This is a genomic window from Microbacterium sp. Soil_C_42, assembly GCF_057656735.1.
On the sequence record NZ_JBDGJU010000007.1, the window covers coordinates 114,072 to 156,369 of the forward strand.

The following is a 42,298-nucleotide window of genomic DNA, read 5'->3' on the forward strand; positions in this document are numbered from 1 at the left end:
CTGATTCGACAGCGCCTCGGCGAGCGGAACGGCTTCTTCGTCGAACTCGCGCGGGTGGTCGAAGAAGCAGACCATGGCACCGACCGCGTCTCCGTGGGACCGCATCGGCGAGGCGATCGCCGCGTGCACGCCGCCCGCGCGATAGATGTCGCTCATCCCGACCCCGGGCACGAAGGAATCCGCATGCTCGGGGGAGCGCACGATCAGCACCTTGCCGCCGAGGAAGGTCGTCGTTCCGGCCGGACGGAGGCCCGCCGGCCAATGGGCGGCGAGCGGGTTCACCCCGGCGACCTGGACCAGCCCGTCGGGTCCGCCGATGTGCACGCTCACCGCGCTCGCGGCGAACGCGCGCTGCGCCACGTCCACCAGGAGTTCTGCCGCATCGGTCTCGGTTCTCACATTGCCGAAGCCGACCGCCGCGTTGAGGAGGATCTGCAGTCGCTGCCTGCCGCGTTCCGTCTTCGCCTCGGCCCCCTGGAACCCCAGATTGAAGGATGACCGCGGCGACACGTCGTAGACGGCGATGCGCTCCGCACCGCTCTCGTCCTCACCGAGCGATCCGACCACCACCGGGCGGACGACCCCTGAGACACCATGCAGAGTGGCATCCGTCGGGCGCATACCGCCCTCGTCCGCGAGCGGCATGCGCAGAGTGAGCAGGGCTTCGAGCGGCTTTCCGATGACGTCCTCACCGTCGGAGCCCAGCCACTTCAGCACTTGCGCGTTGGCATCGAGAATCGTCGACTGACGGTCGACGGTGATCAGCCCGCAGACCGCGAGACCTAGCACGGCAGACTCATGGCGTGCGGGTTGGTCGGTTCGAGGCATCGGGTCGGGGCATCTCCGTGGGTCACGGTGGCCTCCTGGCTTCTCAGTCGAGGCGGCGGGTCTTGGGAACGACGAGTGACGTCGCCTCAGCGGGTGTGTCCAGTCTAGTCGATGCTTCGAAGACTTAGGTAAATATCTTAAATATTTGTGGATCTGAGCTATTCTGGTCCCCACGCGGCTGAGAGAGAATGACGGCATGGCGAACGACACACCGGCGCTGACCCTCGGTGTGGCGTTGCGTCGGTACATCGATGCGCGCAACGCGGCACTGGTGACGGCGCGCGCCAGCCTCGGCATCAGCGATATGGACGCCCGCGCGTTGCTGTTCGTGGTCGGCAATCCGGGTACGCGGCCGACGGCGCTGCGTGAGTATCTCGGCATCACGTCGGCCGGGGTGACGACATTGATCGATCGACTGGTCAGCCGGTCTCTCGTGCGGCGTGATGTCGACCCGGACGACAGGCGCGTGAACCGCATCACCGCCACCATCGACATCGCCGAGGACCCCTGGTCAGAGCTCAACCGATTCGACGACGACTTCGACGCCGCGGTCGGTGCTGCGGATCCGACGCTGGTCCAGAATTCGACCGTCCTCCTCGAGGCCCTGACCGCGGCCACAGTGGGGGCGCGGCGCTGACTCGCCGTCAGGCGTCGTCGGTGCCCTGATACGCGAGCGACTTCGCCTCGAGGAACGCACACAGTTCGGAGACCGCGGCCAGCTCTGCCGACAGTTGGAGCACCCCGGAGGCATCGAGGACGAGGTTCTCCTCACGAGGCTCCATCGTCGCGACCCATGCGGTGGCGTCCGGCGTCTCAGGCTGGATGAAGACGCCGGTCGGAGCGTGACCGAGCCGGAAGACCACGAGGCCGGTGTTCGCGCCGCCGTCGCCGTCCTGCACCGTGACGCGGGCAGCGTCGGCCATGGGCTTTCCCTCCGCGCGATACTCGGCGAGCCAAGACTCCAATGTCTCCCGATTCCGAAACGCCATCGCGATCCTCCTGCTGCCTCCTGCGACGAGAAAAGTATAGGTATCCAGGGATCCCTTCATCGAGACACCGGCCGGGGCGTGGCAGGGCGGACTCTAGCCGATCGTCGTGCTTCGCGCGTCCGCTTGCGGCGGCGCTGCCGCGCAGGGCTGACTTGAGGGATGCGCACCACCCCCGGAGACCTCGAGGATGATCTGGCCGCCGCTGTCGGCGGCGCTGAGATCTTCGCCGTCTACCAGCCGCAGGTGTCGCTGGAGAGCGGGTCGATCGTGGCAGCCGAGGCGCTCTGCCGCTGGCGGCACCCGCGCCTGGGCGACATCGATCCGGTGACGATGATCGGTGTCGCCGAGCGCACCGGGGTGATCCATGCGCTCGGACGGCGGATGCTCGACGAATGTCTCGGCACGCTCGCCGGATGGCGGGAGACGGGCCGTGACTGGGCCGTCTCCGTCAACGTGTCGCCGGTGCAGTTCGAGGACGAATCCTTCGCGGAACACGTCGCCGGCGAGTTCCAGCGACGTGCGCTCGCTCCCGGCTCACTCGTGTTCGAGCTTCCCCATGACCTGCCGCCGGTCGACGATGGTGCGGTGCTGTCGCAGCTGCACGTGCTTCGCGACATCGGTGTGGAGTTCTCGCTGGCAGGTTTCGGTGACGAGCCCCCGTCGCCCGACCTTCTGCGGGGCCTTCCGGTCGCCGAGGTGAAGCTGCCGGGCCACCTGGTGCGGGCTGCCGAGCGGCCCGCGCCGGCATCGCTGCGCGATCGGGTGGAGGTCGCGCACGAACATGGGCTGCGTGTGGTGGCGGAGGGGATCGAGACTCTCACCCATCTCGACATCGCCGTGGAGCTGGGCTGCGATCGTGCGCAGGGGTTCCTCATCCGGCAGCCGCACGAAGAGATCACGTTCCCGTAGATCTAGGATCAAGGGATGACGACGGCGCGACGGCGAGGCATCCTCGCTGTCGTCACCTCGATCATCCTGCTGGCGCTCGGCGCCGGGGTCGCGTTCGCCGTCGGAGACGCGCTCGGCATCCGCACCGAGCCCTCGGCCCAGATGGAGCCGCAAGCCCCTGTCGTGCCCGCGGTCGCCGCCCCGGTCCTCCCGCCTTCGTTCACATTCGACGCCCCCGCCACGGAGCGCGTGTCGGTCGCCCTCGAGGAGTTGACGGATGCGGTGACCGCAGCATCCGGAACCTCCGGCGAAGCCGTGCTCACGGTGCGGATCGACCCGACCCTCGCCGCGACCGACGACGCGTACGCCGTCGAGGGGGATGCCGCCGCGCTGCTCATCCGCGCCGGAGGCGAAGACGGCGTCACGCGCGGCATCTACGACCTCAGCACCCAGGTCCGCGCCGCGGCACCGGTCGCCGACCTCGTCGGCGCGCACGAGGCGTCGCGACTGCCGCTGCGCATGACCGACCTCGGCGCGGTCGGCGTGATCCCCGACCCGACGGAGTGGGAGTCCGGCGACGACTACTCGCACGCGTCGAAGGCGTTCGCCGCGGTGATGCAGCCCGAGCCGCCGTACGTCGACCAGACCGCGCTCGCCGCCGCGTTCGACGACTTCGACGGTTTCCTGCGGCATTCGCTCGCGAACGGGTTCAACGCCGTCGCGTTCCCCGGGTTCGTCGAGTACGTCACCTTCGACGGGGCGCCCGACGGCCCGGTCTACGCCGACGGCGACGACCATCGCGACAAGGCGCTCGCCCTGCGCGACGCGTACGCGCCGTTCTGGGAGCGGGCCGACGAGCTGGGCATGAAGGTGTTCCTGCGCACCGACATGCTCGCGCTCACCGGTCCGCTCGAGCAGTACCTCGCCGACGAGTTCGGCTCGCTCGACACCGAGAACCCCGAGCTCTGGAACGTCTACACCGCCGGCCTCGACGAGCTGTACGACGCGGTGCCCGCGCTCGACGGCGTGCTCATCCGCATCGGCGAGGCCGGTCCGGTCTACGACGTCGGCGGCTGGGACTATTACTCCGCGCTCGAGGTGACATCGGTCGACGCCGTGCGCACGATGCTCGAGGCGTTCACCGCTCAGGCCGAGGCATCCGATCGCGAAGTGATCTTCCGCACGTGGTCCGTCGGCGTCGGCGCCGTCGGGGACATGCACACGAACTCGGAGTCGTACGAGGCGGTGCTCGCACAGCTCGACTCGCCGGCGCTCATCGTGTCGACGAAGTACACGCTCGGCGACTTCTACACGTGGCTGCCCCTCAACGAGACCCTCGAGCAGGGCTCGCAGCGGCGCATCGTCGAGTTCCAGAGCCGGCGCGAGTTCGAGAACTTCGGCGCGTTCCCCAACGACCTCGGCCCGCAGTACCAGTGGGCGCTGCAGCAGCTGCTCGCCGCGAACGACCAGGTCGAGGGCATCTGGGTCTGGACCCAGGACGGCGGTCCGTGGCGCGCCGGACCCATGAGCCTGTACCTGAAGTCGGGATTCTGGCAGCTGTACGAGCTGAACACGCAGCTCGCCGCATCCCTCGCTCAGAATCCCGAGGCCGACGTCGCCGGCATCACCGCGGCGTGGGCCCGGGAGCACTTCTCCGAAGACCCCGCCACGGTCGAGGCGGTCGTCGAGGCGATGACGCACTCCCGCGACGCCATCGCGCAGGGCATGTACGTGCCGCAGTTCGCCGAGCAGCGCGTGTTCGCGATCGGGCTCGAACCGCCGCCCATGATGTGGATCTTCGAGTGGGACATCCTCACCGGCGACTCCGCCGTGCTCGACGTGCTGTATTCGATCGTGCGGGACAGCGGTGCCGACGGAGTCGAAGCGGCGATCGGCGACGGCGCCCAGGCGGCCGAGGCGGTCGAGCAGATGCGCGATCTCGTTTCGGAGACGGATGCCGCGACCTGGCGCTCGCCCGAGATGCGGGCCGCGTTCCTCGACACGCTGGACTACGAGCTCGACACCCTCCGGCTGCTCGAGTCGTATCGCGCGATGATCCTGCATCAAGGTCAGTGGCACGACACGCTCTCGCCCGAGGCTCATGCGCAGTGGGAGTCCGACCGCGTCGTGTACGAGGAGCGCGCGGCCGAGCACCTCGCGAAGTACGAGGGCAACGTGGACTACCCCGCGTTCAACCTCACCGCCGCGCAGCTCGGCGTCGAGCGCGCGGTGCGCGACGAGCCCATGGCGTGGGTCGCCCGCGTGCTGCTCGTGCTCGCCCTGGCCTGGGTCGTGATCGGCATGCTCGCCGCACGCACGAGGCTGGTCGGCAAGCCCGGTGCTGCGGCGGCGCGCGCGACGTGGATCGCGTCGACGCGGCCATGGCGGGCGCGCGAATCCACCCTCGGCCTGCTCGAGCTCGACCGGTGGCTGCTGCTGGTCGTGCCGGCGGGGCTGCTCGTCGCGACGCGCGCGGTGCAGACGTCGTTCCTCTCGTGGACGCACCTCGCCGTCATCATCGGCGCCTGGGTCGTGTTCGCGCTCGTGCTGCGCCTCTTCGTCTGGGAACGCTCGCCGTGGCCGGTCATCGCCGCCGTCGGCGGGGTCGTGATGCTGCGCTGCATCGTGACGCTGTTCGCCCTCTCGTTCACGGGCCCGGGAGGGTACTGGTTCGCGTTCTGGACCGACCCGCTGCTGCGCACGGTCTACATCAGCGTCGCGTTCGCGCTGTTCGTCTGGGTGTTCGTCGCCGCCGGCTGGGCGCTGTCGGCGCAGGTGCGCGCGCGGCGTGCGACCGGATACGTGCTCGCCGCGGTCGGCGCCGGACTGCTCGTGCCTGCGGTGGCCGTCGGGGCGATCGGCCTCGAGACCGCGCTCACGCTCTGGAACGACGAGATGGGTCTGCTGCCCTGGGGTCTCGCCCGCATCCTCGGCATCACGACGTACCTCGAGATCCCGTCCGTGACCCCCTGGGTGGCCGCCGCGTTCGGCGGTGCGCTGCTCCTCGTCGGCCTGCTGCTCGCGGTGCCGTGGCGACAGCGTGGGGGCCCGGCATCCGGTCCCTCCTGAAAGGCGGGAGGGCACGGCTGCGCGTGGTCGGACCACACGTTTCGGAGGAGTACTTTAGAAACATCCCCGAAACAATTCGAAGAGGTATTCACCATGCGCTCACGAAGCACAGCACTCCTGTCCATCGCCGCCGTGTCCGGCCTTCTGCTCGCCGGCTGCGCGTCCACCGCCACCCCCGAGCCGACGTCCTCGTCGGCTGCTGACTCCGTCGTGACCTCGTCGGTCACCGAGCCCGCCGCTGCCGGTGACCGCGTCGGCGCCGACGGCACCGAGCTCGAGGTGTGGAGCAGCATCGTCCCCGACGAGAGCGCCGCCGCCACCCTCGACGAGCCCGCCGAGGGCAACCAGTGGGTCACCGTCAACGTCGCCCAGTGGGTGTCGGAGAAGGGTCAGTCCGACGTGGATGTGGCGCCCGTCCTGCGCTCCACCACGGATGAGTCGTTCTCGGCCGATGCGGTCTCGCAGCGCTCCGTCGAGGTTCCGATGACGCCCGAGAAGTCCTACACGTTCGTGTGGAGCTTCCAGGTTCCCGAGGACCTCGTCGACACCGAGACCCTCGTGGTCTGCGTCGGCTCGGGCGACGAGGGCTGCAGCAGCCTCGTCGCCGAGTGATCGCCAGGCGTCGGCCGCCCCACGGCCGGCGCCTGATCCACCGCGTTCGCGCCGTGTGCCTTCGGGTGCACGGCGCGTTCGCGTGCGCGGACGCTCAGGGCGCTGAAGCGGCGGGGGCCGTCACGGCCGCCGTTTCAGTCCTCGCCGCCGAGCATGATCTCGTGGCAGAGGGCGCGGCTCGTGTCCACGTGGCGCAGCGCGACATCGGCAGCCGCGTCGGCGTCGCGCTTCGCGAGGGCCTCGACCAGCTCCCGATGCTCGGCGAGCAGGATCTCGGGCGACCGGTTCTGGCGGAGCACCCAGTGGAGCCGCCCCTCGAGCGGCTCGAGGGTCGACGCCAGGATGCGGTTGTGCGCCATGCGCGGCAGGGCGTCGTGGAAGGCCTGGTTCAGCTCGGCGACCGCACCGAGGTCGCCCCGCACGAGCGCGGCGTCGGCTTCGTCGGCGATGGCGGCGAGCGCCTGGATCTCCGCATCCGTCGCCCGCGCGCTCGCGAGTCGCGCGCACTGCACGTCGAGGGCGACGCGCACGTCGAAGAGGTCGTCGACGTCCTCCTTCGCCAGCACCGTGACGATGACGCCGCGACGCGGCACCTCCTGCACGAAGCCCTCGCCCTTGAGGAGGGTGAGCGCTTCACGGACCGGGACGCGCGAGACACCCATCTCTTCAGCGAGCACTCGCTCCACCAGGCGGTCGCCGGGCACGAGATCGCCGCGCACGATGCGGTCGCGAAGGAGATCCCGCACGCGTTCGCGCAGCGGTTGATGCGTCGCGCCGATCGTGGCGTCTGCCGCCGTGCCGGCGGATGAGGGCTGGGCAGTCACGGGCAGACTCAGACCGGCTGCAGCGTGCGGCTGTCGACGATGACCTTGCCGAGGGGCATGAGCGAGATCGGGACGAGCTTGAAGCTCGCGATGCCCAGCGGAATGCCGATGATCGTGATGCACAGCGCGATGCCGGTGATGATGTGACCGATCGCCAGCCACCAGCCGGCGAGGATCACCCAGACGACGTTGCCGAGGAACGAGCCGACCCCCGACGTCGGCTTGTCGACGATGGTCCGGCCGAACGGCCAGAGGGCGTAGAGGCCGATGCGGAACGAGGCGACGCCCCACGGGATGGTGAGGATCAGGATGCACAGCACCACCCCCGCCAGCATGTAGCCGAGGAACATCCAGAAGCCCGACAGCACGAGCCAGATGATGTTGAGGAGGGTGCGCATGAGGTCCATCTTGCCCACTCGCCGCTGAAAGCTCCCCCCAGCCGGCCCCCGAGTCTTGCGTGCTGCCGTGGTCGCCGATCTTCCCCGCCGCGTGGTGCGTCCCTAGGCTCGGGGGATGCTCAGGTCGCGGGAGAACCCCACCGTCGGGGACGTGCTGGGCGAGATCCTGCGCCGCGCGGCGGCCGAGGTCGAGCAGAGCGCCGCCGCAGCCCTGGCCGACGAGCCCGACGGGGTGCATCAGCACCGTGTGCGGGTGCGGCGCCTGCGCAGTGTGCTCGGGGGGTTCCGCGAGGCGCTCGACACGCGAGCTGTCGAGCGGGTGCGGGTCGCGTACGCCGAGTGGGGCCGCGAACTCGGCGTCGTGCGCGACATCGAAGTGCGCGCTGATGTCGCGGAGGAGATGCTGGAGCGCGCCGGGATCGACGACCCGGCCGTCGTGCATCGGCTCGTCGAGAGCCAGCGCGAGGCGTACCCCGCTGCGCACGGGCGACTCGTGGAGCTCGCCCGATCGCCGCGGGCGGAGGAGCGCGCACGGCTGCTGCGGGAGTTCGTCGACCCGGTGGTCGTCGTCGAGCCGGATCGGGCCGCAGCGGCCGTGCTCGCCACCGTGCTCGCGCAGCAGGCGCGGCGCGTGGAGAAGGCCGAGGGCCGACTCGACGGCTCGGACGAGGCGCACCACGAGCTGCGCAAGGCCGCACGCCGAACGCGGTACGTCGCCGAGGCGATCGCGGACGTGGCGCCGGACGTGTTCCCCCCGCAGGTCGAAGCCATCGCCGATGCCGGCGACCACCTGCATGACGCGCTCGGCGCGCACCGCGATGCGATGCTGCTCGCGCGGCGGGTGTCCCACGAAGGGGCGCTCGCCGGCCGGGCGGGCGAGCTGTCCGACGCGTACGAGACGATCGCCGACCTGCTGCGCGACGAGGCCGAGGAACGGCTGAAGGAGGTGCCGCCGGCGCTGAAGCGCCTGAAGGCGGCGGCATCGCGGCTGCCGTGAGGCGCAGCATCCGCGCTCTGCACCCACGTGAGCCGGGCGGCGTGGGTGTCGGCGTGCGCGCCTAGACTTGACGGGCAATGACGGACGCCAGCACCCCCATCATCGTCGGCAGAGACATCGGCCCTCAGGCCGCCGGCGCACGCCTCGACGAGGACCTGCTCGAAGGGCTCAACCCGCAGCAGCGGGAGGCCGTGACCTACCGCGGGCAGGCGCTGCTCATCGTGGCCGGCGCGGGATCGGGCAAGACCAGCGTGCTGACGCGGCGCATCGCGTCGCTGCTGCGAGGCCGCGAGGCGTGGCCGAGTCAGATCCTGGCGATCACGTTCACCAACAAGGCCGCCGGCGAGATGCGAGAGCGCGTCGAGCAGCTCGTGGGCGACTCGTCGCGCGGCATGTGGATCTCGACCTTCCACTCGGCGTGCGTGCGGATCCTCCGGCGCGAGGCCGAGCAGTTCGGCTTCACCAAGTCCTTCACGATCTACGACTCGGGCGACTCGCGCGCGCTCATCAAGCGCCTCGTCAAGGAGCACGAGGCCGACGCGTTCGGTCTCACTCCCGCGGCCACGCAGTCGAAGATCTCGCGGCTCAAGAACGAGCTGGCGGATGCGGAGTCCTACGCCCGCACGGCCAACATGAGCGACCCTGCCGAGCGCGTGTTCGTCGAGTTGTTCGGCGCGTACCAGCGGGAGCTGCAGAAGGCGAACGCCTTCGACTTCGACGACCTCATCGGGCAGACGGTGTTCCTGTTCCGCGCGTTCCCGCAGGTCGCCGACGTGTACCGGCGGCGGTTCCGCCACGTGCTGGTCGACGAGTACCAGGACACCAACCACGCGCAGTACGCGCTGATCCACGAGCTGACGCGTCCGCCGGGATCGGATGCTGCACCCCTCGCCGGCTCCGGCGGCATGATGATCTTCGAGCCCGAGCCGGCCGCCGAAGAGGGCGCGTCGCTCACCGTCGTCGGTGACTCCGACCAGTCGATCTACGCGTTCCGCGGCGCCGACATCCGCAACATCAGCGAGTTCGAGAAGGACTACCCGGGCGCCAAGGTGGTGCTGCTCGAGCAGAACTACCGGTCGACGCAGAACATCCTGTCGGCCGCGAACGCCGTCATCAGCCACAACTTCGACCGCAAAGACAAGAAGCTGTGGACCGACGTCGGCGAGGGTGAGCAGATCGTCGGCTTCACGGGCTACTCGCAGCACGACGAGGCGCAGTTCGTCGCCGACGAGATCGAGGCCCTGCGCCGCGCCGGCGTGGACTACTCGCAGGTCGCGGTGTTCTACCGCACCAACTCGCAGTCCCGTGCCCTGGAAGAGATCTTCATCCGCTCGGCGCTGCCCTACAAGATCATGGGCGGCACGAAGTTCTACGAGCGTGCCGAGATCAAGGACGCCCTGGCGTACCTCGTCGCGGTCGCCAACCCGGCCGACGAGATGGCGATGCGCCGCATCATCAACCGCCCGCGCCGCGGCATCGGCGACGTGACGATCGAGACGATCTCGCGGTACGCGGCCGACCAGCAGATCACGTTCCGCGACGCGCTCGCGAACTCGTCGGCGCTGGGTGTCGGCCCCAAGATCCAGGCGGCCATCGCACATCTCGACGCGGTGCTGGCCGAGGCATCCGAGATCATGCTTCCGGCGTCGGGCGAGCTCGCCCCGCCCACCGCGGTCGCCGAGGGACTGACGCTGCTGCTGAACAAGAGCGGCTACTACGACGCGCTGCGCGCCAGCAAGGACGCGCAGGACGAAGCGCGTATCGAGAACCTCGACGAGATGGTCGCCGTCGCCCGCGAGTTCGCGCGCAACAACCCCGAGGGCACCTTGCTCGACTTCCTGACCGAAGTCGCTCTCGTGTCCGATGCCGACGACCTCGAGGACGCCTCGGGCTCGGTGTCGCTCATGACGATGCACACGGCGAAGGGCCTCGAGTACGACGCCGTGTTCGTCACGGGTGTCGAAGAGGACCTCATCCCGCACCGGATCTCGGCGGGGGAGCCCGGCGGCCCCCAGGAGGAGCGACGGCTGTTCTACGTGGGCATCACGCGAGCCCGCAAGCGTCTGTACCTTTCGCTCGCGATGACCCGTGCGCAGTTCGGCGAGGTGACGGTGGCGATGCCGAGCCGGTTCCTGCAGGAGATCCCGGCCGAGCTGCTGCACTGGCGCCAGTCTCCGGGCGACGTCAACTCGCGCGGCGGAACGCAGTCGCGCGCGCTGAACGCGCGCCGCGATTCGGGGTCGGGCTCCGGCTTCGGCGGTTCGGGCAGCCGGCGCTACGGCGATGACCTGGTGCCGCTGGCGCGGCGCGAGCCGTCGGGCAACCTCGAACGTTTCGCGAACAAGATCCCCGCCAAGGTGCGCGACAACGGCGACCTCGAGCTGGCGCCCGGCGACCGCATCCGTCACGACGACTTCGGTGAGGGCCGCGTCGACGCCGTCACCGGCGAGGGCGCGAAGCGCGTCGCCCACGTGCGGTTCGACTCGGCGGGCCCGAAGAAGCTGCTGATCAAGATCGCCCCGATCGCCAAGCTCTGACGCGGGCTCAGTCGCGGGGCGCCGTGTCCTCGACCAGCAGGTGGTGGTGGGCCAGGCGGCGGAGGGCGAGCATCACCGGCTCGTACAGCGCGGTGCCGAGCACCGCGTAGGGCACCGCCTCGGCGCGCGACATGCCGGCCATCGGTGCGAGCTCTTCGGCCGCGACCCGGCGCATCGCGTCGCCGTAGCGGCGGAGCACGGCGGGGGAGGCATCCAATCCCGCCGCTTCCAGGGCCCGCAGCGCCTCGTCGAGCTGGGGGACCGCGGTGAAATCGGGGTCGTAGGTGAGGCCGAGTTCGCCGATCGCCTCTCGTGCGCGGGGGTAGTCGTCGCGGTCGGACTCGACGTACGGCGGGAGGGCGCCCACCGCACGCCCCAGGGTCGCGATGGGGTCGTCGTCGGGGGCGTCGATCAACGCGAGGATGTCGCGCACACGAGACAGGGGGAGTCCGCGCACATCGGCCAGTGCGCCGATGAGCGTGAGGCGGGCGAGGTGCTCCTCGCCGTACTCCGCGCGCGTCGGTGAGAGAGCCTCGCCTCGGGGAAGCATGCCCTCGCGGATGTAGAACTTCACGGTCGCCACGGGAACCCCGCTGCGCTCCGACAGCTCCGAGATCTTCATGACGCCGCCCCCTCGGTCTTGACATTGGATACTATAGCTATCCAATATTGGAGAGCGAAACTATCCAACGGAGGCCACGATGGACCCGATCCTCACGATCGTCGCCGGCGCGACGATCCTCACCGTCATCGGCATCATGTCGGGCGGCACCTTCCTGCTGCGGATCGCGACGCGCGGTCTGCCCTTCAACGGGCTGCAGAAGACCTTCTTCCGCGCCGGGCACGCGCACGCCGGCGTGCTCGTGATCCTGGGGCTCGTGAGCCTCCTCCTGGTGTCGGCGGCCGGAGTGCCGCTGCCGTGGCAGTGGGCCTCGGTCGGCGTGCTCGCGAGCGCGCTCCTCATTCCCGGCGGCTTCTTCCTGTCGGTGCGGGGACGCGACCCTCAGCGCCCCGGGCGCGCGATCGCGCTCCTGTGGGCCGGGGTGGTCGTGCTCGCAGCATCCCTTCTCGCCGTCGGTGTCGGCGTGATCGTCGCCGGGGTCTCCGCGCTGGGGTGAGGTCCGCGGCGTCGGCGCCGCGCGGTGGTCACGTCGTGGTCGCAACGCAGGACTACGGGGGCCGGGTGTGCCGGGATCCCTGCCGTCCCGCGAGAGTGGGCGCGCGCCGTCGCCGACGATCCTGAGAACGGCACGCGATCGAGCGGCGCGGGCGGGTTAGGCTCGCACAATGGCCTTGTTCTCGCGCCGTCCGAAGAAGCCCGCCGAGCAGCCGTCGACCTCCCCCGAGCCCGCACAGGCTGAGGGCGTCGCGGCCGAACTCGCATCCGACGGGGCGGCCGCTCCTTCCGCCGCGGCGGAGGCTCCGGCACCGGAGGCGCCCGCTTCGGAGACGGATGCCGCTGCCCCGGCGGCGGAGTCCGGCACCGCGCCCGACGCGCCGGCGGAGAGTGGAGAAGCCGTGGGGACGGTGTCCATCTCCCTCTCGTCGTTCGGCGGGCTCGGGGTGTCTCCCGCGGCGTCTGCGCAGGTTCAGCCGGCCGAGCCGCGCGAGCCTCAGGCCGGCGAGACCGTCCCTCCGGGACCGCAGCCGCGCATGGGTGTGCGGGAGTGGATGCGCACGGCGCCCGAGCAGACCGAGACGGTGCCGGGGCTGCGCGACAATGTGCTGCTGCGCGCCGCGCTCGGGCGGATCGGCGACGCTCCGGCGTCGCAGGCGCTGCTCGATGTCGCGCGGCAGCTGATGCAGGGGCACCTGTTCCTGCGGGTCAAGGGTGACGCCCGGGCGCTCCTCGCCGAGGGGAAGGGTCTGCCGCTCGCGATCGCGAACTCGGGCGAGCGCACGTTCGCCCTCGTCTACTCGAGCGGCGCCGCACTTCAGGCGAGCGTCAAGGCCGACGGCGATGTCGAGACCTCGGCGATGGGCCAGCCCGTGCTCACGGTGCTGCGGCACGTGTTCGCCAGTGCCTACGACGGGATCATCATCGACCCCGCGTCCGCGCCGTCCCGCGCGGTGCTGCCGAAGGAGCTCCTGGAACGCGCCGTCGAGCAGGCCGATCCGCAGCTGACCGTGAAGACCCTGCTCGCGGCGGAGCGCACCCCCGAGATGAACGGCAAGGTGGCCGAGGCGCTCACCCGCGTGCCCCTCTGGGTCGCGGTGGGGGTCGCGGACAGCGGCGCACCCGGCCTCGCGGAGGGACGCGACGCGGAGGGGCGTCGCTTCCTCGAGGTGTACTCGCATCCGCTCGAGATCGCGGTCATGGGTCGCGGTGACAACGCCGGTCCGATCACCGGCGCACAGCTCGCCAAGGCGTTGCGCAGCGACGAGGGGATCACGGGTGTGGTGGTCGACCCCGCGGGGCCGTGGATCCGGCTCAGCCGCGAGGACCTCGCACCGGTGCTCGCGCTCGCCGACTGAGGGTTCCCGCCGCGCGGGACAGCCCCGTTCCCACGGTGAGCGGGGTGCCTGTCCCACGTCCCCTCCACCCGCCGCCTGCGCGTCGAGCGGAGCCTCTGGTCGTGTGGCCCCTGTCGTGACTCCCCGGTAGCGTCTGATCCATGGCGTCCCCGCGGATCACCCTCACCGTGCCCGGTCCCGACGGCGATCGCGAGGTGGGGATCTCCAATCCCGACCGGGTGATCTGGCCGGAGGTCGGCATCACGAAGCGCGAGCTCGCGGAGTACCTCATCGCGGTGCAGGAGCCCTTCCTCGCCGCCAACGGCGACCGCCCCGTCTCGCTCGAGCGGTTCCCCGAGGGCGTCGACGGCGAGCGCTTCTACTCGAAGAACCCGCCGAAGGGGGCGCCGGCCTTCGTCGAAGCCCAGACCGTCACGTACAACAGCGGGCGGCGGCATCCGCAGATCATCCTCACCGAGATCGCCGCGGCCGTCTGGGCCGTGCAGATGAACACGATCGTCTTCCACCCGTGGGCGTCGCTGACGGCGAACACCGACAACCCCGTCGAGCTGCGCATCGACCTCGATCCGCAGCCGGGAACGGATTTCACGGATGCTGCCGCCATCGCCCCCGCGATGCGCGACGTCCTCGCCGAGGCGGGTCTGACGGCGTTCCTCAAGACCAGCGGCAATCGCGGCATCCACGTGTTCTGTCCCATCGAACCGGAGTGGGAGTTCCTCGACGTGCGGCACGCGGTCATCGCCGCCGGCCGCGAGCTCGAGCGGCGTCTTCCCGACAAGGTGACGATGAACTGGTGGAAGGAGGAGCGCGGCGAGCGCATCTTCATCGACTTCAACCAGGCGAACCGCGACCGTACGATGGCCGGCGCCTACAGCCCGCGGGCGCTGCCGAACGCGACCGTGTCGACGCCGCTCACGTGGGACGAGCTGGAGGCCGGGGTCGACCCGTCCGCATTCACGGTACGGACGGTTCCGCAGCGCCTGGCCGACGTCGGCGACCCGTGGGCGGACCTGCTCGCGAAGCCGGGGCGCATCGACACGCTGCTGGAGTGGTGGCAGCGCGACCTCGACGACGGGCTCGGCGAACTGCCGTTCCCGCCCGACTTCCCGAAGATGCCCGGCGAGCCGCCGCGCGTGCAGCCGAGCCGCAAGAACGAGGCGAACTGGCCCAAAGACGACGCCTGAGCGTGCGGTCGGGGCGGCGCCCCGCAGTGCGGAACTCACCCCGAGTCGGCGGACGCCCGCGTGCCGGGACGACCCGCGGGAGCGCCGGTGGTCGAGGCGGGCCAGGGATGCCTCCGTCAGCAGTGACCCTGACCGCACCGTACACCCGCCCCGGGCGGGCGAAAAGAGCACAGCCCGCAGCATCCGCCCGCTGCCGAAGGCGTCAGACGAGGACGTCAGCCAAGTCGTACGCGGCGACCACCTCGAGCTGCTCGTACGTGCACGAGCGCGGATCGCGGTCGGGGCGCCAGCGCTCGAACTGCACGGTGTGGCGGAAGCGCCAGCCTTCGAGCTGGTCGTATCGAACCTCGAGCACGCGCTCGGGGCGCAGCCGCACGAACGATGAGTCGGCCCGACCCGCCTGGAAGCGCGACTTCTCACCCTCGCCGCGCAGCGCCTCGCCGTCGGCGTCGCGCTCGACGAGGGGGGCGAGCTCGTCGATGAGCTCGAGCCGGCGGGCGTTGCTCCAGGCGGCCACGCCCCCCACGGGGTAGAGCGTGCCGTCCTCGCCGTACAGGCCGACGAGCAGCGAGCCGACGCCCTCGCCGGACTTGTGGATGCGATAGCCCAGCGCCACCACATCGGCCGTGCGCGCATGCTTGATCTTGAACATCGTGCGCTTGCCCGGGGCGTAGGGCTGGTCGAGCGGCTTCGCGACCACGCCGTCGAGCCCGGCACCCTCGAACTCGGCGAGCCAGCGGCGGGCGAGATCGGGGTCGTCGGTCGTGCGCGTGACGTGCACGGGGTCGGGCACGTCACGCAGCAGATCGACGAGCGTCTGCCGCCGCGTCTCGAACGGTTCGTCCTGGAGGTCGCGGTCGCCGACGGCCAGCAGGTCGAACGCGATGAACATCGCCGGAGTCGTCTCGGCGAGCATGTTCACACGTGAGGCAGCGGGGTGGATGCGCTGCGACAGCGACTCCCAGTCGAGCCGGCGTCGCCCGTCGCGGTCGACCGGCACGACGATCTCGCCATCGAGCAGGCACGGCTCGGGCAGGAGCCGCGCGAACGCCTCGACGAGCTCGGGGAAGTACCGCGTCAGCGGCTTCGCGCCGCGCGAGCCGATCTCGACGTTCTCGCCGTCCCACGAGATGAGAGCGCGGAACCCGTCCCATTTCGGCTCGTAGCTCAGCCCGCCCGTCACCTTCGCCGGTTCGGGAACGTCGGGGACGGACTTCGCGAGCATCGGCGCAGGGATCTCGTACGGCATGCGTCTCATCCTGCCGTTCCCCGCCGATACCCGACACCCCGGCTGCGGCCCGGCGTCCGCGCCGACGTCGGGCCGACGTCGGGCCGACGCGGACGCAGGGTCAGGCCGACGTCGAGGCAGACGCGGATGCGGCGTAGAGCGCGGCCGCCTCGGCGCGGTTGGCCGCCCCGATCTTGGCGAGGATCGCCGACACGTGCACCGACGCGGTCTTCGGGCTGATGAACAGCCGCCGGCCGATCTGCGGATTGGTGAGTCCCTCGGCCACCAGCTCGAGCACCTGGAGCTCGCGCGGGGTGAGCGTCGCGATGACGCCGCCCTCGCTCACGTGTTCGGCCTCCGCAGCGGGCGCGAGCCGGGCACGCGCCGTGAGCTCGGCGGCCCAGCGGCCCACCCGGGCCACCCCGTCACCGGACGCCGCGGACTGAACCTCCGCCAGGAGCGCGGCGGCCGCGTCGCGTTCGCCGGCGTCGAGGAGGGCGAGGGCGAGACGGCACCGGGCAAGATGCCGGTGCCACACCGCCAGGAGGTCGTCGGCCGGCCCGTCGACGAGTGACCGCCATGCGGCGATGCGGAGCTCGGGGCCGGCGCCGGCGGCATCGACGAGCAGAGCGCGCACGAACTCGGCGTGCGCGTCGGCCGCCGCGTGATCCGGCCACGTCTCGATCGCCGCGGCCAGCCGGTCACGGACCTCCGGGTCGACGGGGCGGTCGGGCGCGAGAGTGAGAAGCGCCGCGGTCACCACTGCATAGCGGCGCACCGAGGGCGTGCCCGTGTCGGAGGCGATGTCGAAGAGGTCGGCGAGCACGCCGGTGATCACATCGCTCGTCGCCCCCGCGCTCGTCCCGCGCAACGTGAGCAGCGCCTCCGCGCGCTCGACGGCCCACCACCCCCGCTTGTCGGGGAACCGTCGGCGCGAGTCTTCGATCGTGGCGCGTTCGGCCAGGAGGAGCTCCGCTCGCTCGGCGTCGCGGTCGTCCCAGGTCAGGTGCGAGGCCAGCATCCGGACGATGGACGCACCGTGCAGCGGATTCTTCATCAGTCGCCGCGCACGCTGCGCGTATCGTCGCGCGGCCTCGGGACGCCCGGTCGCGAAGAGCGCGACGGCGAGCGCGTACGCGAGCCCTGAACCCGACCCCCGCTCGATGCCGGCCCGGACGACGTCCTCATAATGCTGCGCGCCGACGACGGCGGCCTCGTCGAACCGCCCGACGCGCAAGAGCATGCCGGTGAGGGCGGATCCCGCGTACGCGCGCATCGCCGGGTCGAGGCGCAGCGTCACCGCGCGCTCGAGGGGTGCCAGGGCTCCCACTTCGTCGTCCTCGTCGCCGGCGATGCGCCATGCCTCCACTGTGAGCGCGACGGCGAGCGCGGCGTCGTCGCCGGCCTCCTCTGCCAGGGCGATCGCGCGTGCGGCATGCTCGGCGGCATCGGTTCCGTGCTCTTCGAGCGCGATGTTGGTGAGCACGCGTGACAGGAGGATGCGCGCCCGGGGTGCATCGATGCCCTCCAGAAGCGAGGCGGCCTTCTCGAGATCCTTGCCGCTGCCGCGGTGCTCGGCGTTGTACGTCTGCACGAAGCGCTGCCGCAGCAGCGCAGCGCGCGTGATCGGGTCGTCGGGGCACACCGCGAGGCCCTCGTTCGCCGATCGCAGCGAGCGCTCCGCCTCGCCGAGATCGTGCCAGGACTGGGCGGCCGCGAGGTGCAGCTCGGGGAGGGTCGTGCCGGCGCGCGTCTCGGCATCCGGAACCTGCTCCCACAGCTCGGTGAGACGCTCGGCGAGCTTCGCCGACGTGGCCGGCGAGAACCGTGACTTCGACTGCTCGAGAGCCGCGACGGTCGCGTCGAAGGCGGCGGTGAGATCGCGGGCGGCGAGCCAGTGCTCCGCGGCCGCGGAGGCGGCATCGGGGGAGTCGCCGCCGTGGTCGCGCAGATGCTCGGCATAACGACGGTGCACGCGCACGCGCTCGCTGGGAAGCATCTCGCCCTCCACCGCCTCGCGCGTGAGGGCATGACGGAACCGGTAGCCCGCGCCGTCGGCGAGGATGACGCGCGTATCTATCGCGGCGCGCACGGCGTGGTCGAGGGCCTCCTCGTCGAGCGCCGTGACGGCCGCGAGCACGTCGTCGTCGACGTGCATGCCGCCGGCTGACATCGTCCGCACGGCCTGTTGGGCCTCTTCCCCGAGCCGGGCGTATCGCGCGAGCACGAGCTCGCGCAGCGTGTCGGGAAGTGCGCGGTCGCCGAGGTCGACGAGCTCCTCGACGAGGAACGGGATGCCGCCGCTGCGCTCCGCGAGGGCGTCGACGGCGCGGGGGTCACGGCCGCCGACCAGCTGCGCGACCTGCTCGGCGACCTCGTCGGGGCTGAGGGGCGTGACCTCGACGCGGACGACCGAGCGGGTGCGGTCGAGCTCGGCGAGCAGCGGGCGGAGGGGATGGAATCGATCGATGTCGTCGGAGCGGTAGGTCGCGACGATGGTGAGGTGCCGCCCTCGGAGTGTGCTGGCCAGGGTCTTGAGCAGCGCCAGGGTGGCGGCATCCGCCCACTGCAGGTCTTCGAGCACGACGACGACGTGACGTCGCTGCGAGAGGCGCTCGAGGAGCACCTCGATCGCCTCGGCGAACTCTCCGGCCGGCTCGTCGGAGCCGGGCGCCTCGTCGGCGATCCCGGGGACGAGCGCCGCGAGGCTCGCGATCGCGGCCGCGGAGCCGGCGGCCTCGCGCAGCGCGTCGGTGCCGAGCGCGGTGTGCAGGTCGCGCAGCACGCGACGCACCGGGCCGAACGCGGCGCCGATGGGTCCGAGGTCGACGCACTGCCCGAACGCGATGACGGGTGCGTCGTCGGGGCGCGCGCCGAGAGGGTCGCCCGTCACGAGCGCGAGGAACTCCTGCACCAGTCGCGTCTTGCCGACCCCCGCTTCGCCGCGCACGACGACGGTGCGCGGGACTGCACCCACGCCGTCGTCGTACGCCTCGAGCAGGGCGGCGAGCTCGGTGTGCCGGCCGACCATGCGCGGGCTCGAGGCAAGAGCGGGCATGGTCATATCGTGGCACCTTCCCCGTGCCGGCGGACCCTCATCGCGTGGCGACGAACGTCGTGCGTCGGGCGGAGCTCATCGGACGGATGCCGGTTCGTCGCATCAGCATCCTCAGATCCGTGGAGTCCCGGTCAGTGGCCCGCGATGGCGGTGGCACCCGCACCGTGGTGCAGAACCCCGCGGAACCAGGCCGCCAGCGGCAGCCCGGCAGGCCGAGCCGGCGACTGCCCGCGCTCGCGGTGGGCGCGCATCATCTCGTTCTGGCGAGCGAGGTCGGCGGCGCGGTGCTGGTCGAGGATGTATCCGGTGTACGTCGTGTCGTTCATGGGTCTCTCCTGTCTGCGGCGGAACCGTCGGAATCGGTTCCGGTCGTGCTGACAGGTACGACTCTCCTCGCTGAGGCGGGTGCTCCTCATCGGGCGATCGCCGTGTTTTGGCGGCTGCGGGTACCTTAGACGCCGCACCGGCTGCCTTAGTGCGACGCCGGTGCGCGAGGCGGGCCCGTCCGGTCCTCGCCGCACGCGCCCGGCATCAGTCGGCGACGGGGTGCTTCGGCCGCGCCCACCGTGCCGGCAGATCGGGCCCGTCCCAGACCTGCACGACGCCCCACGCGGCTGCGGCGATCGGCACCGCGAGCACTGCGCCGACGATGCCGCCGAGCACCGTGCCCACGGTCAACGCGACCAGGATCACGAAGGCGTGCAGCTTCATCGACCGGCCCATCAGCACCGGCTGCAGGAAGTTGCCCTCGAGCTGGTTGACCAGCACGACCACGCCGACGACGAGGAGGGCGTTCACCCAGCCGTTGGCGACGAGCGCGACGAGCGCGGCGATGATGCCGGCGAGCGTGGCACCCACGATCGGGATGAACGCGAGCAGGAAGACCAGCACCGAGAGGGGGATCGCGAGCGGCACCTGGAGGATGAGCAGACCGATCAGGATGCCGATCGCGTCGACCGCCGCGACCGTCGCGGTGCCGCGCACGTAGGAGCCCAGCACGGTGGTGGTCTTGTCGCCGATGCGCCGCGCACGCAGGTAGTCGGCGCCGTGGAACGGCCGGAGCAGGAACTCCCACATCTGGGGCCCGTCCTTGAGGAAGAAGAACAGGATCGTCACCATCAGCACGAGCCCGGTGACGAAGTTGGCGACGGCGCTCACTCCGGCGAGGGCGCCGGAGCCGAACTGCGCGCTCGTGACGAAGTCGGTGAGAGTGGCGACCCACTCGTCGATCTGGTCCGGCTGCAGGAAGTCGAACGGCAGCGTCTGCACCCAGGCGAGGAGGCTCTGGAGTCCGTCTTCAGCCTGGGCGTACAGGTCAGCCCACTGGTTCTGCACCGCCCACGCGATGAGCCAGCCGAGGAGGCCCAGCAGCACCACGATCGCGAGCATCGTGATGAGGGTCGCGAGGATCGAGGGGACGCCGCGGCGCCGCATCCAGCTCATCACGGGGTGGAAGGCGCAGGCGAGGATGAGCGCGATCACGAGGGGGATGGTCACGATCGTCAGCGACTGGATCGTGAAGACGATCCCCGCGACCACCGCCACCACGACGATGATCTGGATCGACCGGATGCCGAGCTTGCCGAAGCCGTCGGCCCACAGGCTCCATGGCGCACGGGTGGCCTTCGGCTCGACGTCGTGCGACTCGAGGACCACGCGCTGCGGGTCGTTGCGGAACAGTCCCATGTGCCGAGGGTAGGGGGCGCCGGCACGAACCTGCGCGGGTTGCGCCGGAGCGCCGCCAAGAGCTAGGCGAATGCGCTCATGCCCGTGATGTCCCGGCCGATGAGCAGGGCCTGGATGCTCTCGGTGCCCTCGTAGGTGTGGATCGCCTCGATGTCGGCCAGGTGCTGCATGACACCGTTCTCGAGCAGGATGCCGTTGCCGCCGAGCATGTCGCGGGCGGTCGATGCGATCCGGCGCGCGGCGCGGGTGTTGTGGTACTTCGCGAGCGAGGCCTGCGTCGGCCGCAGCTCGCCGCGCTCCTCGAGATCGGCCATCCACCGGCAGTACAGCTGCATCGCCGTGAGCTCCTCGAGCATGTTCGCGAGGCGCTCCTGCACCATCTGGAACTTCGCGAGGGGCTTGCCGAACTGGATGCGCTGCTGCGAGTACGCGAGGGCCGCCTCGTAGCAGGCGGTCGCGTGGCCCAGTGCCGACCACGCGACGCCCGAGCGGGTCGAGTACAGCACGGTCGAGGCATCCTTGAAGCTCTTCGTGCCGGGGAGCACCGCATCGGACGCCACGCGCACGCCGTCGAGCACGATATGCGCCTGATGGATGCCGCGCAGCGACGCCTTGCCGGCGATCACCGTGCCGGTGTAGCCCGGGGTGTCCTGCTCGACCAGGAAGCAGCGCACCGCACCGTGGAACTCGTCGCCGGGGGCGTCGATGCGCGCCCACACGAAGGTGATGCCGCCCGAGGCGCCGTTGCCGATCCACTTCTTCGCGCCGTCGATCACCCACTCCTGCGTTGCGGCGTCCCGGCGGGCCACGGTCTCGAGGGACACCGAGTCCGATCCGTGGTCGGGTTCGGTGAGGGCGAAGGATGCGGCGACCTCGCCGCGTGCGACCGGCACGAGCCAGCGGGCCTGCTGCTCGTCGCTGCCGAACAGCGCCAGTGTGCGCAGGGCCAGGCCGCCCTGGACCGCGAGCACCGTGCCGAGCGAGCCGTCGCCGCGCGAGATCTCCATGTTCACCAGGCCCGCAGCCAGCGGCGAGAAGCGGGTGAGCGCCGGATGCGCGATGCCGTCGTTGAAGAGATCCAGCTCGCCGCCGCGCATCGCGATGTCGAGCGGGTACTCGCCGGTGTCCCATGCCTGCTGCATGCGCGTGCCCACCTCGTTGACGTACGCCTGCGCGCGCTCCCACACCTCGCGATCGGCGGCGGGAATGTCGGCGAACACCGCGTAATAGTCGGTGCCGCGACGGCGGGTGACGTCGTAGCCCTCGACGCGCTGGCCGGGGCGGGGCTCGAAGTCGGTCATGATCGGACTCCTGGCGGTGGGTGCGGGTGGTGCGGTACGGATTCTCGTGGAACTGAATCCCACGATCAATAGTACTCAGTCTCATGTGCGGTGATCGGAATGTCCGCGTGCGCACCGCCCGTCCGCGCTGCTAGCTTCTCGAGCATGGAACTGGTCCGGTTCTCGGCACCCGCACACCTCGACGATGCGGTGCCGGGGTCGGACTTCCCCGACCGGTGGCACGCCCTCGTCAGCGGGCTGATCGCCGCGTCGACGGAGGTGAGCGGGCGCGGCGCGTACGTGAACCCGGTGCTGCGTCCCGGTGAACGCGATCGCGCGCGGGCGATCACCTGGACGGGGCTCTCGAGGCCGTTGCTCATGAAGCATCGCGACGATCGCCGTGCCGCCTACGTGGCGGCGGAATCGCGCGACGTGCAGATCGAGTACCTCGAGTGGCATGTCGAGAAGGTCGACGGCAGGATCGCGCGCGTGACCTTCACCACCGAGACGCCGGAGTACTGGATGCTGCTCGCCGAGGTGCACCCTGACGCCGTGCTCGCGCTCTACCGGCGACTCGTCTCGCCGGCCGTCGCGGAGGAAGACCTCTTTCCCGACGGTGGCGGATACGACCCCCGCAACCGGTGGAACACGACCGACGGCATCGTCCACTACGTCATGCCCATCAACTCGATGGGCGACCTGCTCGGCGTCTCGCAGGAGAGCGAGCCGTCACAGCATGCCGTCGACGGCTACGACGCGCTGCCGTACTCGAGGGCGACCGGTGCCGACGCCCGCATCAACTTCGACGTCTGGGCGATGTCGCGGCAGGGGCTGTCGGTCGCCACGGCTGATCCGCCCGGGCTCTACATGATCGGGTGGGACGACTCGGGCTGGACGAAGCCCGACGGCACGCCGGTCGGCGACTACTGGACGATCGGGCGCGGCGCGCGGGGCGCGGCCCTCCGGGTGACGTACGAGGTGCCGCCAGGGGAGGGGTTCCTGGTGGGCGACATCCGCATCGGCGGGCGACCGATCGAGTTCGGCGGCCAGATCGCCGAGCACATCACCATGTCGGCGCACGTCGTGAGCAGGGCGGCGGCATGAGCGGCGAGGGAGCACACGCGCTCGCGGGGCTCATGGCGGGCGGCGTCCCGCGGCTTTCGGGCATCGAACTGCCCGCGCCGGAGCCCGGGCCCGTCGCACGCGCGCTCGCGGCGGACGCGTTCGCGGACGGCGAGCCGCAGTTCGATCCGGCGACGACCGCCGACATCCAGGGCAACGTCATCCCCGGGTTCAACAAGGACCACCAGCGGTTCCTGTTCCTGCGGATCGACGACGTCGACGGCGCACGGGCCTGGCTCAGGTGGCTCGCGCCGCGCCTCAGCAGCATGCAAGAGGTGCTCGACTTCCGTCGCGAGTTCCGGCGGGAGCGGCTGCGGACGGGCGCCACCGAGCCCACGACACCGGCCACCTGGGTCGCCTTCGCACTCTCGGGCCCGGCCGTCGCGAAGCTCCTGGGCGACGAGGCGCTGGACGCGATGAGCGACGAGGCGTTCCGGCAGGGGCTGGCCGCGCGCTCGACGTACCTCGGTGACCCGGCCGACGCCACGAGGTCCGGCCATCGGGCCCACTGGCGGGTCGGAGGCGAGGGATCTGAGGCCGACCTCCTCGTCACGGTCGCGGCCGACTCCGCCGCGGATGCCGACTCCGCAGCATCCGTGATCCTTGCAGAGGGCGCGCGGAACGGGGTATCGGCGCTCTTCGCTCAGGCGGGCGAGAACCTGCCGGGCAACCTCGGCGGCCACGAGCACTTCGGATTCAAGGACGGCGTCTCGCAGCCCGGTGTGCGGGGCGCGACGGCCGACGGCGAACTGCTCGCCCCTCGTTACCTCGACGCACGCGACCCGCACGCGCGCCTCTTCGGGAAGGCGGGTCAGCCGCTCGTCTGGCCCGGTCAGTTCGTGCTCGGGATGCCGCGGCAGCACCCCGCCGATCCGCTCGTGCCCGCGGCCGACGATGGGGTCTTCCCCGACTGGGCGCGCCTCGGCTCGTACCTCGTCTGCCGCCGCCTCGCGCAGGACGTGCCCGCCTTCTGGGACTTCGCAGCCGCCGCGAGCGCGGAGTACGGCACCGATCCGGTTCATTTCGCCTCGTTGATGGTCGGCCGCTGGCCGAGCGGTGCGCCGGTCTCTCGCAGCCCGGAGAGAGACGACACCGACCTCGCCGGCGACGAGTTCGCGCACAACCACTTCCAGTTCGACGACGACACCAAGGCGTGGACGCCGGTTCGCAGTCTCCTCGAGGGCGGCTACCGCGGTGACGAGCACCCGAAGGCGAGGGCCGATGTGTTCGGCGACGTGTGCCCGATGGCGGGGCACATCCGCAAGGTGAACCCGCGCGACAGCGGCACCGACTTCGGTGCCCCCGCCGACACGATGCTGCGGCTGATGCTGCGGCGCGGCATCCCGTACGGACCCGTGCTCGCGGGCGTCGCCGATCCGTCACCGGAGCTGGTCGCCGCCGAGCGCGGGCTCATGTTCGTCGCATACATGGCGTCGATCGAGGACCAGTTCGAGTTCGTCACCCGGCGGTGGGCGAACTCCGCCCTCCAGCCCAACGCCGGCGGGCACGACCCGGTCATCGGCCAGGCGGACGTCCACGGCGATCGCGGCCGCTCGTTCGACGTGCGCACACCGTCGGGCGAGGCGAAGAGGTTCGTCCTCGACCGCGAGTGGGTGATGCCGACCGGCGGCGGCTACTTCTTCGCTCCGGCCATCTCGGCAGTGGGAGGGCATCTCGCCCGGGGCGCGGAGGGGTGAGGGCCGGTCCGCTCACCCGGATGATGAGCAGGCGTTCCTCGAGGCGGCGACGCCGCAGCGACGACCCGCTGCCCTAGCCCGCCTGCTCGTCGAATTCGCGTCGCAGGTACTTCGGAGCCTGCACGCGCCATGCCTCGGTGACGAGCTCGCTGAGGTGGTCCTCGTCGATGCCGGCCATGCGGAACGCGATCTTCGGCTCGCCCCACGGTGTCGTCGTGCGCAGGAACACGTCGGGTTCCATCTCGACGAGGGCGACGGCGTCGATCGGGTCGGCGACTTTGACCCCGACGACGAGCTCGGACGCGATGATGGCCCGCATGTCGTCGGGGATGCTGGGCCAGGGATGGCACTCCCAGGCGTAGAGCTTGTTGCGCACGAACCAGGCGGCGCCGCCCGTCATCGCGCGCTCCTCGCTCCCGGGGAGCCCGGCCGCGGTGCCGCGCAGATCATCGAGGGTGGCCACGCTCCGAGCCTACGGCGCACCTCCGACGCTCCCGTGGGCCCTGCACCGTTCCGTCAGAACGTGATCAGCTGGCGCAGCTCACCGCCCGCGGCGAGCCGGTCCATGGCCGCGTCGAGGTCGTCGAGGCCGATGTGGGACGAGACGAGCCGCTCGAGCGGGAGGCGTCCCGCCCGCCACAGCTCGACGTAGCGGGGGATGTCCCGGCTCGGCACAGCCGAGCCGAGGTAGCTGCCGACGACGGTCCGCGCTTCGGCGGTCAGCAGCAGCGGAGACACGCTCGCGCGCGCGTCGGGCGGCGGCAGCCCCACCGTGACCGTGGTGCCGCCTGGCGCGGTCAGGGCGAGGGCGGTCTCGAACGCGCGCGCGGCGCCGGCCGCCTCCACGACGACGGGGGCACGGATGCCGCGGTCCACGGCTTCCGCGGGGGTCAGCGCCTCCCTCGCCCCGCTCTCCAGCGCGGCGGCGAGCTTCGAGGGCACCATGTCGACCCCGATGGCCTCGTGCCCGAGTGCGACGGCGACGAGGAGCGCCGCCATGCCGACACCGCCGAGCCCGACCACGACGACGCGGTCGCCTGGTGCGGGGCGACCGGCGTTGACCACCGCGCCGCCGCCGGTGAGCACGGCGCACCCGAGCAGTGCGGCGATCTCGGCCGGCACGTCGGGGTCGACGCGCACGACCGATGCGCGACTCACGACGGCGTGGGTGGCGAAGGCCGAGACGCCGAGGTGGTGATGCACGTCCTGCCGCCCGCCGCCGCGGCCGCGATGGAGACGGATGCCGCCACCGAGCAGCGTGCCCGCGGCATTGGCCGCCGAGCCCGGCGTGCACGGCAGGCGCCCGTCGGTGAGGCATCCGTCGCACTCGCCGCAGCGGGGAAGGAACGTCATGACCACGCGATCGCCCACGGCGAGATCGCCGGCATCGTCACCCAGCAGCTCGACGATGCCCGCGGCCTCGTGGCCCAGCAGCATCGGAACGGGTCGCACGCGGTTGCCGTCGACGACACTGAGGTCGGAGTGGCACACGCCCGCGGCTTCGATCCTCACGAGCAGCTCGCCGGGGCCGGGTGGGTCCAGCTCGAGCTCGCCCACCGTGAACGGGTGCGTCTGTGCGAACGGCGGCTCGGCGCCCGAGACTTCGAGCACTGCTCCGGTGATCCTCATGCGACCTCCTCGTCGTGCGACCGTACCTCGAACGGAGGACGCGCGCCCCCATCCGGGTGGCGCGCGTTCTCTGCGTCGGTGTCAGGCCTGCGCGGCACGGCGGCGGAGCCGTGCGCGGCGGACCCACTTCTCGAGCTCGATCAGCACCGGCACGAGCAGGGCAAGGCCGAGAGCGGTGAGCCACTCGTCCCCCGAGAGGCTGATCGTGCCGACGAGGCGCTGCATGAACGGCACCTCGACCGCGACGACCGTGAGGGCCAGCGGGATCGACAGCCACTTCACCGCGTCGATGATGGGCGCGGCCAGGCCCGACTCGGGGTCGCGCCGCATGACCAGTCCGCCGAAGATCGAGCCGAGCGCGCAGACCACGAAGGCCATCGTGACCGGGATGTTCGGCTCGGTCGAGCTGAGCAGGTCGGGGTAGATCAGCAGCGGCACGAGCGTGGTGATGAAGATCAGGCTGCCGTAGATGAACCACAGCGTGACGGCGCCGGCGTTCGCGATCGTCTTCTTGGGGTCGCGCGGCGGCTTCAGCATGATGCCGTCGGGAACCGGGTCGAGAAGGATCACGATGACCGGGAAGATCGCGACGAAGAAGTTCAGGAACAGCACCATGATCGGCGTGAGCGGCACGCCGTTGTTGATCCCGAAGATGCTCGCGACGAGGAACAGCAGCACCAGCGAGAACAGCTGCGACATCTGGAACCGGACGTAGCTGACGATCTTCTCGTAGATCCCGCGTCCGAGCCGGACCGCGGTGACGAGGGTGCCGAAGTTGTCGTCGACGAGGATCATCTTCCCCGCCTGCTTGGTCACGTCGCTGCCGGAGCCCATCGCCACGCCGATGTCGGCCTGCTTGAGCGCCGCCGCGTCGTTGACGGCGTCACCCGTCATCGCGACGACGGCACCCTGCTCCTGCATGAGGCGGGCGAGACGCAGCTTGTCCTCGGGGGTGACGCGTCCGAACATGTGCAGCCGCGGCAGCGCCGCCTTCAGCTCGTCGTCGCTCATCGCCTGGATGTCGGCCCCGCTGGCCGAGCCTTCGCCCAGGCCGAGCTTGGCGCCGATGGCCGCGGCCGTGATCGCGTGGTCCCCGGTGATCATGCGGACCTCGATGCCCGCCTCGCGGGCGATGCGCACCGCCTCCTTCGAGGAGGGACGCAGCGGGTCGATGATGCCCACGAGGCCAACGAACGTGAGGTCGGAGACGGCCGCCATGGGGTCGTCCGCCACGGGGGCGTCGGGCGCGAAGCGGCGGAAGGCGAATGCGAGCACGCGCAGACCCTGCTCCGACAGCGTGCGGTTGGCCTCGAGGATCTCCTCGCGCCGGTCGGCGATCGGCACGACGCCCTCCATCGTCGCGACCGAGCTGCAGCGGTCGAGCACCACATCGGGCCCGCCCTTGACGTACCCCACCAGCGTCTCGACCCCGTCGACCGGGATCCGGTGGAACGTGCCCATGAACTTGTACGCCGAGTCGAACGGGACTTCGGCGACGCGAGGGAACTGCGCGCGCGTGAGCTCGGCGTCCGCACCCAGCTTGGCGGCGAGCACGACGAGCGCGGCCTCCGTCGGATCTCCGATGACCGCGCCGTCGTCCGACACGGTGGCGTCGCTGCACAGCGTCAGCCCGAGCGCCAGCTGCGTGAACTGCGGCACCGGGAGCCCGGCCGTGTGGCGCACCTCCCCGGTCTTCTCGTAGCCGCTGCCGGCGACGGTGAACCAGTCGCCGCGGTAGTACAGCGACTCGACCGTCATCTCGTTCATCGTGAGCGTGCCGGTCTTGTCGGAGTTGATCGCGCTGGTCGCGCCGAGCGTCTCTACATCCGTGAGGTTCTTGACGACCGCCTTGTGCTCGGCGAGCTGGCGGGAGCCGTACGAGAGCATCGCCTGCACGAACGAGGGCATGCCGGTCGGGATGGCCGAGATCGCCATCGATATGCCGAGCAGGATCACCGACGTGATCTCCTGGCCGCGCAGCAGCCCGGTGATGATGATGATCGCGACCGCGCCCCACGCGATCCAGCCGAGCACGCCGGTGAGCGAGTCGAGCTCGCGCTGCAGGGGGGACTTGGCCGGCTTGACCGCCGAGAGCATCGACGCGATCTGGCCCATCTGCGTCTGCATGCCGGTGCCCGTGATGACCACGGCGGCGGTGCCGCGCGTCACCTGGGTGTTCTGGAACACCATGTCGGTGCGGTCGCCGAGTGTCGTCTCGGGATCGCTCAGCGTGCCGGCATCCTTCGGGATCGGCGCGCTCTCGCCCGTGAGCGCCGCCTCCTGCGTCTCGAGGGTCGCCGACCGGATGATGCGCCCGTCGGCGGGCACGAGATCGCCGGCTTCGAGGGTGACGATGTCGCCCGGCACGAGGGTCGTCGCGTCGACCTGCACGAGCGTGCCGTCGCGGACCACCTTCGCCTGCGGGATCTGCATCTTCGAGAGGGCGTCGACGGATGCCTTCGCCTTGAGCTCCTGCCGCGTGCCCAGGACGATGTTCAGCACGACGAGGGCGCCGACGAGGATGCCGACGCTCACCTGGTTGATGAACAGACTGATGATCGCGACCGCGACCAGCATCACGTTCATCGGATCGGCGAGCTGCTGCAGCGCGACCTGCCACGTCGACGGCGGCTTCTCGGCGGCGATCGCATTGGGGCCGTGCTCGGCGAGCCGCTGGGCGGCGTCGGCGGCTGTCAGGCCCCGCTCGCGATCGCTGCGCAGCGCGGCGATGACGGCATCGGGATCCTGCGTGTACCACGCAGCATCGGGGGGCGTATCGGCTGTGGTGTCGACGGCGCTCATGGCTCGAACATACAGCCGCGCCGCGGGCCCGCGACACGAAAAGCCTGCGGCGCGCCGCCGGGGTCAGCCGTCGAGCTGTTCGCACAGTCGGCGGGCCAGTTCGGCCGTCGGCATCGCGCGCGGGAACACCGCGACCACGACCTGATCCGCCGCGGATTCGCCCTCCCCGTCGGGAAGGACGCCGAACCGGCGGCGGGCCTCGTCGAGGGCCGTGCGCAGCACCGACACCGGCACCTTCTTCGGGCCGCGGATGAGACGCCGCAGCACGTGGTTGTGCACGGCGGTGACGAGGGCGGAGAAGCCGACTGCGTCCAGCGGATCGAGACCGGGAAGCGAGGCGCGCAGATACTCGTCGAACAGGCGCTCGTAGCGGAACACGGTCACGATCTCGCGATCGCGCAGCGCCGGCACCCCCCGCACGACCGCGTACCGCCGGCGGGCGAGCTCGGGATCGGCGGCGAAGTGCGCGTAGACGAAGAGGGATGCCTCGCACACGGCGGCCCACGGGTCGCTGTGAGGCTGCGCCAGGAACTCGCGCAGGCGCTCGAGGAGCAGCTCGTGGTCGGTGAACACCACGTCGTCCTTGCCGCCGAACTGCCGGAAGAACGTGGAACGCGACACCCCGGCCGCCTGCGCGATCTGCTCCACCGAGGTCTGGTCGAACCCGTGCTCGGCGAAGAGCTCGAGCGCGGCGGCGACCACGGCCGCGCGGGAGGCGGCCTGAGCGGCGGAGGCGGCAGCGGTGTCGGACATCTCGGAGAGAGCCTAATGCGCGCACCGCCGTGAGCGCGGCATGCCGGCGCACGCCACGCCCGCTGGGGGTCCCGTGGTGTCAACGGGGTCGACACACCGCATGCGGAGGTCTTCTATAGGTCCATGACGCCGATCTGGAAGAGACAAGCCGAGAGCGTCACGGGCACGCCGTTCCAATCCGCGCGGCGTCGCGATGTCGTGGTCGTGGGCGCGGGGCTCACGGGCCTGTCGACGGCACTGCTGCTGACACGCCAGGGGATGGACGTCGCCGTCGTCGACGCCGCCGAGGTGGGCGCGCTCGCGTCGGGAGCCAACACCGGCAAGCTGTCGCTGCTGCAGGGGTCCGTGCTGTCCGCTCTGCGCCGCCACCACCCCGCGCACCTCGTCCGTGCCTACGTCGAGTCGAACCTCGACGGCGCGCACTGGCTCACCGGGATCGCCGACGAGCTCGGCGTTCCGTATTCCCGGCGTGCGGCCTACTCCTATGCGCAGACGCCGCAGGGCGTCGAGGTCATCGAGGCGGAGCTGCGGGCGGCGGTCGAGGCCGGGCTTCCGGTGCGGCGGGTGGAACCCGATCAGCTCGCGCAGTCCCCGTTCGACATGGTCGACGCCGTCGCGCTCGACCGCCAGGTCGCGATCGACCCGCAGCGCCTGCTCGTGGCGCTCGCCCGGGCACTGCTCAGCGAGGGCGGGACGCTGCACACCGGCGTGCGCGTCACGCGCGTGCACACCGTGCCGTGGGCCGGCGTCGAGACGACGCGGGGCTTCATCGCCGCGAACCACGTCGTTCTCGCGACCGCGACCCCGATCATCGACCGCGGGCTCTACTTCGCCAAGGTGCGCGGGCTGCGCTCGTCGTGCGTCGCGTTCGCGACCGACGGACCCCTCCCCGAGGGGCTGTACATCTCGGTCGACGGCGAGACGAAGTCGGTGCGGTCGATCACGCCCGAAGACGGTCCGGCCGACGCCGCCCAGCTCATCGTCGGCGGCAACGGCTTCCCGGTCGGCCGCGCGTCCTCTCCGCTCGCGGCCGTGAACGGGCTCGTGTCGTGGACGCAGCACCACTTCCCGGGTGCCGAGCCGGTGGCTTCCTGGTCGGCTCAGGATTACGAATCGCACGACCTCATCCCCTTCGTGGGCGCGATGCCGCGCGGGCTCGGCCGCATCCGGTTCGCCACCGGGTACGCGAAGTGGGGACTCTCCAACGCGCCCGCCGCGGCGCTGCGGCTGACGGCGGAGATCTGCCGCGTGCCGCGACGCGAGCGCCCCGATTGGATGAACGTCATCTCGACGCGCTTCACGGTTCCCGCCGACCTCGCGCGCGGCGGCGTGGAGAACCTGCGGGTCGGGTGGGAGGCGGCGTCGGGGTGGATCGGCGCCCAGGCGGTGCCGACGCCGGTGCGGCGCCCTGCCGAGGGCGAAGGCGTCGTGGCCAGTCGCGCCGGACAGCCCGTGGGCATCTCGACGGTCGACGGGCGCACCTGCGCGGTGAGCGCGATCTGCACGCACCTCGGCGGCGTGCTGCGGTGGAACGACGCCGACCTCACGTGGGACTGCCCGCTGCACGCGTCGCGATTCACGGCGGACGGATGCCGCATCGAAGGGCCCGCGCTCCGTGACCTGTCCCGCCTGCCGCGCGTGCCGGGCGAGGAACTCGACGACGACCCCGGCGCGTCGCTGCGGTCAGAACCGGACGACGACCGGTAGTAGGCTGGGGGACTGGTCGATATCTCGACGTCGAGACGCTTTTGAGCGTCGTCCCCACCCCCATTCGCCACCTGCGAAGGAAATCACTGTGGATCTGTACGAGTACCAGGCACGAGACCTTTTCGAGAAGTACGAGGTGCCGGTGCTCGCCGGCATCGTCGCGGACACGCCGGAGGAGGTGCGTGCCGCAGCCGAGAAGATCGGCGGTGTCGTCGTCGTCAAGGCCCAGGTCAAGACCGGCGGTCGCGGCAAGGCCGGCGGCGTGAAGGTCGCGAAGACCCCCGATGAGGCCTACGAGGCCGCGAAGGCCATCCTCGGCCTCGACATCAAGGGCCACGTCGTCAAGCGCGTCATGGTCGCGCAGGGTGCCCGCATCGACAAGGAGTACTACTTCTCCGTGCTGCTGGACCGCGCCAACCGCTCGTACCTGTCGCTCGCGAGCGTCGAGGGCGGCATGGAGATCGAGGAGCTCGCGGTCGAGCGCCCCGAGGCGCTCGCGCGCATCGACGTCAACCCGGGATCGGGCATCGACAAGGCGAAGGCCGTCGAGATCGCCGAGGCCGCCGGCTTCTCCGCCGACCTGGTCGACAAGGTGAGCGACGTCTTCGTCAAGCTCTACAACGTCTACAAGGGTGAGGACGCGACGCTCGTCGAGGTCAACCCGCTCGTGCTCACCGACGAGGGCGACATCATCGCCCTCGACGGCAAGGTCTCGCTCGACGAGAACGCCGACTTCCGTCACGCCGGGCACGCGCTGCTCGAAGACAAGGACGCCGCCGACCCGCTCGAGGCGAAGGCCAAGGCCAACGACCTCAACTACGTCAAGCTCGACGGCGAGGTCGGCGTGATCGGCAACGGCGCGGGGCTCGTGATGTCCACGCTCGACGTCGTCGCCTACGCCGGCGAGAACCACGGCGGCGTGAAGCCCGCCAACTTCCTCGACATCGGCGGCGGCGCCTCGGCCGAGGTCATGGCCGCGGGTCTGGACGTGATCCTGGGCGACCCGCAGGTGAAGTCCGTGTTCGTCAACGTGTTCGGCGGCATCACCGCGTGCGACGCGGTCGCCAAGGGCATCGTCGGCGCGCTCGCCGAGCTCGGTTCGTCCGCCTCGAAGCCGCTGGTCGTGCGCCTGGACGGCAACAAGGTCGAGGAGGGCCGCGCGATCCTGCGCGACGCCAACCACCCGCTCGTGACCCTGGCCGAGACGATGGACGAGGGCGCCGACAAGGCCGCCGAGCTCGCCAACGCCTGAACCGCAGACATCTGACAGAGGAACCGAACAACAATGTCGATCTTTCTTGACAAGGACTCCAAGGTCATCGTCCAGGGCATCACCGGCGGCGAGGGCACCAAGCACACCGCGCTCATGCTCAAGGCCGGTACCCAGGTCGTCGGCGGCGTGAACGCCCGCAAGGCCGGCACCACGGTGCTGCACACCGATGCCGACGGAAACCCCGTCGAGCTCCCCGTCTTCACCTCGGTGCAGGAGGCCATCGACGCCACCGGAGCCGACGTCTCGATCGCCTTCGTGCCGCCCGCGTTCACCAAGAGCGCCATGGTCGAGGCCATCGATGCCGAGATCCCGCTCCTCGTCGTGATCACCGAGGGCGTGCCCGTCGGCGACACCGCCGAGGCATGGGCGTACGCGCAGTCGAAGGGGAACAAGACCCGCATCATCGGCCCGAACTGCCCCGGCATCATCACACCCGGCGAGTCGCTGGTCGGCATCACGCCCGCCAACATCACCGGCAAGGGCCCGATCGGCCTCGTGTCGAAGTCGGGCACCCTGACCTACCAGATGATGTACGAGCTGCGCGAGATCGGCTTCTCGACGGCCATCGGCATCGGCGGCGACCCGATCATCGGCACCACGCACATCGACGCGCTCGCCGCGTTCGAGGCCGACCCCGAGACGAAGGCGATCGTCATGATCGGCGAGATCGGCGGCGACGCCGAGGAGCGCGCGGCCGAATTCATCAAGGCCAACGTGACCAAGCCGGTCGTCGGCTACGTCGCGGGCTTCACCGCTCCCGAGGGCAAGACCATGGGCCACGCCGGCGCCATCGTGTCGGGCTCGGCGGGCACCGCGCAGGCGAAGAAGGAGGCCCTCGAGGCCGCCGGCGTCAAGGTCGGCAAGACGCCGTCCGAGACCGCCGCCCTCATGCGCGAGATCATCGAGAGCCTGTAAGGCCTTCACCAAGGGACGGATGCTGCAGCCAAGAGCCGCAGCATCCGTCCCTTGTCGTTTCAGTCGGTGACGGAACCGCCGAATCGGGCGACCTGACCTGCGCGGTCGGCGTCTTCGCTGGCGAGGACGCCGCCGTTCGCGACGAAGTCGGCGGCGACCTCCTCGAACATGATGCGCACGTCCTGCCGGCGGGCGCCGAGCGCCTCGACGGCGGCATCGGTCACCAGTTCGGCGAAGCGGCGTCGCTGGTCGACGGTGCGTCCGGGAAGGAGTTCGACTCTGAGGTTGGGCATGACTCGACCATAGGGCTCGCGCGACCCGACCTGTATCGCCGCGGCTTTACGCTGGTGGGATGCCGCTGACCGGAGAGTACATACCGTCCACGTCCGATTGGGCCCGCACGCAGGCAGAGGTGTTCGAAGCGTCGAACGGCGAGAAGGCGAACACCCTGCGCGGCGTGCCGATCATCGTGCTGACCACGGTCGGCGCCAAGTCCGGGGCCCTGCGCAAGACCGCGCTCATGCGCGTCGAGCACGACGGGCGCTACGCCGTCGTCGCGTCCAAGGGCGGCGCACCCGACGAGCCCAAGTGGGCCGAGAACATGCGCCGGCAGCCCCACGTCGAGCTGCAGGACGGCGACGTGAGGCGCGACTACACGGCGCGCGAGCTCCAGGGCGACGAGCGCGTCGAATGGTGGGCGCGGGCCGCGGCGGTCTGGCCCGACTACGACGAGTACCAGAAGAAGACCGAGCGGCAGATCGCGATCTTCGTGCTCGAGCCGCACGAGCGCTGATCTGTCGAGACCGAGGCGTTCCCCACCGCGGCCGGGGCCCGCTCCCACCGGTGCGTGGGATACTTCCGCGGTGACCGACATCGAACTCGCCCGCATCGCCGGCGGGACGGTCACCCTGCACGACGCCCGCCGAAAGGCACGCTGGAGCGTCGAGCTCGAGCCCTACGAGATCGGCGTGTACGCCGTCACGCAGGCGCAGCTGGCCGAACTGCTCGGCGAGCCGGCGTCGCACCCGCGCCGCCCCGCGACCGACGTCAGCTGGCTGCGGGCGATCCGATTCTGCAACGCGGCGTCGGAGTGGGAGGGGCTCGACCCGGCGTACTCGTTCGACGGCGAGGACGTCACCTGGCACGTCGACGCCGACGGCTTCCGCCTTCCCACCGAGGCCGAGTGGGAGCACGCCTGCCGCGCCGGCTCCACGGGCCCGCACTACGGACTCCTGGCCGAGGTCGCCTGGACGAGCGGCGACGGCGTGAGCGCTCCGCAGAACGTCGGCGGCAAGCTCCCCAACCTCAACGGGCTGTTCGACACCCTCGGCAACGTGTGGGAGTGGACCTGGGACCTGCTCGACCCGGCCCGCTACGCCGACTACCGGGTGTTCCGGGGCGGCGGGTTCGCCGACGACGCGTGGAGCGTGCGCGCGTCGACCCGCCGCGGCGGCGCCCCGCGCATGCACCACGACGACGTCGGCTTCCGGGTCGCGCGCGGCGGCTTCGACGGCGCAGATGCCGCACAGGGCTGGTCGGCCCGCGCCGACGCCGCGCGCGCCGCCGACGACGGTCCGACACCTCCCGGCTGGACCCCGCTGCGCTGATCCCCGGTGCCCCACCCCGGAGTGTCCACCGGGATTTGGGGCGTCATTCCTCCGTTGGGGCGCACTTCCTGCGCCCCAACGGAGAGAACGCGCCCCGAACCCGGCAAGAGACCGGGCCCCGACGAACGACGGAGGGGACGGATGCCGCGGGCCGCGGCATCCGTCCCCTCCCGGTGAACGTCAGCCGAGCAGCGTCTCGAGGGGTCCGCGGGCGAAGTAGAGCACGAAGCCGGCGGCGACGATCCACAGCAGCGGGCTGATCTCGCGGGCCTTGCCCGACAGCGACCGGACGACGACCCAGGAAATGAAGCCCGCGCCGATGCCGTTCGCGATCGAGTACGTGAGCGGCATGACCGTGACGGCGAGGAACACCGGGAGCAGGATCGAGAAGTCCGAGAAGTCGATGAAGCGGATCTGCGACATCATCAGCGCGCCGACGATGACCAGGGCCGATGCCGCGACCTCGGTGGGCACGATCGACACGAGCGGCGTGAAGAACATGGCGACGAGGAAGAGGCCGCCGGTCACGACGTTCGCGAGGCCCGTGCGAGCGCCCTCGCCGATGCCCGCGCCCGACTCGATGAACACCGTGTTCGAGGAGCTCGACGTGAAACCACCCGCGACGGCGCCGACACCCTCGACGATGAGCGCCGACTTGATGCGCGGGAAGTCGCCCTTCTCGTTCGCGAGGCCGGCCTCCTTGGACAGACCGGTCATGGTGCCCATGGCGTCGAAGAAGTTCGTGAAGACGAGCGTGAAGACGAGCATCAGCGCCGCGAGCACGCCGATGCGCTCGAACGAGCCGAACGACACCTGGCCGACGAGCGACAGGTCGGGCACGCTCACGAGCGACGACGGGAGCTCGGGGACCGACAGGCCCCATCCGCCGGGGTTGACGTCGTCGCCGGAGAACTTCGGGCCGATGTTCCAGATCGCCTCGACGATCACCGCGACGACGGTTCCGGTCACGAGGCCGATGAGGATGCCGCCCTTGACCTTGCGGGCGACCAGGATGCCGGTCAGCAGCAGGGTGAAGACGAAGATCAGCGTCGGCACCGTCGCGACGGAGCCGTTGACGCCCAGACCCACCGGGGGAGAGGACGCGCCGGTCGCGGTGACGAAGCCGGCGTCGACGAAGCCGATGAACGCGATGAAGAGGCCGATGCCCACCGTGATGGCGAGCTTCAGCTGGATCGGCACGGCGTCGAAGATCATGCGCCGCAGGCCCGTCGCCGCGAGGAGCACGATGATCAGGCCGTTGATGACGACGAGCCCCATCGCCTCGGGCCACGTCACCTGCCCGACGACCGAGACGGCGAGGAACGAGTTGATGCCCAGGCCCGCCGCGAACGCGAAGGGCAGGCGGGTCACCAGACCGAACAGCACCGTCATCACACCGGCGGTGAGCGCGGTGGTCGCGGCGACCTGCGTGAAACCGAGGGTGTCGCCGGCGACGTCCGTGCCGCTGGACAGGATGATCGGGTTCAGGATGACGATGTACGCCATCGTGACGAACGTGACGACACCGCCGCGGATCTCGGCGGGGATCGTCGATCCGCGCTTGGTGATCTCGAAGAACCTGTCGAAGCCGTTCTTCGGCTCCGGGGTCTCGGCGTTCTCGGTCTCGTCGGGGGCGTTGGGCGCCGTGGACTCGGCTGTGCTCATATGGGGGGACCTCCGAGGTGAAACGTTAGTCGCTCCTGCTGCAACCTGAGGATTCGCTGGACGGATGCCGGGGCCCCGCGCGCGGGTGCCCCGGCCGGGGCGGTGCACCGAAGTAGGGTCGATGGCGCATGCATCGCCTCATCGTCGCCCTTCTCGCCTCCGTCGACGCCGTCATCGCGGCGGCCGTCGGCCTTGCCGTGACCCTTGCTCCGCTCACGCTGCTGTGGGTGTTCGGATTCGGCGGCGGCGCGGACTGGGGCGTGCTGTGGCCGGCGGCGGTGTCGGTGTGGCAGCTCGGCAACCTCGTGCCGCTCAGCATCACGCTGCCGCCCGACTACGTCGCCGCGACGGGGATCGACGCGGGCGCGGCAACGTTCGTCCTCTCGCTCGCCCCGCTGGCCTTCGCCGGGTTCACGGCCATCTTCGCCGCGCGCTCCGGTGCCCGTGCCTCGCACGCCGACGCGTGGCTCACCGGCGTGCTGACCTCGAGCACCGTGTTCGCGCTCGTGACCACCGGCGCCGCGCTGACCGGTGCCAATGACGTCGCGCGGGCCGAGACGTGGCAGGCCGTCCTCGTGCCGACGCTCGTGTTCGCCCTGCCCGCCCTCGTCGCGGCGGTGGTGACGGAGTGGTCCGAGGCAGGCTCCGGCGCGGTCGCGCGCCTGCGCGACCGCGCCGAAGCGGCGCCGCACGGCTGGGGAGAGGTGCCCGCGCTCGTCGCGCGTGGGACGGCCGTCGTCGTGGTCGGGCTCGTCGGCGTCGGCGCCGCGGTGGCCGCCGTCGCCCTGTTCGCCCGCGCGGGTCAGATCGTCGCGCTGTTCCAGGCGGGCGACGTCGACCCCATCGGCGCCACCGTGATCACGCTCGCCCAGCTCGCCTACGTGCCGACGCTCGCGGTGTGGGGGATGAGCTTCGTCGCCGGCCCCGGCTTCGCCGTCGGCACGGGCACGGCGGTCTCGCCCGCCGGAACCCAGGTCGGCGTCATCCCCGGCCTCCCGGCACTCGGCGCCGTCCCCGAATCGACGACGTCGTGGCTGCTGCTGCTCGCTCTGCTTCCGATCGCTCTCGGCGCGCTCGCCGGGTGGATCGCGCGATCGCGGCTTCTGCACGCCCGCGGATCTTTCCGCGAACGGTCCCCACACCCCCTCCACGCGGCGCGGGCGCGCCGCGCGGAGCCTCCGGGTGCGTGGGCCCAGCTGCAGTCCGCGCCCGTGGCCGGACCGGCGTCGTCGCGGTTCGATGCCGGAAAGACCGCGGCCCTCAGCGGACTGCTGTCGGGCGCACCCTCGGACGAGCGCGGCGCCGACGCGCATCTCGACGAGCACGCCGGCGCGGCAGAGGATCCGATCGGGGCGCGGCTCGTCGTGACCGCGGGCATCGCGCTGCTCTCGGGCGGTGCCGCGGCGCTGCTGGCCTGGGCGGCGTCGGGGTCCCTCGGACCGGGGCGACTGGCCGAGTTCGGACCGGATGCCGGGCCCGTCGCGCTGGCGGTCGGCCTCGAAGTTCTGCTCGGCGCGGCGATCCTGCTGCTGTCGCCGCGTTCGGCGGGGGGTGGGAAGCCGGCCGCGCAGGACTCCACACCCGCCGCGGCCGGGGTCGAGCCGGCGACGGCGGACGACGGGCCGCACCCCGAACCTCCGGAGGCTGCGGCCTTCGCCGCGGTCGCGGCGTTCACGGCCCGGCGATCGGGCGCGGTGCCCGCCGAAGACGCCGAGCAGCGGCATCCGTCCCCTCCCGCGCGCGGATCGCGGTCGACGCCGCTGCCGGACGCCGGCGGGGGCGTCGCACCGGAAGCGAGGACCGAGCCGATCGACCTCCCGTGGTCGGCGCCGCCCGGCGCGAGGGATGGTTCCGATTAGACTGGGCCGGTGCTGACGGTCGCTGTTCTCATCTCGGGCACGGGCTCGAACCTGCGCGCTCTGCTCGACGCGGCGGCCGATCCCGAGTTCCCGGCCCGCGTGGTCGTCGTCGGCGCCGACCGCGAGGCCGACGGGTTCGCGCACGCCGAGGAGTACGGCATCCCCACGTTCATGGTGCCGTTCGCGCAGTTCGCGAGCCGCGAGGAGTGGGGCGCCGAGCTCGGCGCCCAGCTCGACGTCTGGCAGCCCGACCTCGTGGTCTTGAGCGGTCTCATGCGCCTGCTGCCGGCGGATCTCGTCGACGCGTGGTCGCCGCGGATCATCAACACCCACCCGGCCTACCTGCCGGAGTTCCCCGGTGCGCACGGCGTGCGCGACGCGCTCGCCGCCGACGTCGCGCAGACCGGGGCCAGCGTCATCATCGTCGACAACGGGGTCGACTCGGGGCCGATCCTCGCCCAGGAGCGCGTGCCCGTGCTCCCCGGCGACGACGAGCACGCCCTGCACGAGCGCATCAAGCCCGTCGAACGCCGCCTCCTGATCGACGTGGTGCGCCGCGTCGCGACCGGTGACCTCGACCTCGCGGCGGTGTCCGCGAGCGCCCAGCTCTGACCCCCACCCCCACCGAGGAGACCCGCATGGCCGGACCGAGCCACGACCCCGCCCTGTACCGCCCCCGCGATGTCGTCCCGGTGCGCCGCGCACTCGTGTCGGTGAGCGACAAGACCGACCTGCTGGCCCTCGGCGAGGCGCTGGCCGCCGCGGGTGTCGAGATCGTGTCGACCGGCGGTTCCGCCACGCTGCTGCGTGAGGCCGGCTACACCGTGACCGATGTGTCGAGCGTGACCGGGTTCCCCGAGTCCCTCGACGGCCGCGTGAAGACCCTGCACCCGAGCGTGCACGCCGGCCTCCTCGCCGACCTCCGCCTCGAGGACCACGAGCGTCAGCTCGACGAGCTCGACATCGCCCCCTTCGAGCTCGTGGTGGTGAACCTGTACCCGTTCGTCGAGACCGTGCGCTCGGGCGCGCAGGGCGACGACGTCGTCGAGCAGATCGACATCGGTGGCCCCGCCATGGTGCGCGCGTCGGCGAAGAACTACGCCAACGTGGCGATCGTCGTCTCGCCGTCGTCGTACCCTGCGGTCATCGACGCCGTCCGCGCCGGCGGCACGACGCTGGTGCAGCGCCGCGAGCTCGCCGCCCGTGCCTTCGCGCACACGGCCGAGTACGATCGCGCCGTCGCGACCTGGTTCACCGAGGGCACGCTCCTCGAAGCGGATCTGCCGGCGCACCTAACGATCAAGGCCGAGCGCCTCGCGACCCTCCGCTACGGCGAGAACTCGCACCAGCGCGCGGCGATCTACACCCGCAACGGCGGTCACGGCATCGCCCAGGCGATCCAGCTCCAGGGCAAGGAGATGTCGTACAACAACTACGTCGACGCCGATGCCGCCCTGCGTGCCGCGTTCGACATGGTCAAGCCCGCCGTCGCGATCATCAAGCACGCGAACCCCTGCGGCATCGCGGTGACGGCGCCCAACGCGCTCGACCCCATCGCGAGCGCGCACCTGCGCGCCCACGAGTGCGACCCCGTGTCGGCGTACGGCGGCGTGATCGCCGCCAACGGCACCGTGACCCTCAAGATGGCCGAGAACCTCAAGGACATCTTCACCGAGGTCATCGTCGCGCCGTCGTTCGAGCCGGCGGCGCTCGAGGTCTTCAAGGCGAAGAAGAACCTGCGACTGCTGCAGCTGCCCGCCGACTGGCAGCAGGAGCGCCTGGACGTGCGCCTGGTCTCGGGCGGTCTGCTGCTGCAGGACGCCGACCGCTTCCCCGACGACATCGAGTCCGTCGCGAAGGACTGGCAGCTGGTCTCGGGCGAGCGTCCGGCCGACGAGGAGATGACCAACCTCATCTTCGCGTGGAAGGCGTGCCGTGCGGTCAAGTCGAACGCGATCGTCCTGGCCAAGAACTCGGCGACGGTCGGCATCGGCATGGGCCAGGTCAACCGCGTCGACTCGTGCCGCCTCGCGGTCGAGCGCGCCGGTGACCGCGCCGCCGGTGCTGTGGCAGCATCCGACGCGTTCTTCCCCTTCGCCGACGGCCCCCAGATCCTGCTCGACGCGGGTATCTCGGCGATCATCCAGCCCGGCGGCTCGGTCCGCGACGACGAGGTCATCGCCGCCGCGAAGGCCGCGAACGTGACGATGTTCTTCACGAACGAGCGCCACTTCTTCCACTGACGCATCTCGCCCGGAGGCGCCGTTCTGCCGATCGACCAGGACATGGGGCTCTTTCCCCATGTCCTGGTCCTCGTCGGAAGGGGCAAGATCGTCCGGATAGGGTCGATGCGGAGCGTTCGCCAGGAGGACCCGTGATTTGGGAGATCGACGACTCGGCGCGTGCCGTCGAGGGGCTCGACGGGCGTGGCCGGCCGATGCCGGAGTACGCCGCGACACTCGGGTTGCGCAGGGCGCCGTTCGGACGGCGCGTGCTCTCCACGTCGATCGAGCTCGGCATCCTGCTGGTGCTCCAGCTCCCGGTCCTCCTCGTCACCCTTCCTGCGCTCCTGAGCGCGACGGCGTCGCCGGACGCCGCGGCGGCGCTCGCGGACACCGGCCGGCTCGGCCTGGTCATCGCGTGCGGGGCGGCATCGGCGGCGCTGACGACCGCGTTCGTCGTGGTGCAGCTCGTGCTGCACGGGCGCAAGGGCGTCACCGTCGGCAAGGCGGCGACCGGGATCCGATCGGTCAACGTCCGCACGCTCGAGCGCCCGGGCTTCTGGCGGGGCGCGGTCCTGCGCTATCTCGTGCTGTACGGCAGCTTCTTCGTGCCGCTGGTGGGTCCGGTGCTCGTCATCGCGTGTTCGCCGCTGTTCGACCCCGAGCGACGGGGCCGCGGCTGGGCAGACCTCGCCGGCGCGACGTGGTTCGTCGACGCGCGTGACGGGCTCAACCCCTACGACGTCAAGCGCATGCGCATCGCCCGCAAGACCGCCGCCACCGACCTCGCGGACGAGCGCAGCGAGCTGCGCTCCCTCGCCACCTCGGCGACGGCCCCCGGCACGGGCGCCTACATTCCGGTCACCCGCAGCAGCGGGGGAGTCGTGGGTGCGCCGCGTACCGACGCGTACGCGGCGACCGCCGAGGCGAGCGGGACGGATGCCGCGTCCCCCGCGTCCGTTTCGGCGCCCGCGCCCGCGCCTGCCGCCGTGGC

36 protein-coding genes (1 of these 36 running past the window's edge) are annotated in these 42,298 nt (G+C 71.1%); 20 read left to right on the forward strand and 16 right to left on the reverse strand.

Going from position 1 to position 42,298, the window contains the following annotated elements:
- Nucleotides 1-789, reverse strand: the 5' portion of a protein-coding gene (locus AC3A46_RS06915; protein WP_487664465.1) for a sensor domain-containing protein. 558 nt of this gene lie to the left of the window's left edge; 789 of the gene's 1,347 nt are visible here — the first part of the coding sequence; its start codon is at nt 787-789; its stop codon lies off the left edge, out of view.
- 235 nt (nt 790-1,024) lie between these two features.
- On the opposite strand from AC3A46_RS06915, the gene AC3A46_RS06920 reads away from it, so the two are divergent.
- Nucleotides 1,025-1,465, forward strand: a complete 441-nt coding sequence (locus AC3A46_RS06920; RefSeq protein ID WP_487664466.1) for a MarR family transcriptional regulator — start codon at nt 1,025-1,027, stop codon at nt 1,463-1,465.
- Nucleotides 1,466-1,472: 7 nt separating this feature from the next.
- Here the strand turns inward: AC3A46_RS06920 and AC3A46_RS06925 are convergent, their stop codons facing one another.
- Nucleotides 1,473-1,751 carry a hypothetical protein gene (locus AC3A46_RS06925; RefSeq protein ID WP_487664467.1) on the reverse strand — a complete coding sequence of 93 codons (279 nt, stop codon included), beginning with the start codon at nt 1,749-1,751 and terminating at the stop codon, nt 1,473-1,475.
- Nucleotides 1,752-1,976: 225 nt separating this feature from the next.
- Between AC3A46_RS06925 and AC3A46_RS06930 the strand changes: the two genes are divergently transcribed.
- The 3 genes from AC3A46_RS06930 (at nt 1,977) to AC3A46_RS06940 (ending at nt 6,386) form a co-directional block, all read left to right on the forward strand.
- Entirely contained in the window at nt 1,977-2,726 is a 750-nt protein-coding gene (locus AC3A46_RS06930) for an EAL domain-containing protein (protein WP_487664468.1), read from the forward strand.
- A 15-nt stretch (nt 2,727-2,741) separates the two neighbouring features.
- Nucleotides 2,742-5,774 carry a hypothetical protein gene (locus AC3A46_RS06935; protein ID WP_487664469.1) on the forward strand — a complete coding sequence of 1,011 codons (3,033 nt, stop codon included), beginning with the start codon at nt 2,742-2,744 and terminating at the stop codon, nt 5,772-5,774.
- Between the two features lie 93 nt (nt 5,775-5,867).
- Nucleotides 5,868-6,386: a hypothetical protein gene (locus AC3A46_RS06940; protein ID WP_487664470.1), complete on the forward strand. Its 519-nt coding sequence runs from the start codon at nt 5,868-5,870 to the stop codon at nt 6,384-6,386.
- 134 nt (nt 6,387-6,520) lie between these two features.
- Here the strand turns inward: AC3A46_RS06940 and AC3A46_RS06945 are convergent, their stop codons facing one another.
- Together AC3A46_RS06945 and AC3A46_RS06950 are read right to left on the reverse strand one after the other, a co-directional pair.
- On the reverse strand, nt 6,521-7,210 hold the full coding sequence (locus AC3A46_RS06945) for a GntR family transcriptional regulator (protein ID WP_487664471.1): 690 nt from the start codon (nt 7,208-7,210) through the stop codon (nt 6,521-6,523).
- A gap of 8 nt (nt 7,211-7,218) precedes the next feature.
- Complete coding sequence (locus AC3A46_RS06950) at nt 7,219-7,608, reverse strand: YccF domain-containing protein (protein ID WP_487664472.1); 390 nt, start codon at nt 7,606-7,608, stop codon at nt 7,219-7,221.
- A gap of 115 nt (nt 7,609-7,723) precedes the next feature.
- Here AC3A46_RS06950 and AC3A46_RS06955 point away from each other — a divergent pair, with 115 nt between their 5' ends.
- Together AC3A46_RS06955 and AC3A46_RS06960 are read left to right on the forward strand one after the other, a co-directional pair.
- Entirely contained in the window at nt 7,724-8,605 is an 882-nt protein-coding gene (locus AC3A46_RS06955) for a CHAD domain-containing protein (protein ID WP_487664473.1), read from the forward strand.
- 77 nt (nt 8,606-8,682) lie between these two features.
- Nucleotides 8,683-11,142, forward strand: a complete 2,460-nt coding sequence (locus tag AC3A46_RS06960) for an ATP-dependent helicase (protein ID WP_487664474.1) — start codon at nt 8,683-8,685, stop codon at nt 11,140-11,142.
- A 7-nt stretch (nt 11,143-11,149) separates the two neighbouring features.
- On the opposite strand, the gene AC3A46_RS06965 is transcribed toward AC3A46_RS06960, so the two are convergent.
- On the reverse strand, nt 11,150-11,764 hold the full coding sequence (locus AC3A46_RS06965) for a MerR family transcriptional regulator (protein WP_487664475.1): 615 nt from the start codon (nt 11,762-11,764) through the stop codon (nt 11,150-11,152).
- Between the two features lie 79 nt (nt 11,765-11,843).
- Here AC3A46_RS06965 and AC3A46_RS06970 point away from each other — a divergent pair, with 79 nt between their 5' ends.
- The 3 genes from AC3A46_RS06970 to ligD all read left to right on the forward strand — a co-directional run bounded on the left by AC3A46_RS06970 (nt 11,844) and on the right by ligD (nt 14,801).
- Complete coding sequence (locus AC3A46_RS06970; protein ID WP_487664476.1) at nt 11,844-12,260, forward strand: hypothetical protein; 417 nt, start codon at nt 11,844-11,846, stop codon at nt 12,258-12,260.
- A 169-nt stretch (nt 12,261-12,429) separates the two neighbouring features.
- Nucleotides 12,430-13,617 carry an SseB family protein gene (locus tag AC3A46_RS06975; RefSeq protein WP_487664477.1) on the forward strand — a complete coding sequence of 396 codons (1,188 nt, stop codon included), beginning with the start codon at nt 12,430-12,432 and terminating at the stop codon, nt 13,615-13,617.
- A gap of 140 nt (nt 13,618-13,757) precedes the next feature.
- Nucleotides 13,758-14,801 carry a non-homologous end-joining DNA ligase gene (ligD, locus tag AC3A46_RS06980; RefSeq protein ID WP_487664478.1) on the forward strand — a complete coding sequence of 348 codons (1,044 nt, stop codon included), beginning with the start codon at nt 13,758-13,760 and terminating at the stop codon, nt 14,799-14,801.
- 202 nt (nt 14,802-15,003) lie between these two features.
- Here the strand turns inward: ligD and AC3A46_RS06985 are convergent, their stop codons facing one another.
- The 5 genes from AC3A46_RS06985 to AC3A46_RS07005 all read right to left on the reverse strand — a co-directional run bounded on the left by AC3A46_RS06985 (nt 15,004) and on the right by AC3A46_RS07005 (nt 22,074).
- Nucleotides 15,004-16,050 carry an ATP-dependent DNA ligase gene (locus tag AC3A46_RS06985; protein ID WP_056370876.1) on the reverse strand — a complete coding sequence of 349 codons (1,047 nt, stop codon included), beginning with the start codon at nt 16,048-16,050 and terminating at the stop codon, nt 15,004-15,006.
- A 100-nt stretch (nt 16,051-16,150) separates the two neighbouring features.
- Nucleotides 16,151-19,087, reverse strand: coding sequence for an ATP-binding protein (locus tag AC3A46_RS06990; RefSeq protein WP_487664479.1), 2,937 nt, complete (start codon nt 19,085-19,087; stop codon nt 16,151-16,153).
- A 131-nt stretch (nt 19,088-19,218) separates the two neighbouring features.
- The gene (locus AC3A46_RS06995; RefSeq protein WP_487664480.1) at nt 19,219-19,413 is read right to left on the reverse strand and encodes a hypothetical protein; all 195 of its coding nucleotides are present in this window, start codon (nt 19,411-19,413) and stop codon (nt 19,219-19,221) included.
- A 205-nt stretch (nt 19,414-19,618) separates the two neighbouring features.
- Nucleotides 19,619-20,773: an AI-2E family transporter gene (locus AC3A46_RS07000; RefSeq protein ID WP_487664481.1), complete on the reverse strand. Its 1,155-nt coding sequence runs from the start codon at nt 20,771-20,773 to the stop codon at nt 19,619-19,621.
- A gap of 62 nt (nt 20,774-20,835) precedes the next feature.
- A complete protein-coding gene (locus AC3A46_RS07005; RefSeq protein WP_487664482.1) occupies nt 20,836-22,074 on the reverse strand; it encodes an acyl-CoA dehydrogenase family protein in 1,239 nt (412 codons plus the stop codon).
- Between the two features lie 144 nt (nt 22,075-22,218).
- Here AC3A46_RS07005 and AC3A46_RS07010 point away from each other — a divergent pair, with 144 nt between their 5' ends.
- Nucleotides 22,219-23,157 (forward strand): hypothetical protein, encoded by a 939-nt coding sequence (locus tag AC3A46_RS07010; protein ID WP_487664483.1) that lies wholly within the window; start codon nt 22,219-22,221, stop codon nt 23,155-23,157.
- Nucleotides 23,154-24,872, forward strand: a complete 1,719-nt coding sequence (locus AC3A46_RS07015) for a Dyp-type peroxidase (RefSeq protein ID WP_487664484.1) — start codon at nt 23,154-23,156, stop codon at nt 24,870-24,872. The genes AC3A46_RS07010 and AC3A46_RS07015 overlap by 4 nt, the downstream gene beginning before the upstream one ends.
- A gap of 73 nt (nt 24,873-24,945) precedes the next feature.
- On the opposite strand, the gene AC3A46_RS07020 is transcribed toward AC3A46_RS07015, so the two are convergent.
- The 4 genes from AC3A46_RS07020 to AC3A46_RS07035 form a co-directional block, all read right to left on the reverse strand.
- Nucleotides 24,946-25,335, reverse strand: a complete 390-nt coding sequence (locus tag AC3A46_RS07020) for an MmcQ/YjbR family DNA-binding protein (protein ID WP_487664485.1) — start codon at nt 25,333-25,335, stop codon at nt 24,946-24,948.
- Between the two features lie 53 nt (nt 25,336-25,388).
- A complete protein-coding gene (locus AC3A46_RS07025) occupies nt 25,389-26,501 on the reverse strand; it encodes an alcohol dehydrogenase catalytic domain-containing protein (RefSeq protein ID WP_487664486.1) in 1,113 nt (370 codons plus the stop codon).
- 81 nt (nt 26,502-26,582) lie between these two features.
- Nucleotides 26,583-29,303 carry a cation-translocating P-type ATPase gene (locus AC3A46_RS07030; protein WP_487664487.1) on the reverse strand — a complete coding sequence of 907 codons (2,721 nt, stop codon included), beginning with the start codon at nt 29,301-29,303 and terminating at the stop codon, nt 26,583-26,585.
- A 63-nt stretch (nt 29,304-29,366) separates the two neighbouring features.
- Nucleotides 29,367-30,056 (reverse strand): TetR family transcriptional regulator, encoded by a 690-nt coding sequence (locus tag AC3A46_RS07035; RefSeq protein WP_487664488.1) that lies wholly within the window; start codon nt 30,054-30,056, stop codon nt 29,367-29,369.
- 123 nt (nt 30,057-30,179) lie between these two features.
- Between AC3A46_RS07035 and AC3A46_RS07040 the strand changes: the two genes are divergently transcribed.
- From AC3A46_RS07040 to sucD, 3 genes are all read left to right on the forward strand, one after another.
- On the forward strand, nt 30,180-31,763 hold the full coding sequence (locus AC3A46_RS07040) for an FAD-dependent oxidoreductase (protein ID WP_487664489.1): 1,584 nt from the start codon (nt 30,180-30,182) through the stop codon (nt 31,761-31,763).
- Between the two features lie 88 nt (nt 31,764-31,851).
- The gene (gene sucC, locus AC3A46_RS07045; RefSeq protein WP_487664490.1) at nt 31,852-33,015 is read left to right on the forward strand and encodes an ADP-forming succinate--CoA ligase subunit beta; all 1,164 of its coding nucleotides are present in this window, start codon (nt 31,852-31,854) and stop codon (nt 33,013-33,015) included.
- 33 nt (nt 33,016-33,048) lie between these two features.
- The gene (gene sucD, locus AC3A46_RS07050; RefSeq protein WP_487664491.1) at nt 33,049-33,951 is read left to right on the forward strand and encodes a succinate--CoA ligase subunit alpha; all 903 of its coding nucleotides are present in this window, start codon (nt 33,049-33,051) and stop codon (nt 33,949-33,951) included.
- 59 nt (nt 33,952-34,010) lie between these two features.
- On the opposite strand, the gene AC3A46_RS07055 is transcribed toward sucD, so the two are convergent.
- Entirely contained in the window at nt 34,011-34,244 is a 234-nt protein-coding gene (locus AC3A46_RS07055; RefSeq protein ID WP_487664492.1) for a tautomerase family protein, read from the reverse strand.
- Between the two features lie 59 nt (nt 34,245-34,303).
- On the opposite strand from AC3A46_RS07055, the gene AC3A46_RS07060 reads away from it, so the two are divergent.
- Together AC3A46_RS07060 and AC3A46_RS07065 are read left to right on the forward strand one after the other, a co-directional pair.
- Nucleotides 34,304-34,744, forward strand: a complete 441-nt coding sequence (locus AC3A46_RS07060; protein WP_487664493.1) for a nitroreductase family deazaflavin-dependent oxidoreductase — start codon at nt 34,304-34,306, stop codon at nt 34,742-34,744.
- A gap of 70 nt (nt 34,745-34,814) precedes the next feature.
- Nucleotides 34,815-35,558 carry a formylglycine-generating enzyme family protein gene (locus AC3A46_RS07065; protein WP_487664494.1) on the forward strand — a complete coding sequence of 248 codons (744 nt, stop codon included), beginning with the start codon at nt 34,815-34,817 and terminating at the stop codon, nt 35,556-35,558.
- Nucleotides 35,559-35,738: 180 nt separating this feature from the next.
- Here AC3A46_RS07065 and AC3A46_RS07070 read toward each other — a convergent pair whose 3' ends face one another.
- Nucleotides 35,739-37,223 (reverse strand): NCS2 family permease, encoded by a 1,485-nt coding sequence (locus AC3A46_RS07070; protein ID WP_056370835.1) that lies wholly within the window; start codon nt 37,221-37,223, stop codon nt 35,739-35,741.
- A 128-nt stretch (nt 37,224-37,351) separates the two neighbouring features.
- Here AC3A46_RS07070 and AC3A46_RS07075 point away from each other — a divergent pair, with 128 nt between their 5' ends.
- The 4 genes from AC3A46_RS07075 to AC3A46_RS07090 all read left to right on the forward strand — a co-directional run.
- Complete coding sequence (locus AC3A46_RS07075) at nt 37,352-39,082, forward strand: cell division protein PerM (RefSeq protein ID WP_487664495.1); 1,731 nt, start codon at nt 37,352-37,354, stop codon at nt 39,080-39,082.
- 9 nt (nt 39,083-39,091) lie between these two features.
- The gene (gene purN / locus AC3A46_RS07080; protein WP_487664496.1) at nt 39,092-39,694 is read left to right on the forward strand and encodes a phosphoribosylglycinamide formyltransferase; all 603 of its coding nucleotides are present in this window, start codon (nt 39,092-39,094) and stop codon (nt 39,692-39,694) included.
- Between the two features lie 26 nt (nt 39,695-39,720).
- Entirely contained in the window at nt 39,721-41,325 is a 1,605-nt protein-coding gene (purH, locus tag AC3A46_RS07085; RefSeq protein WP_487664497.1) for a bifunctional phosphoribosylaminoimidazolecarboxamide formyltransferase/IMP cyclohydrolase, read from the forward strand.
- A 131-nt stretch (nt 41,326-41,456) separates the two neighbouring features.
- Nucleotides 41,457-42,298 (forward strand): RDD family protein (locus AC3A46_RS07090; RefSeq protein ID WP_487664498.1); only part of this gene is annotated, 842 nt, incomplete at its 3' end.

What these genes read in the sequence shown, in the direction of transcription:
- purH (WP_487664497.1), top strand. Translation starts at nt 39,721, where the DNA reads ATGGCCGGACCGAGCCACGACCCCGCCCTGTACCGCCCCCGCGATGTC.
- AC3A46_RS06985 (WP_056370876.1), bottom strand. Translation starts at nt 16,050, where the DNA reads ATGCCGTACGAGATCCCTGCGCCGATGCTCGCGAAGTCCGTCCCCGAC.
- ligD (WP_487664478.1), top strand. Translation starts at nt 13,758, where the DNA reads ATGGCGTCCCCGCGGATCACCCTCACCGTGCCCGGTCCCGACGGCGAT.
- AC3A46_RS06995 (WP_487664480.1), bottom strand. Translation starts at nt 19,413, where the DNA reads ATGAACGACACGACGTACACCGGATACATCCTCGACCAGCACCGCGCC.
- AC3A46_RS07060 (WP_487664493.1), top strand. Translation starts at nt 34,304, where the DNA reads ATGCCGCTGACCGGAGAGTACATACCGTCCACGTCCGATTGGGCCCGC.
- AC3A46_RS07030 (WP_487664487.1), bottom strand. Translation starts at nt 29,303, where the DNA reads ATGAGCGCCGTCGACACCACAGCCGATACGCCCCCCGATGCTGCGTGG.
- AC3A46_RS07070 (WP_056370835.1), bottom strand. Translation starts at nt 37,223, where the DNA reads ATGAGCACAGCCGAGTCCACGGCGCCCAACGCCCCCGACGAGACCGAG.
- AC3A46_RS06970 (WP_487664476.1), top strand. Translation starts at nt 11,844, where the DNA reads ATGGACCCGATCCTCACGATCGTCGCCGGCGCGACGATCCTCACCGTC.
- AC3A46_RS06955 (WP_487664473.1), top strand. Translation starts at nt 7,724, where the DNA reads ATGCTCAGGTCGCGGGAGAACCCCACCGTCGGGGACGTGCTGGGCGAG.
- AC3A46_RS06920 (WP_487664466.1), top strand. Translation starts at nt 1,025, where the DNA reads ATGGCGAACGACACACCGGCGCTGACCCTCGGTGTGGCGTTGCGTCGG.
- AC3A46_RS07075 (WP_487664495.1), top strand. Translation starts at nt 37,352, where the DNA reads ATGCATCGCCTCATCGTCGCCCTTCTCGCCTCCGTCGACGCCGTCATC.
- AC3A46_RS07005 (WP_487664482.1), bottom strand. Translation starts at nt 22,074, where the DNA reads ATGACCGACTTCGAGCCCCGCCCCGGCCAGCGCGTCGAGGGCTACGAC.
- AC3A46_RS06940 (WP_487664470.1), top strand. Translation starts at nt 5,868, where the DNA reads ATGCGCTCACGAAGCACAGCACTCCTGTCCATCGCCGCCGTGTCCGGC.
- AC3A46_RS06925 (WP_487664467.1), bottom strand. Translation starts at nt 1,751, where the DNA reads ATGGCCGACGCTGCCCGCGTCACGGTGCAGGACGGCGACGGCGGCGCG.
- AC3A46_RS06930 (WP_487664468.1), top strand. Translation starts at nt 1,977, where the DNA reads ATGCGCACCACCCCCGGAGACCTCGAGGATGATCTGGCCGCCGCTGTC.
- AC3A46_RS06950 (WP_487664472.1), bottom strand. Translation starts at nt 7,608, where the DNA reads ATGCGCACCCTCCTCAACATCATCTGGCTCGTGCTGTCGGGCTTCTGG.
- AC3A46_RS07055 (WP_487664492.1), bottom strand. Translation starts at nt 34,244, where the DNA reads ATGCCCAACCTCAGAGTCGAACTCCTTCCCGGACGCACCGTCGACCAG.
- AC3A46_RS07000 (WP_487664481.1), bottom strand. Translation starts at nt 20,773, where the DNA reads ATGGGACTGTTCCGCAACGACCCGCAGCGCGTGGTCCTCGAGTCGCAC.
- AC3A46_RS07015 (WP_487664484.1), top strand. Translation starts at nt 23,154, where the DNA reads ATGAGCGGCGAGGGAGCACACGCGCTCGCGGGGCTCATGGCGGGCGGC.
- AC3A46_RS07040 (WP_487664489.1), top strand. Translation starts at nt 30,180, where the DNA reads ATGACGCCGATCTGGAAGAGACAAGCCGAGAGCGTCACGGGCACGCCG.
- sucD (WP_487664491.1), top strand. Translation starts at nt 33,049, where the DNA reads ATGTCGATCTTTCTTGACAAGGACTCCAAGGTCATCGTCCAGGGCATC.
- AC3A46_RS06935 (WP_487664469.1), top strand. Translation starts at nt 2,742, where the DNA reads ATGACGACGGCGCGACGGCGAGGCATCCTCGCTGTCGTCACCTCGATC.
- AC3A46_RS06975 (WP_487664477.1), top strand. Translation starts at nt 12,430, where the DNA reads ATGGCCTTGTTCTCGCGCCGTCCGAAGAAGCCCGCCGAGCAGCCGTCG.
- AC3A46_RS07035 (WP_487664488.1), bottom strand. Translation starts at nt 30,056, where the DNA reads ATGTCCGACACCGCTGCCGCCTCCGCCGCTCAGGCCGCCTCCCGCGCG.
- AC3A46_RS07025 (WP_487664486.1), bottom strand. Translation starts at nt 26,501, where the DNA reads ATGAGGATCACCGGAGCAGTGCTCGAAGTCTCGGGCGCCGAGCCGCCG.
- AC3A46_RS07010 (WP_487664483.1), top strand. Translation starts at nt 22,219, where the DNA reads ATGGAACTGGTCCGGTTCTCGGCACCCGCACACCTCGACGATGCGGTG.
- AC3A46_RS06960 (WP_487664474.1), top strand. Translation starts at nt 8,683, where the DNA reads ATGACGGACGCCAGCACCCCCATCATCGTCGGCAGAGACATCGGCCCT.
- AC3A46_RS06965 (WP_487664475.1), bottom strand. Translation starts at nt 11,764, where the DNA reads ATGAAGATCTCGGAGCTGTCGGAGCGCAGCGGGGTTCCCGTGGCGACC.
- AC3A46_RS06990 (WP_487664479.1), bottom strand. Translation starts at nt 19,087, where the DNA reads ATGCCCGCTCTTGCCTCGAGCCCGCGCATGGTCGGCCGGCACACCGAG.